This is a genomic window from Aeromicrobium sp. CF4.19 (genome assembly GCF_051262555.1).
Lineage (GTDB): Bacteria > Actinomycetota > Actinomycetes > Propionibacteriales > Nocardioidaceae > Aeromicrobium.
The window spans coordinates 113504-167183 of the sequence record NZ_JBIMEU010000004.1; the positions used below are offsets into that span (position 1 = coordinate 113504).

66 protein-coding genes (2 of these 66 cut by a window edge) are annotated in these 53680 nt (G+C 68.9%); 13 read left to right on the forward strand and 53 right to left on the reverse strand.

The annotated features are described in order from the left end of the window. Positions 1-51, reverse strand: the 5' end (the start) of a protein-coding gene (locus tag ACHAAC_RS10395; RefSeq protein ID WP_435716151.1) for a hypothetical protein. It extends 231 nt beyond the left edge of the window; 51 of the gene's 282 nt are visible here — the first part of the coding sequence; the start codon lies at positions 49-51; the stop codon falls past the left edge of the window. Between the two features lie 49 nt (positions 52-100). Here ACHAAC_RS10395 and ACHAAC_RS10400 point away from each other — a divergent pair, with 49 nt between their 5' ends. After that, complete coding sequence (locus ACHAAC_RS10400) at positions 101-991, forward strand: mechanosensitive ion channel family protein (RefSeq protein WP_435716153.1); 891 nt, start codon at positions 101-103, stop codon at positions 989-991. After that, the gene (locus ACHAAC_RS10405) at positions 988-1365 is read left to right on the forward strand and encodes a globin (protein WP_435716155.1); all 378 of its coding nucleotides are present in this window, start codon (positions 988-990) and stop codon (positions 1363-1365) included. The genes ACHAAC_RS10400 and ACHAAC_RS10405 overlap by 4 nt, the downstream gene beginning before the upstream one ends. Before the next feature lie 12 nt (positions 1366-1377). Here ACHAAC_RS10405 and ACHAAC_RS10410 read toward each other — a convergent pair whose 3' ends face one another. From ACHAAC_RS10410 to ACHAAC_RS10420, 3 genes are read right to left on the reverse strand one after another with little or no spacing between them, the layout of a single operon-like run. After that, positions 1378-2094 (reverse strand): hypothetical protein, encoded by a 717-nt coding sequence (locus ACHAAC_RS10410; RefSeq protein WP_435716157.1) that lies wholly within the window; start codon positions 2092-2094, stop codon positions 1378-1380. A 46-nt stretch (positions 2095-2140) separates the two neighbouring features. Then, positions 2141-2356 (reverse strand): biotin/lipoyl-binding carrier protein, encoded by a 216-nt coding sequence (locus tag ACHAAC_RS10415; protein ID WP_435716159.1) that lies wholly within the window; start codon positions 2354-2356, stop codon positions 2141-2143. Beyond that, entirely contained in the window at positions 2353-3891 is a 1539-nt protein-coding gene (locus tag ACHAAC_RS10420) for an acyl-CoA carboxylase subunit beta (RefSeq protein WP_435716161.1), read from the reverse strand. Before ACHAAC_RS10420 ends, ACHAAC_RS10415 begins: the two co-directional genes overlap by 4 nt. A 160-nt stretch (positions 3892-4051) precedes the next feature. Between ACHAAC_RS10420 and fabG the strand changes: the two genes are divergently transcribed. The 3 genes from fabG (at position 4052) to ACHAAC_RS10435 (ending at position 6610) form a co-directional block, all read left to right on the forward strand. Then, positions 4052-4819, forward strand: coding sequence for a 3-oxoacyl-ACP reductase FabG (gene fabG, locus ACHAAC_RS10425; RefSeq protein WP_435716163.1), 768 nt, complete (start codon positions 4052-4054; stop codon positions 4817-4819). Between the two features lie 2 nt (positions 4820-4821). Continuing rightward, a complete protein-coding gene (locus ACHAAC_RS10430; RefSeq protein ID WP_435716165.1) occupies positions 4822-5847 on the forward strand; it encodes a phosphotransferase family protein in 1026 nt (341 codons plus the stop codon). A gap of 145 nt (positions 5848-5992) precedes the next feature. Then, positions 5993-6610, forward strand: a complete 618-nt coding sequence (locus ACHAAC_RS10435; RefSeq protein WP_435716167.1) for a TetR family transcriptional regulator — start codon at positions 5993-5995, stop codon at positions 6608-6610. Positions 6611-6635: 25 nt separating this feature from the next. Here the strand turns inward: ACHAAC_RS10435 and glmM are convergent, their stop codons facing one another. The 3 genes from glmM to rplM are packed head-to-tail and all read right to left on the reverse strand — an operon-like array spanning position 6636 to position 8962. Next, positions 6636-7979, reverse strand: coding sequence for a phosphoglucosamine mutase (glmM, locus tag ACHAAC_RS10440; protein ID WP_435716169.1), 1344 nt, complete (start codon positions 7977-7979; stop codon positions 6636-6638). A gap of 3 nt (positions 7980-7982) precedes the next feature. Next, on the reverse strand, positions 7983-8489 hold the full coding sequence (rpsI, locus tag ACHAAC_RS10445) for a 30S ribosomal protein S9 (protein WP_435716171.1): 507 nt from the start codon (positions 8487-8489) through the stop codon (positions 7983-7985). 29 nt (positions 8490-8518) lie between these two features. Next, positions 8519-8962, reverse strand: a complete 444-nt coding sequence (gene rplM, locus ACHAAC_RS10450; protein ID WP_435716173.1) for a 50S ribosomal protein L13 — start codon at positions 8960-8962, stop codon at positions 8519-8521. 281 nt (positions 8963-9243) lie between these two features. Between rplM and ACHAAC_RS10455 the strand changes: the two genes are divergently transcribed. Both ACHAAC_RS10455 and ACHAAC_RS10460 read left to right on the forward strand, forming a co-directional pair. Continuing rightward, a complete protein-coding gene (locus ACHAAC_RS10455) occupies positions 9244-10536 on the forward strand; it encodes a citrate synthase (protein WP_435716174.1) in 1293 nt (430 codons plus the stop codon). Positions 10537-10940: 404 nt separating this feature from the next. Then, positions 10941-12395, forward strand: coding sequence for a hypothetical protein (locus ACHAAC_RS10460; RefSeq protein ID WP_435716175.1), 1455 nt, complete (start codon positions 10941-10943; stop codon positions 12393-12395). A gap of 105 nt (positions 12396-12500) precedes the next feature. Here the strand turns inward: ACHAAC_RS10460 and ACHAAC_RS10465 are convergent, their stop codons facing one another. After that, positions 12501-13802 carry a metallophosphoesterase gene (locus ACHAAC_RS10465; protein ID WP_435716176.1) on the reverse strand — a complete coding sequence of 434 codons (1302 nt, stop codon included), beginning with the start codon at positions 13800-13802 and terminating at the stop codon, positions 12501-12503. Between the two features lie 120 nt (positions 13803-13922). On the opposite strand from ACHAAC_RS10465, the gene truA reads away from it, so the two are divergent. The 3 genes from truA (at position 13923) to ACHAAC_RS10480 (ending at position 15756) form a co-directional block, all read left to right on the forward strand. Beyond that, complete coding sequence (truA, locus tag ACHAAC_RS10470; protein WP_435716177.1) at positions 13923-14714, forward strand: tRNA pseudouridine(38-40) synthase TruA; 792 nt, start codon at positions 13923-13925, stop codon at positions 14712-14714. A gap of 38 nt (positions 14715-14752) precedes the next feature. After that, a complete protein-coding gene (locus ACHAAC_RS10475; RefSeq protein WP_435716178.1) occupies positions 14753-15097 on the forward strand; it encodes an MmcQ/YjbR family DNA-binding protein in 345 nt (114 codons plus the stop codon). Between the two features lie 65 nt (positions 15098-15162). After that, the gene (locus tag ACHAAC_RS10480) at positions 15163-15756 is read left to right on the forward strand and encodes a class I SAM-dependent methyltransferase (RefSeq protein WP_435716179.1); all 594 of its coding nucleotides are present in this window, start codon (positions 15163-15165) and stop codon (positions 15754-15756) included. A 147-nt stretch (positions 15757-15903) separates the two neighbouring features. Here ACHAAC_RS10480 and rplQ read toward each other — a convergent pair whose 3' ends face one another. The 9 genes from rplQ to ACHAAC_RS10525 form a co-directional block, all read right to left on the reverse strand. After that, the gene (rplQ, locus tag ACHAAC_RS10485; protein WP_435716180.1) at positions 15904-16485 is read right to left on the reverse strand and encodes a 50S ribosomal protein L17; all 582 of its coding nucleotides are present in this window, start codon (positions 16483-16485) and stop codon (positions 15904-15906) included. A 35-nt stretch (positions 16486-16520) separates the two neighbouring features. Continuing rightward, positions 16521-17531, reverse strand: a complete 1011-nt coding sequence (locus ACHAAC_RS10490) for a DNA-directed RNA polymerase subunit alpha (protein ID WP_435716181.1) — start codon at positions 17529-17531, stop codon at positions 16521-16523. Positions 17532-17598: 67 nt separating this feature from the next. Then, positions 17599-18207: a 30S ribosomal protein S4 gene (gene rpsD / locus ACHAAC_RS10495; RefSeq protein ID WP_435716182.1), complete on the reverse strand. Its 609-nt coding sequence runs from the start codon at positions 18205-18207 to the stop codon at positions 17599-17601. A 55-nt stretch (positions 18208-18262) separates the two neighbouring features. Then, positions 18263-18664, reverse strand: a complete 402-nt coding sequence (rpsK, locus tag ACHAAC_RS10500; protein ID WP_435716183.1) for a 30S ribosomal protein S11 — start codon at positions 18662-18664, stop codon at positions 18263-18265. A 7-nt stretch (positions 18665-18671) separates the two neighbouring features. After that, positions 18672-19040, reverse strand: coding sequence for a 30S ribosomal protein S13 (rpsM, locus tag ACHAAC_RS10505; RefSeq protein WP_435716184.1), 369 nt, complete (start codon positions 19038-19040; stop codon positions 18672-18674). A 245-nt stretch (positions 19041-19285) separates the two neighbouring features. Then, positions 19286-19399 (reverse strand): 50S ribosomal protein L36, encoded by a 114-nt coding sequence (gene rpmJ / locus ACHAAC_RS10510; protein ID WP_008361054.1) that lies wholly within the window; start codon positions 19397-19399, stop codon positions 19286-19288. A gap of 37 nt (positions 19400-19436) precedes the next feature. Next, on the reverse strand, positions 19437-19658 hold the full coding sequence (gene infA / locus ACHAAC_RS10515) for a translation initiation factor IF-1 (protein WP_007078610.1): 222 nt from the start codon (positions 19656-19658) through the stop codon (positions 19437-19439). A gap of 115 nt (positions 19659-19773) precedes the next feature. Then, positions 19774-20694: a serine hydrolase gene (locus ACHAAC_RS10520; RefSeq protein ID WP_435716185.1), complete on the reverse strand. Its 921-nt coding sequence runs from the start codon at positions 20692-20694 to the stop codon at positions 19774-19776. 73 nt (positions 20695-20767) lie between these two features. Beyond that, on the reverse strand, positions 20768-21226 hold the full coding sequence (locus tag ACHAAC_RS10525) for an Lrp/AsnC family transcriptional regulator (RefSeq protein ID WP_435716186.1): 459 nt from the start codon (positions 21224-21226) through the stop codon (positions 20768-20770). A 141-nt stretch (positions 21227-21367) separates the two neighbouring features. Here ACHAAC_RS10525 and ddaH point away from each other — a divergent pair, with 141 nt between their 5' ends. Continuing rightward, positions 21368-22240 (forward strand): dimethylargininase, encoded by an 873-nt coding sequence (gene ddaH / locus ACHAAC_RS10530; RefSeq protein WP_435716187.1) that lies wholly within the window; start codon positions 21368-21370, stop codon positions 22238-22240. Positions 22241-22255: 15 nt separating this feature from the next. Here ddaH and map read toward each other — a convergent pair whose 3' ends face one another. From map to ACHAAC_RS10690, 32 genes are all read right to left on the reverse strand, one after another. Continuing rightward, positions 22256-23086, reverse strand: coding sequence for a type I methionyl aminopeptidase (map, locus tag ACHAAC_RS10535; RefSeq protein ID WP_435716188.1), 831 nt, complete (start codon positions 23084-23086; stop codon positions 22256-22258). Between the two features lie 4 nt (positions 23087-23090). Next, complete coding sequence (locus ACHAAC_RS10540) at positions 23091-23663, reverse strand: adenylate kinase (RefSeq protein ID WP_435716189.1); 573 nt, start codon at positions 23661-23663, stop codon at positions 23091-23093. Then, a complete protein-coding gene (gene secY, locus ACHAAC_RS10545; RefSeq protein ID WP_435716190.1) occupies positions 23660-24964 on the reverse strand; it encodes a preprotein translocase subunit SecY in 1305 nt (434 codons plus the stop codon). Before secY ends, ACHAAC_RS10540 begins: the two co-directional genes overlap by 4 nt. A gap of 170 nt (positions 24965-25134) precedes the next feature. Then, positions 25135-25575 (reverse strand): 50S ribosomal protein L15, encoded by a 441-nt coding sequence (gene rplO / locus ACHAAC_RS10550; RefSeq protein WP_435716191.1) that lies wholly within the window; start codon positions 25573-25575, stop codon positions 25135-25137. Between the two features lies 1 nt (position 25576). Beyond that, positions 25577-25774, reverse strand: a complete 198-nt coding sequence (gene rpmD, locus ACHAAC_RS10555) for a 50S ribosomal protein L30 (protein WP_435716399.1) — start codon at positions 25772-25774, stop codon at positions 25577-25579. Next, positions 25774-26394 carry a 30S ribosomal protein S5 gene (rpsE, locus tag ACHAAC_RS10560; RefSeq protein ID WP_435716192.1) on the reverse strand — a complete coding sequence of 207 codons (621 nt, stop codon included), beginning with the start codon at positions 26392-26394 and terminating at the stop codon, positions 25774-25776. Before rpsE ends, rpmD begins: the two co-directional genes overlap by 1 nt. 34 nt (positions 26395-26428) lie before the next feature. Next, positions 26429-26812: a 50S ribosomal protein L18 gene (gene rplR / locus ACHAAC_RS10565; RefSeq protein ID WP_435716193.1), complete on the reverse strand. Its 384-nt coding sequence runs from the start codon at positions 26810-26812 to the stop codon at positions 26429-26431. Continuing rightward, complete coding sequence (gene rplF / locus ACHAAC_RS10570; RefSeq protein ID WP_435716194.1) at positions 26812-27354, reverse strand: 50S ribosomal protein L6; 543 nt, start codon at positions 27352-27354, stop codon at positions 26812-26814. Before rplF ends, rplR begins: the two co-directional genes overlap by 1 nt. 17 nt (positions 27355-27371) lie before the next feature. Next, positions 27372-27779 (reverse strand): 30S ribosomal protein S8, encoded by a 408-nt coding sequence (rpsH, locus tag ACHAAC_RS10575; RefSeq protein ID WP_435716195.1) that lies wholly within the window; start codon positions 27777-27779, stop codon positions 27372-27374. 99 nt (positions 27780-27878) lie between these two features. Beyond that, the gene (locus tag ACHAAC_RS10580; protein ID WP_435716196.1) at positions 27879-28064 is read right to left on the reverse strand and encodes a type Z 30S ribosomal protein S14; all 186 of its coding nucleotides are present in this window, start codon (positions 28062-28064) and stop codon (positions 27879-27881) included. A 1-nt stretch (position 28065) separates the two neighbouring features. Continuing rightward, positions 28066-28638, reverse strand: a complete 573-nt coding sequence (rplE, locus tag ACHAAC_RS10585) for a 50S ribosomal protein L5 (RefSeq protein WP_435716197.1) — start codon at positions 28636-28638, stop codon at positions 28066-28068. A gap of 2 nt (positions 28639-28640) precedes the next feature. Further along, a complete protein-coding gene (rplX, locus tag ACHAAC_RS10590) occupies positions 28641-29027 on the reverse strand; it encodes a 50S ribosomal protein L24 (protein ID WP_435716198.1) in 387 nt (128 codons plus the stop codon). A gap of 1 nt (position 29028) precedes the next feature. Further along, complete coding sequence (gene rplN, locus ACHAAC_RS10595) at positions 29029-29397, reverse strand: 50S ribosomal protein L14 (protein WP_055964301.1); 369 nt, start codon at positions 29395-29397, stop codon at positions 29029-29031. A 7-nt stretch (positions 29398-29404) separates the two neighbouring features. Beyond that, entirely contained in the window at positions 29405-29689 is a 285-nt protein-coding gene (gene rpsQ / locus ACHAAC_RS10600) for a 30S ribosomal protein S17 (RefSeq protein ID WP_435716199.1), read from the reverse strand. After that, a complete protein-coding gene (rpmC, locus tag ACHAAC_RS10605; RefSeq protein ID WP_435716200.1) occupies positions 29686-29904 on the reverse strand; it encodes a 50S ribosomal protein L29 in 219 nt (72 codons plus the stop codon). Before rpmC ends, rpsQ begins: the two co-directional genes overlap by 4 nt. Beyond that, complete coding sequence (gene rplP / locus ACHAAC_RS10610; RefSeq protein ID WP_435716201.1) at positions 29904-30326, reverse strand: 50S ribosomal protein L16; 423 nt, start codon at positions 30324-30326, stop codon at positions 29904-29906. Before rplP ends, rpmC begins: the two co-directional genes overlap by 1 nt. Continuing rightward, a complete protein-coding gene (rpsC, locus tag ACHAAC_RS10615) occupies positions 30326-31174 on the reverse strand; it encodes a 30S ribosomal protein S3 (protein WP_435716202.1) in 849 nt (282 codons plus the stop codon). Before rpsC ends, rplP begins: the two co-directional genes overlap by 1 nt. 2 nt (positions 31175-31176) lie before the next feature. Beyond that, the gene (rplV, locus tag ACHAAC_RS10620; RefSeq protein WP_435716203.1) at positions 31177-31635 is read right to left on the reverse strand and encodes a 50S ribosomal protein L22; all 459 of its coding nucleotides are present in this window, start codon (positions 31633-31635) and stop codon (positions 31177-31179) included. Next, entirely contained in the window at positions 31632-31913 is a 282-nt protein-coding gene (gene rpsS / locus ACHAAC_RS10625; RefSeq protein WP_435716204.1) for a 30S ribosomal protein S19, read from the reverse strand. The genes rplV and rpsS overlap by 4 nt, the downstream gene beginning before the upstream one ends. 15 nt (positions 31914-31928) lie before the next feature. After that, positions 31929-32756, reverse strand: coding sequence for a 50S ribosomal protein L2 (rplB, locus tag ACHAAC_RS10630; RefSeq protein ID WP_435716205.1), 828 nt, complete (start codon positions 32754-32756; stop codon positions 31929-31931). Positions 32757-32769: 13 nt separating this feature from the next. Then, a complete protein-coding gene (rplW, locus tag ACHAAC_RS10635; RefSeq protein ID WP_435716206.1) occupies positions 32770-33072 on the reverse strand; it encodes a 50S ribosomal protein L23 in 303 nt (100 codons plus the stop codon). A 2-nt stretch (positions 33073-33074) separates the two neighbouring features. Then, a complete protein-coding gene (rplD, locus tag ACHAAC_RS10640; RefSeq protein ID WP_435716207.1) occupies positions 33075-34085 on the reverse strand; it encodes a 50S ribosomal protein L4 sunset domain variant in 1011 nt (336 codons plus the stop codon). A gap of 3 nt (positions 34086-34088) precedes the next feature. Then, positions 34089-34745, reverse strand: coding sequence for a 50S ribosomal protein L3 (gene rplC, locus ACHAAC_RS10645; RefSeq protein ID WP_435716208.1), 657 nt, complete (start codon positions 34743-34745; stop codon positions 34089-34091). A gap of 16 nt (positions 34746-34761) precedes the next feature. Then, positions 34762-35070 (reverse strand): 30S ribosomal protein S10, encoded by a 309-nt coding sequence (gene rpsJ / locus ACHAAC_RS10650; RefSeq protein WP_067859819.1) that lies wholly within the window; start codon positions 35068-35070, stop codon positions 34762-34764. Positions 35071-35461: 391 nt separating this feature from the next. Beyond that, positions 35462-36385, reverse strand: a complete 924-nt coding sequence (locus tag ACHAAC_RS10655; protein WP_435716209.1) for a cation diffusion facilitator family transporter — start codon at positions 36383-36385, stop codon at positions 35462-35464. A gap of 205 nt (positions 36386-36590) precedes the next feature. Next, entirely contained in the window at positions 36591-37784 is a 1194-nt protein-coding gene (tuf, locus tag ACHAAC_RS10660; protein WP_435716210.1) for an elongation factor Tu, read from the reverse strand. A gap of 96 nt (positions 37785-37880) precedes the next feature. After that, on the reverse strand, positions 37881-39992 hold the full coding sequence (gene fusA / locus ACHAAC_RS10665; RefSeq protein ID WP_435716211.1) for an elongation factor G: 2112 nt from the start codon (positions 39990-39992) through the stop codon (positions 37881-37883). A 70-nt stretch (positions 39993-40062) separates the two neighbouring features. Next, positions 40063-40533: a 30S ribosomal protein S7 gene (rpsG, locus tag ACHAAC_RS10670; RefSeq protein WP_435716212.1), complete on the reverse strand. Its 471-nt coding sequence runs from the start codon at positions 40531-40533 to the stop codon at positions 40063-40065. Then, the gene (gene rpsL, locus ACHAAC_RS10675) at positions 40533-40907 is read right to left on the reverse strand and encodes a 30S ribosomal protein S12 (RefSeq protein WP_435716213.1); all 375 of its coding nucleotides are present in this window, start codon (positions 40905-40907) and stop codon (positions 40533-40535) included. Before rpsL ends, rpsG begins: the two co-directional genes overlap by 1 nt. 147 nt (positions 40908-41054) lie before the next feature. Further along, a complete protein-coding gene (locus ACHAAC_RS10680) occupies positions 41055-44015 on the reverse strand; it encodes an FAD-binding and (Fe-S)-binding domain-containing protein (protein ID WP_435716400.1) in 2961 nt (986 codons plus the stop codon). Continuing rightward, positions 44012-45313: a hydroxyacid-oxoacid transhydrogenase gene (locus ACHAAC_RS10685; RefSeq protein WP_435716214.1), complete on the reverse strand. Its 1302-nt coding sequence runs from the start codon at positions 45311-45313 to the stop codon at positions 44012-44014. Before ACHAAC_RS10685 ends, ACHAAC_RS10680 begins: the two co-directional genes overlap by 4 nt. After that, positions 45310-46008 carry a GntR family transcriptional regulator gene (locus ACHAAC_RS10690; protein ID WP_435716215.1) on the reverse strand — a complete coding sequence of 233 codons (699 nt, stop codon included), beginning with the start codon at positions 46006-46008 and terminating at the stop codon, positions 45310-45312. The genes ACHAAC_RS10685 and ACHAAC_RS10690 overlap by 4 nt, the downstream gene beginning before the upstream one ends. 206 nt (positions 46009-46214) lie before the next feature. Here ACHAAC_RS10690 and ACHAAC_RS10695 point away from each other — a divergent pair, with 206 nt between their 5' ends. Further along, a complete protein-coding gene (locus ACHAAC_RS10695; protein WP_435716216.1) occupies positions 46215-47387 on the forward strand; it encodes a hypothetical protein in 1173 nt (390 codons plus the stop codon). Here the strand turns inward: ACHAAC_RS10695 and ACHAAC_RS10700 are convergent. Continuing rightward, positions 47315-47857, reverse strand: a complete 543-nt coding sequence (locus ACHAAC_RS10700; protein WP_435716217.1) for an NUDIX hydrolase — start codon at positions 47855-47857, stop codon at positions 47315-47317. The two genes, ACHAAC_RS10695 and ACHAAC_RS10700, sit on opposite strands and share 73 nt — an antisense overlap. A gap of 40 nt (positions 47858-47897) precedes the next feature. On the opposite strand from ACHAAC_RS10700, the gene ACHAAC_RS10705 reads away from it, so the two are divergent. Then, positions 47898-48977, forward strand: a complete 1080-nt coding sequence (locus ACHAAC_RS10705) for an acyltransferase family protein (RefSeq protein ID WP_435716218.1) — start codon at positions 47898-47900, stop codon at positions 48975-48977. A 4-nt stretch (positions 48978-48981) separates the two neighbouring features. On the opposite strand, the gene ACHAAC_RS10710 is transcribed toward ACHAAC_RS10705, so the two are convergent. The 3 genes from ACHAAC_RS10710 to ACHAAC_RS10720 form a co-directional block, all read right to left on the reverse strand. After that, entirely contained in the window at positions 48982-49557 is a 576-nt protein-coding gene (locus ACHAAC_RS10710) for a hypothetical protein (protein ID WP_435716219.1), read from the reverse strand. A gap of 85 nt (positions 49558-49642) precedes the next feature. Further along, on the reverse strand, positions 49643-50482 hold the full coding sequence (locus tag ACHAAC_RS10715) for a hypothetical protein (RefSeq protein ID WP_435716220.1): 840 nt from the start codon (positions 50480-50482) through the stop codon (positions 49643-49645). Positions 50483-50689: 207 nt separating this feature from the next. Further along, positions 50690-53680, reverse strand: the 3' portion of a protein-coding gene (locus ACHAAC_RS10720) for a DNA-directed RNA polymerase subunit beta' (protein ID WP_435716221.1). Its footprint extends 846 nt past the window's final position; 2991 of the gene's 3837 nt are visible here — the last part of the coding sequence; the start codon falls outside the window, past its right edge; it ends in the stop codon at positions 50690-50692.

Below are 53680 nucleotides of genomic sequence, written 5' to 3' on the forward strand. Positions count from 1 at the left end.
CCACGCGACCAGGGTTCCGAGGAGGGTGACGATCCGCACAGGAGCCTTCATGGGCATTATCGTATCCGCCCGTAGGCTGGAGACCATGTTGGGTCTTGACGTGAATCTGCCCGCCTCGTGGACCTGGGAGGTCCTCATCGAGGCCGGCACGCAGCTCGTGCTGATCCTCGTCCTCGCACTGGTGATTCGCTGGCTCGCGGGACGAGGCATTCGGCGCGTCGTTCGTCGGGCGATGCATGGCGGCAACGGCGGCCCCTTCGGCGGCACCCGGGCCGCGGAGAGCCTGCGGGACCGCCGACCAGGAGCGGGTGAGCGGCGCAAGCAGCGCGCCCAGGCCCTGGGCGACCTGCTTAGCTCCGTCGTGACGCTCGTGATCGCCGGCGTCACGCTGGTGATGCTGCTGGGCGTGGCCGGGGTGCCCATCGCACCCCTGCTCACCAGCGCGGGCATCCTGGGCATCGCGCTCGGCTTCGGCGCCCAGACGCTCGTCAAGGACTACCTCGCGGGCATCTTCATGATCCTGGAGGACCAGTACGGCGTCGGCGACTGGATCGACCTCGGCGAGGGCTCGGGCGAGGTCGAGTCCGTCAGCCTGCGTGTGACGCGGCTGCGCGACACCGACGGCACCGTCTGGTACGTCCGCAACGGCGAGGTCCTGCGTGTGGGCAACCAGAGCCAGGGCTGGGCCCGATCGGTCCTCGACGTCACCGTGGCCTACGAGACCGACCTGGACCTCGCCCAGCAGGTCCTGGCCCAGGAGGCCCACGCCATGTTCGAGGACCCGGACTACCAGGGCATCATCCTGGAGGAGCCGGCCGTCTGGGGCGTGAACGACCTCGCCAAGGACGGTGTCGTGCTGCGCGTGGCCATCAAGACCGCACCGCTGCAGCAGTGGGCCACCACGCGCGCCCTGCGCGAGCGCGTCAAGAACGGCTTCGACCGCGAGGGCATCCGCATCCCGACGTCCCTCCTGACGGAGACCACCCCGTGACCGCGACCTTCTACGAGGAGATCGGTGGCCGAGCCACGATCGAGCGCATCGTGCAGGTCTTCTACGAGGGCGTCGCCGGCGACGACCTGCTGCGCCCGATGTACCCCGAGGAGGACCTCGCTCCGGCCGCCGAGCGCTTCACGATGTTCCTCGAGCAGTACTGGGGTGGACCGACCAGCTACAGCGAGCAGCGTGGGCACCCGCGCCTGCGGATGCGTCATGCCCCGTTCCCGGTGGACCAGGCGGCCCGCGACCGCTGGCTGGTGCACTTCCGGGCCGGGCTCGACGCGGCCGACCTCGACGCCGAGCACGACGCCCAGTTCTGGGCGTACGTGCAGCACGCCGCGACGTTCATGGTCAACACGCCGTCCTGACGGAACGGGCGGTCAGTCGGTGGCAACGACGTGGGGCAGCAGCTCGGCGCGCTCGTCGGCGTCGAGACGCCGGGACGTCTGCTTCTCCTGGTCGAACCCGACGAGCACCGCCTCGGCCTCGCCGTGGGCTCCGTCCTCCACCGAGGATCGCAACGTCAGCGAGGCCCCGCCGAGGCGCACGATGTCGGTCCTGACGGCGTAGGGCTCCTCTCGCCACACCATCGGCGCTGCAGGACGCACCGTCACTCGGCCGACCACGAATCGCCCGGGCGACAGTTTCGAGAGCGCTCGGGAGATGCGATGGATGCGCGCCTCCTGCGAGTACTCGAACAGCTTCGTCAGCGTGGCGGCGCCGTCAGCGGCGACGTCGCTGCGTCGGACCTTCAGCGGGTACGGCTCGTCGTCGAGCGAGCGCGGAGCGTTGTGCACGCCCGGCTCGCCGCGCCGCAGCACGACGAGGCAGAAGACCGTGTCACCCGCTCCCGCGGACCCGATCGTCAAGCGAACCTCGTCGTCCTCGACGGCCGACTCGACCACGACGGGCGCGCTGCTCAGCAGCAGAGGTCGGCGGAACTCCACGCTCGCCTCGGCCACGGGGCCGGGTTCGAGCCGGCCGGACTGCTCCAGCTCAGCCACGGCCTCCATGGCGTAGTCCACGTAGACGACGTTGTTGACGTGGCCCAGCTGGTCGAGGTCGGCCCAGCGCATGGGCAGGTGGTGGATCGGCACTCGCCGATGCTCTCAGAGCGTCGATGCCGAACGACCGGCCACCCGCTCAGGAGATGACGACGAGGACGTCGCCCTCCTGGACGATCTGGCCCTCTTCGACGAGCACCTCCGAGACCGTTCCGGCCTCAGGAGCGTGCACCGGGATCTCCATCTTCATGGACTCCAGCACGGCGAGGACGTCACCCTTGGCGACCTCCGCCCCGGGCTGGGTCAGGAGCTTCCAGACGTTGGAGACGACGTCGGCGCGAGCCTCGACGCTCATGCGTCCGCGGGGGTGAGGACGCGCAGGGCGTCGACCATGCGCTGGCGGGTCTCCTCGGGATGGATGACGTCGTCGAGGATGCCGGCCTCGGCCGCCAGGTAGGGCCGGGCGACGTTCTCGCGGTACTCGCTGGCGAGCTCGTCGCGCAGCGCCTCGGGATCCTCGGCGTCACGCAGCGCACGACGGTGCAGCAGAGCCACCGCTCCCCCGGGGCCCATCACGGCGATCTCCGCGCCAGACCAGGCCCAGGTGAAGTCCGCACCGAGCGAGCGGGCGCCCATGGCGATGTAGGCGCCGCCGTAGGCCTTGCGGACGACGACCGTGAGCACGGGCGACGTGGCCTCGACGTAGGCACGCAGCATCGTGGCGCCCTGGGTGATGACCCCGCGCCCCTCCTCGACCGTGCCGGGCAGGAAGCCGGGCACGTCGACGAAGGTCAGGACGGGCAGGTCGTAGCGGGCGCAGAAGTCCACGAACCGCGAGATCTTGACCGACGCCTTGGCGTCGAGGATGCCGCCACGACGCATCGGCTGGTTGGCGACGATGCCGACGGGCCGTCCGTCCATGCGGGCCAGCATGGTGATGACGCTCGGCGCGTGCTCGGGGCTGAGCTCGAGGCGACCGCTGCCGTCCTCGTCGGCATCGAGGATGCCGTCGAGGACCTCGTGCATGTCGAAAACGATGCTGGACTTGTCCGGGACGACGTGGGGCAGTCGCTCCACGGCGGCCTCGGTGGCCGGTCGGGCCGGCAGCACTCGCGGGGACCCACCGACGCGAGAGGGCAGGAAGGAAAGCAGTCGGCGGGCGGAGTCCAGGGCCTCATCCTCGGTCTCGACCTCCAGGTGGGCCACGCCGCTCGTGCGCGTGTGCATGCCCGAGCCGCCGATCTCGTCGGCGGTGGCGTCCTCACCGGTGGCGGCGCGGACGATCTCCGGGCCGGTCAGGAACATCTGCGCCTGGTCCTTGACCATGATGGTCCAGTCGGTCAGGGCCGGCGAGTAGGCCGCGGCTCCGGCACACGGGCCGAGGATGACCGAGATCTGGGGGATCTTGCGGCTGGCCAGGACGTTGAGGGTGAAGATCCCTCCGCAGCCGTGCAGAGCGTGGATGCCGTCGTGGATCCGGGCGCCACCGGAGTCGTTGATGTAGACGATGGGATGCCCACGATCGAGCGCGAGCTTCTGGGCCCGCTGCACCGTCTCGGCGAAGACCGCGCCGATCGCGCCGGAGGCGACGGCGGCGTCGTGGCTCGCGACGACGACGGGTCGTCCATCGATGAGTCCCCAGCCGATGACGACACCAGTTCCCCCCGTCGAGCCGGCCGTGCGCAACGGCCCGATCTCGACGAAGGTCCCGGCGTCCAGCAGCAGCTCAGCGCGCTCCCTGGCGGTGTGGCTGCGACGCCCCCTCGGCTCCACCCGTGCCGTACGTTCCTGACGTCGCTGCGCGAGGACGTCACGATGGCCTGCTGCGTGAGCAGGCGCCGCGGCGTCGTGCGTGGCGGTGTCGTGGGTGGTGGTGTCGAGCTGGGTCATGCCATCTCCCTCGAACGATTGATCCCCAAAACATGAGGAGATCCTCAACTATACACGAAGATGAGGAACCCCTCATCTTTGTGGCGGAGGTCTCGCCGTCGTCTCGCCGGTGCGCTACCGTGGCGACTAAGCAAGCGCTTAGCCAACCCGAGGAGTGCCCATGCCCCAGCCCAGCACCACGCCCCGCACCGCGATCGTCACCGGAGCAGCCCGTGGCATCGGCGCGGCCGTTGCCCAGCGGCTGGCCGCCGACGGACACGCCGTCGCCGTCGTCGATCTCGACGAGTCGGCCTGCGCGAGCACCGTGGAGACGATCCGCTCCGCCGGCGGCACGGCCATGGCGGTCGGAGCCGACGTGGCCGACGCCGACAGCGTCGATGCCGCGGTGGAACGCGTTGCCGCCGAGCTGGGTTCCCCCACCGTCGTGGTGAACAACGCCGGCATCCTGCGCGACAACCTGCTGTTCAAGATGACCGTCGAGGACTGGGACGCCGTCATGGGCGTGCACCTGCGCGGATCGTTCAACGTCACCAAGGCCGCCCAGAAGCACATGGTCGAGGCGACGTTCGGCCGGGTCATCAACCTGTCGAGCACCTCCGCCCTGGGCAACCGCGGGCAGGCCAACTACTCCGCCGCCAAGGCCGGTCTGCAGGGCTTCACCAAGACCCTCGCGATCGAGCTCGGCAAGTTCGGCGTCACCGCCAACGCCATCGCGCCCGGGTTCATCCAGACCGACATGACGGCGGCCACCGCGGAACGCGTCGGGGTGCCCTTCGACGACTTCATCGACTACGCGGCCAAGGAGATCCCGGTCCAGCGCGTCGGTCAGCCCGAGGACATCGCCCACACCGCGTCGTTCCTGGCCAGCGACGGGGCCGGCTTCGTGTCCGGCCAGGTCATCTACGTCGCCGGCGGACCGAGGGCCTGACGATGCCCGAGGGACTCGACCTCGACGCCGTCCGCACATGGCTGGACGCCGAGCGGCCCGGACTGCTCGGCGATCGGCTGGAGGCCGACCTCATCACGGGCGGGAAGTCCAACCTGACCTATGCCGTCACCGACGGGACCACCGAGGTCATCGTGCGTCGTCCGCCCTTGGGCCACGTGCTGGCCACGGCCCACGACATGGCCCGGGAGCATCGCGTCATCACCGCCCTCGCCGGCACCGCGGTCCCGGTGCCTCGCACGTTCGCCCTGTGCGAGGACGACAGCGTGATCGGGGCACCGTTCTACGTCATGGAACGCGTGGCCGGCACCGCGTACGCGAGGGCGTCGGAGCTGGAGAAGCTCGGACCGGAGCGCACCCAGGCCATCACCCAGCGGATGGTCGACGTGCTGGCCGAGCTGCACGCCGTCGACCCCGCCTCCGTCGGGCTCGCCGACTTCGGGCGCCCCGACGGCTACCTGGAACGACAGGTCCGACGCTGGAAGAAGCAGCTGGAAGCCTCGCGCAGCCGCGAGCTCCCGGGCATGGACGACCTCGTCGCCCGGCTGGAGTCCACCCTGCCGGAGACGAGTGAGGGCACGATCGTGCACGGCGACTACCGCCTGGACAACCTGCTCGTCGACACGACCACCCCGGGAGCCGACGAGGTCACGGCCGTCCTGGACTGGGAGATGAGCACACTCGGCGACCCGCTCACCGACGTCGCGGTGCTGCTAGCCTACCAGCAGCTGGCCGAGGCTGCGCCGGGAGGCACGGCCGGCGCACTCGTCACGGATGCGGCCAAGGCCCCCGGCTACGCTCCCCGCGAGGAGCTCCTGGCCCGTTACGCCGAGCGTTCCGGTCGCGATGTCTCCGACATCGACTTCCACCTCGCCCTGGCGTTCTTCAAGCTCGCCGTCATCCTCGAGGGCATCCACTACCGACACGCGCACGGGCAGACCCTCGGCGAGGGCTTCGCCGGCATCGGTGACCTCATCGAGCCACTCATCCAGGCCGGCCTGCGCGCCTGACGGTTTACCACGGTCCCTCGGAATACTGGCACTTCCCCAGGGATGCTCCCCACGGGGTGTGCGGGTTTGCCGAGGGACCGTGGTAAACCGTCATCCGGGTCGCACAGGCTCGTCGCCGGGCACAGGTTGGCCTAGGGTGGGCGCCGTGACCGCCGAGATCCTCCAGCCGCGCCGTCGGCCCACCCAGGAGCGGAGCCACAAGAAGTTCGACCTGCTCCTGCAGGTCTCGCGCGCTCTCCTGCTCGAGGTGGGGTTCGAGTCGTTCACGTGCGAGGAGGTCGCGCAGCGCGCCGAGCTGCCGATCGGCACCCTGTACCAGTTCTTCGCCGGCAAGTACGTCATCGTGTGCGAGCTGGACCGCCAGGACGCCGTCGCCGTGCGTCAGGAGCTCGCCCAGTTCGCCAGCGAGATCCCGACGTTGGACTGGTTGCGCTTCCTCGACCGGCTCGTGGACCACATGGCCGCTCTGTGGGTCGAGGACCCGTCACGCCGCGCGGTGTGGCACGCGGTGCAGTCGACCCCTGCCACGCGCGCCACCGCAGCGGTCACCGAGCGTGAGCTGGCTGCCGAGGTGGCGCGGGCGCTGGCGCCGTTGACCCCGGGGACGCCTCGCGAGCGCCGACAGATCATGGCCGAGGTGCTCGTCCACGTCGTCTACTCGATGCTCAACTTCTCGGTCCGCGACGGACAGGGTCACGCCGAGGCGGTCATCGAGCTCAAGCGGTTGCTCGCCGCCTACCTGGTGGCCGGCGAGCACTCCTGAAAGATCCGGGTCGGCCCGGGGTCGCTCAGCCCAGGGTGCGGCGCACGACGTCCGCCAGGTGCTCGGCGACCTCGCCGGCCTGCGCCATCGTGGGCGCCTCGACCATGACCCGCACGAGGTTCTCGGTGCCGGACTGCCGCAGCAGCACCCGACCGTGTCCGGCCAGCCGACCGGTAGCCGCAGCGACCTCGGCCTGCAGGACCGGGTCCGTCTCGGTACGGGACTTGTCGACGTCGGGGACGTTGACCAGCACCTGCGGCAGCCGCGTCATCACGCGGCTCAGCTCGGCGAGAGAACGACCGCTCCCGGCCATGCGGGCCGCGAGGCTGAGTGCCGTCAGCACGCCGTCACCGGTGGTGGCGTGCTCGCTCATGATCACGTGGCCGGACTGCTCCCCACCGAGGACGAACTCACCGGCGCGCATCGCCTCCAGGACGTAGCGGTCCCCGACGGCGGTCTGGACCACCGTGATGCCGGCGGCCTCCATGGCCTGCACGAAGCCCAGGTTGCTCATGACGGTGGCGACGACGGTGTCGGCCCGCAGCGTCCCTGCGGCCTGACTGGCCAGCGCGAGGATGGCCAGGATCTGGTCACCGTCGACGACCTCGCCGGTCGCATCCACGGCGAGGCACCGATCGGCGTCGCCGTCGAAGGCGAATCCGGCATCCGCCTGGTGCTCCACGACGGCCTTCTGCAGGCCCTGGAGGTGCGTGGATCCGCATCCGTCGTTGATGTTGAGCCCATCGGGCTCGGCGTTGATCGCGACCACTTCCGCACCCAGCCGGGTGAAGGCCTCCGGTCCCACCTCGAACGCGGCGCCGTGGGCACAGTCGAGGACCACCGTGAGGCCTTCCAGCCCTGTACCGATGGCGTCGACGAGGTGACGCACGTAGGTGCCGACCCCGACGTGGCTGTCCCCCAGGCGGCCGACTGCGGCGCCGGTGGGCCGGTCCCACGGTTCCCGGAGCCGACGCTCGATCGCCTGCTCGAGGTCGTCGGCGAGCTTGAACCCGCCCCGGGAGAGGAACTTGATACCGTTGTCGGGCATCGCGTTGTGGCTCGCGGAGATCATGACGCCCATGTCGGCGGCCAGCTCAGCGGTCAGGAAGGCCGCACCCGGGGTCGGCACGACGCCCAGGCGATGTACGTCGACCCCGGCCGAGGCCAGTCCGGCCACGACGGCGGCCTCGAGGAACTCCCCCGACGCTCGCGGATCGCGAGCGACGACGGCCGTGGGCCGCTGGTCGGCGAAGACCCCCGCCTCGCCCAGCACATGGGCAGCCGCGACGGACAGGTCGAGCGCGAGCTCGGCCGTGAGGTCACGGTTGGCGAGTCCGCGGACTCCGTCAGTGCCGAAGATCCGGCCCAAAGGTCAGCGCTTGCTGTACTGCGGAGCCTTGCGCGCCTTCTTGAGGCCTGCCTTCTTGCGCTCCTTGACGCGCGCGTCACGGGTGAGCAGACCGGCCTTCTTCAGCACGGGCCGGTTCACCTCCTCGTCGATCGCGTTGAGCGCGCGGGCGACGCCGAGGCGCAGCGCACCGGCCTGGCCGGTCATGCCACCACCGGTCACGCGGGCGACGACGTCGAAGCTGTTCTCCAGGCTCGTCTCGGCGAACGCCTCCTTGGCGATCTGCTGGTGCAGCTTGTTGGGGAGGAACTCCTCCAACGGCTTGCCGTTGACGATCCAGCTGCCCGAGCCGGGGACGATGCGCACACGCGCGATGGCCTGCTTGCGACGGCCGGTGGCGGCACCGGGGGCGACGACGGCCGTGCTGACGGGACCGTCGGAGGCACCGGCGGTCTCGGAGGTGTAGGCGACGCCCTCGGCGTTCGGCTCGATGGCGGTGTCGGTCTCGGTGTCAGTGGTGCTGTCGGCCACGGTGATCTTCTCTCGGCTCTCTGGGTCGCTTACTGGGAGATCTGCGTGATCTCGAAGGGCTGCGGCTTCTGGGCCGCGTGCGGGTGCTCGGGGCCTGCGTAGACCTTGAGCTTCGTGATCAGCTGACGGCCCAGGCGATTCTTGGGCAGCATGCCGCGCACGGACGTCTCGATGGCCTTGCGAGCATCCTTGTCGAGCAGGTCACCGTAGGCGATCTGCTTCAGGCCACCGGGGTAGCCGCTGTGGCGGTACACGTCCTTGTCGGTGCGCTTGTTGCCCGACAGGGCGACCTTGTCCGCGTTGATGATGACCACGAAGTCACCACCGTCGACGTGCGGGGCGAAGGTCGCCTTGTGCTTGCCACGCAGCAGCGTCGCGGCCTGGACGGCGAGGCGTCCGAGGACGACGTCCTCGGCATCGATGACGTGCCACTGACGGTTGATGTCAGCAGGCTTGGGGCTGTACGTGCGCACGGCGTGACCTTCTCGCGTTTCGAAAGCTGTGTCTCGGGAGTCGGGGAGCTCAGAACATCTCCCCGGGCCGTCCTGCGGCGTCCGAGAGACGGACAGCGGGAAGCGGCGACTCTCAAGGGTAACGGGCTGGTCCGCGCCCGGTCAAAACGGCCCGGGCCGAACGCCGGGTGCGACGGGGTGCACACAGCCCCCTTGTGCGACCGGACACACCGCCGACTACGTTGGGACCTGAGCGCCGCAGACACCGCGGACTGCAACTGCACCGGCACAGGAGACCCATCGTGACCGACCAGACGCTGACCGTCCGGGACAACCGGACCGGCGAGGAGTACGAGCTCGAGATCAACGACGGCACGGTGCGTGCCGGGGATCTCGGCAAGATCGGCAAGACCGAGGACGACCCCGGCATCGCGGTCTACGACCCCGGCTTCACCAACACCGCCTCCACCCGCAGCTCCGTCACCTACATCGACGGCGACCGGGGGATCCTGGAGTACCGCGGCTACCCCATCGAGCAGCTGGCGGAGTCCTCCACCTTCCTGGAGGTGGCCTACCTGCTCATCCACGGCGAGCTGCCCACCAAGGAGCAGCACGACCAGTGGGTGCACGAGGTCACGTTCCACACCTTCGTGCACGAGGACATCAAGACGGTCATGCGGGGCTTCCGCTACGACGCGCACCCGATGGGGATGCTGCTCTCCAGCGTCGGCGCGCTCTCGACCTTCTACCCCGAGGCACGCAGCATCAGCGACGAGCAGGTGCGTCACGAGCAGGTCGTGCGGCTCATCGCCAAGATGCCGACGCTCGGCGCCTGGTCCTTCCGCCACGCCCAGGGCAAGCCGTACATCTACCCGGACAACGACCTCACCTACACCGAGAACTTCCTCTCGATGCTGTTCAAGATGAGCGAGCAGAAGTACGACCCGGACCCGCGGCTGTCCAAGGCCCTCGAGGTCCTGTTCATCCTGCACGCCGACCACGAGCAGAACTGCTCCACGAACGCTGTCCGCTCCGTCGGGTCCAGCCAGGTCGACCCGTACTCCGCGATCAGCGCCGGCATCGCTGCGCTCTACGGCCCGCTGCACGGCGGCGCCAACGAGGCGGTCCTGCGGATGCTCAAGCGCATCGGCTCCAAGGACAAGGTGCCGGAGTTCATCGAGGGCGTGAAGAACGGCAACGAGAAGCTCATGGGCTTCGGGCACCGCGTCTACAAGAACTACGACCCGCGCGCCAAGATCATCAAGAAGGCCGTCGACGACGTCTTCGAGGTCACCGGCGTGAACCCGCTGCTGGAGATCGCCCAAGAGCTGGAGAAGATCGCACTCGAGGATGACTACTTCGTCTCCCGCAAGCTCTACCCCAACGTGGACTTCTACTCCGGCCTGATCTATGAGGCACTGCAGTTCCCGCCGGAGATGTTCACCGTCTTGTTCGCTATCCCCCGCACCGCCGGCTGGCTGGCGCAGTGGGTCGAGCTCGTCGACGACCCGGAGCAGAAGATCGCGCGCCCCAAGCAGATCTACACCGGCGAGCGTCAGCTCGACTTCGTCCCGGCCTCCCAGCGCTGGGCCTGATCACAGCCTGAACCAAGGCCCCTCGATTCCCGTCATTTCGGGGACGGGGGGTCTTGTCGCGCGCTAGCGTGCTCGACGAAGGTCTCGTCAGGGTTGGGAGTCCCCGACGGGGTGGGAGCCTTCGGTCGGTCCGTCGACACGGATCGAGGGAGCAAGGGAGCAGGCATCATGTGCCGACGACGCGACGGTGCGCGCGCCCGCGACGAGCGCGGCGCCGCCATGGTGGAGTTCGCGCTCATCGCGCTCTGCCGGCCGACGTCGGGTACGAGACCACGGCCGAGGTGAGCTGACGTGGGCCGCCGGCCCGAGCGCGACGAACGGGGCGCCATCCTGCCGATGACCGCACTGCTCGTGGTGGTCGTGCTGGGCGTCACGGCCTTCGCCGTCGATCTCGGACTCAACGCGTGGCCGCCCGTGACATGCAGGTCCTCGCCGACGTCGTCGCCCTCGACACCGCAAGATCGGAGTACCTGTCCGCCTGCGATCAAGCAGAGCTCCAAGAAAGAGCAGCCCTGAGCCTCGACCGACCGCAGCCCCGCATCGGCCGCGAGCGCGAGCTTGTGGTGACCCCCGGACGCGTAGACGCGGTCGGCGAGTTCAAGTCAGAATCTGAGGGCGGGTTCAGTGTCTGTAACGCCGTGCGGATCACCGCCGCCACCGACTTCGACTTCGCCTTCGCCCCGGTGATCGGAACCGACTCCGGATCGGCCTCCAAGAGCGCCATTGGCTCCCGGTCCGAGCCGTCGGTCTGCTTCTCCGCGGGCACCAAGGCGTTGTCGCTGAGCACGAGCGGCTCGGCCCTCGGTCCCGTGCTCGACCAAGTCATCCAGGTCAACGACCTCGACGTCGTCGGCTACGCAGGCGTGGTCGACCTCAAGGAGCTCACGATCCCGCTCGCCGACCTCGACGTCGCGCTCAGCGCCGTCACCGGTGACGGCGTCGTCGATCTGACCGAGGTCAGCCTCGGGGACTTCCTGCTCGCCACGGCCACCGTGCTGACCAACCAGGGCTCTGCCGACGCCGTGCTCCAGGCCAACCTCCTGAACCAGATCGCGGCTCGGGCGGACGACCTCTCCCTGACGCTCGACGACATCCTCGCGCTCGGGACCACCGGCAGCTCCGGGCTGGACGCCGACGTCAACGCGCTCGACCTCGTCGCGGCGGCCATCGTCGCCGCGAACGGCGTGAACGCGCTGAAGATCAAGGACCTCGGCATCTCCCTCCCCGGCGACCTGGTCAACGGCAGCACAGAACTCGTGCTCATCGAGCCCCCGCAGATCGCCTGCGGGCCGGTGGGGACCAAGGCCCGGACAGCACAGGTCCGGGTCGACATCGCCAAGGACATCAACGCCATCGGGCTGACATCGGCGGGGTTGAGCATGGGGGTCGAGGTGGCGCAGGGCACGGCCGAGCTCACCGACGTGCGGTGCGAGAGCCCTGAGCAGACGACGGTCCGGGGCACCACCGGGCTCGCTCACGTGGTCGCCCGTAAAGACCAAGGTCAATCCGGCCTGTCGGTCAAACTGCTGGGACTGGCGCTCGCCAACGTCAACCTCACGGGTCAGGTGGGGTCGAACACCACGACCCACGACTTTCCCTACCCACCGGCCCCCGACCTCAAGCAGCACTACGGCGGCACCACCCGCATCATCGTCAACGCCGACGTGTCGGGCCTGGGCGGTCTGCTCAACCCGCTCAACGTGCTGCTGAACCCCATCCTCGACACGGTCAACGCCCTCACTGGAACGCTGGACCTGCTCCTGAAGCCGGTCCTCGCGGCGCTCGGCATCCAGGTGGGCTCGATGGACGTGATGATGCTCGGCACCCCCCAGTGCAACAACGTCCGGCTGGCCGGCTGACACCTCCGTCGGTGCTTCTGCCACCGAATGAGCGCTCTTTCGGTGGCGCAGGCACCGACACGCCCGACCGTGCCGCGGATTCGTTTGCTCAGGCACCGATCCGGGTCACCAGTTGACGTTCTTGCGACCCGTAGCGTCCTTGGTGATCGTGAGCTCGTCGATGACGTCGCCCTCGCGGACGCCGGGCTCGGGGTCCCTTCCGAGGTGGGCGGCCACGGCGCGGTAGCGCAGCTCACCCTCGCTGACGTCGACCACCTGGTAGGTGCTCACCTGCTCCGCCCCAGCCACCCGGGTCGCGTCGCGACGCCTCCAGTCGGCGTCGTCCAGCTCGTAGACCTTGGGCCCGGAGTTGGAGGCCGCGAAGACCGTGCCGTCGGGGTCGCCCTCGAAGCCCCGGCTGTAGACGTGGTCGTGACCGCTGAGCACCAGGTCGACGTCGTGCTTCTCCAGGACGGGCAGGATCTCTGCGTGCACGGTGGCGTTGCTGCGCTTGGTCCGGGAGGCGAAGGGGCCGGAGTGCATCAGCACCACCGTCCAGCGCTGCTCGCTCGTCGCGAGTGACTCCTCCAGGAAGGCGGCCTGGGTCTCCAGATCGTCGCCGAAGGAGTCCAGCACGACGAAGCGCACGCCCTGCACGTCCGTACGGAACCACGTCGGCCGCTGGCCCTCGAACCCGTTGTCCGGGAACGTGAAGTAGGCGCGGAACGCCTGGGCGTCACCGTGGCGGCACCGGCCGCCCATGATGCACTGCTCGTGGTTGCCGATGGATGAGAGGACGTTGCGGGTCGTCCGCGCCGGCGCCAAGGCGTCGAGGGCCTCGAGCCACTGGTCATGGCGGTACGGGTGGTCGATGAGGTCACCGGCCTGCAGGACGAGGGACGCCTCTGGGTGCTCATCCACCGCGGTGCGGACGATCCGCGCCGGAACCTCGGCGTTGTCGACCTGGGTGTCGCCGAGGGCCAGGAAGCTCCACCGGCCCGTCTCGTCGTCGGCGGTCGTGAACTCCTGCTCGGCGGTGGCGCCGTCGGCGTTCTCGACCCGATACGTGTAGGAGGTGCCGGGACGCAGGTCGGTGGCCGTGCTGGTGTACGCGGGCAGGTCCGAGCCGCTCTCCGCCACCGTCGTCGCCTCCTTGCGCTCGGCCTGCGCGACGACCCGCCCTCCCCCGTCCACCGGCTCGAGGGTGACCTGCTGCCCCGCGGCGTCCGTCGACGAGCGCCAGGTGAACGTCTGGGAGGTGGAGGGGTCGGCGCTCGGCGTCAGCACGACGGCGGCAGGCGGCGTGCCCTCAGCGCCCTCGGCCGGCCCCCCGTCGTCCATCGAGGACGGCGAACCGGTCGTGCAGGCCGCGAGCAGGACGGCGCCCAGACCGACGGCGACCCGAGCAAGCACGACGCGACGCCTCATGCGGACAGGATAGGGCGCGCCTTCGCGACGGAGGCGACGCCGAGGTGGCCGGGGCGCGACCGGCACTGGTCCGCGGGGATGGCCGCCAGCGGCACCGGGTCCGGCCGCTACCGTGAGCGGGTGCGCCTGCGGATCGACCTCTCCTACGACGGTGCCGGCTTCCACGGCTGGGCGACCCAGCCGGGCCTGCGCACCGTGCAGGGCGAGGTCGAGGGGGCGATCGCGACCGTGCTGCGGCTCGACGAACGAGTCGCCCTCACGTGCGCCGGCCGCACCGACACCGGCGTGCATGCTCGTGGACAGGTGGTGCACGTCGACCTGCCCGACGACGTCGACCCCGCGGCCCTGCACCGCAGGCTCCGACGCATCCTGCCCGACGACGTCGTCGCCCGCGACTGCGTGGTCGCACCAGAGGGCTTCGACGCCCGGTTCGCTGCTCTCGAGCGGCGCTACGTCTACCGGATCGACGACACCGGCACTCCCGATCCCCTCCCCCGTGGGCACGTCGTCGCGTGGCGCAAGCCCCTCGACGTCGCCGCGATGCACGAGGCGGGCTCCCTGCTGCTCGGCGAGCACGACTTCGCCGCCTTCTGCCGCCGCCGAGAGGGCGCCACCACGGTCCGCACGCTGCTGGAGCTCTCGACCCGGCGCGAGGGCCCGCTCCTGCTCACCACCGTCCGGGCTGACGCCTTCTGCCACTCGATGGTGCGTGCCCTCATGGGCGCACTGGTCGCGGTCGGGGAGGAACGCCACCCGCCCTCGTGGGCCGGACAGGTCCTCGCCGCCGGCGTGCGCGACTCCCGGGTACGCGTCATGCCGGCGCACGGCCTGACGCTGGAGCAGGTCACCTACCCCGGTGAAGACGGTCTGGCCGACCGGGTGACCCGGGCCCGCCGTCGTCGCGACGAGTGAGCCGCGAGCGACACGTCGCCGCGGTGGGACACTGAGCCATGGTCCTGCCTTGGAGCGACCTCGCCTCGTGGGCGACGCGCACCTTCCCCGACACCGACGAGTCGACGTCCTACGGCACCCCGGCCCTCAAGGTCAAGGGGCGGCTGCTGTGCCGGCTGCGCACCGAGGCCGAGGGGTTGCTGGCCCTGAAGTGCTCATCGGAGGACAAGCTGGCGCTCGTCGACGGGGGCGACCCCGCCTTCAGCACGTTGCCCCACTATGACGGCCACGGCTACGTGCTCGTCGACCTTGACCTGGTGGATGCTGAGGAGCTGCGCGAGCTCCTCACCGACGCATGGCTGCGCACCGCACCCCCGCGGGTCCGACAGACCTGGCAGGACTGAACTCCCGAACGCACTCGACCGCGCCCCGCAGCGCAGGGCGTCGGCCTCCTTGGGAGAATGACCACGTGGGCGGACACTACTTCGACGACGACCCGACGGGCATCGAGCGACGTCGCGACGTCGACGTGGACCTCTGGGGCCACCAGCTCCGTTGCACGACCGCGTCGGGCGTCTTCTCCAGCGACGGGCTCGACCACGCCACGCGCCTCCTGCTCGAGAGCGGTGAGCCGCCGGCCGGAACGCCGACCCTCCTGGACCTGGGTTGCGGATGGGGCCCGATCGCGTGCCTGCTGGCGGCCGCCGCTCCCGACGCGACGGTGTGGGCCGTCGACGTGAACGAGCGAGCGCGCGACCTCACCGCCCTGAACGCTCGGCGCCACGGCCTCACCGTGCACGTCGCCGCCCCCGAGGAGGTGCCAGGAGACGTGCGGTTCGACGCCATCTGGTCCAATCCGCCGATCCGCATCGGCAAGCCCGCCCTGCACGAGCTCCTCGCGACGTGGCTCGGCCGCCTGGCCGATGACGGCCACGCCCGGCTCGTGGTGGGCAAGAATCTCGGCGCCGACTCCCTGCAACGCTGGCTGGTCGAGCAGGGTTGGCCGACCCAGCGCGCGGCCAGCTCGAAGGGCTTTCGCGTCCTGACGTCGCGTCCTCGCTGACAGCCACTAGCGAGCGGCGAGTGGCGCAGACCTGATGCCCAGTGGCGCACATTCGCGCGACCCGCCGTCTCAGAATCGCGGATCTGCGCCACTCGCGCACGCACGAGGGCCCGCCACCGTTCGGTGGCGGGCCCTCGTCGGCGCTGGCTACTTCTCGTCGGCGGAGTTCTCGGCATCCTGCGCCGGAGCTGCATCCTCGACGGCCTCTGCAGCCTCGGCGACGTCCTCGCTCGTGGCCGGCTCGGTCTCGGCCTCGTCGGCGGGCGCACCCGCGACGACGTCGGTCTCGACCTCGGCCGCGTCATCGGCAGCGTTGACCTCGGCCGGAGCCGCGGCAGTGGCCTGGGGAGCGGCACCCTGTGCGGCGAACTCCTTGGTCTCCACGATCTCGATGACGGCCATCGGCGCGTTGTCGCCCTTGCGGGGGTTGATCTTGGTGATCCGCGTGTAGCCACCCGGGCGGGTGATCATCGCGGGACCGATCTCGGTGAACAGCGTGTGCAGGACGTCCTTGTCACGGATGACCTTGACGACGTGCCGGCGGTTGGCGACCGTGTCGTTCTTCGCCTTGGTGATGAGGTGCTCGGCGTACGGGCGCAGGCGGCGAGCCTTGGCCTCGGTCGTCGTGATGCGACCGTGCTCGAACAGCGCCGTGGCCAGGTTGGCCAGGATCAGGCGCTGGTGCGAGGGGCTGCCGCCGAGGCGCGCTCCCTTGGTGGGGGTAGGCATGGTGTGTCTCCAGATTCAGTCAGTCGGCCAGCAGGTCAGTACTGCTCGTCCTCGGCGAAGCTCGCGTCCTCGTCATAGGCCTCGGCCGCGGCAGCGGGATCGAAACCGGCCGGGCTGTCCTTGAGCCCCAGGCCCATCTCGGCCAGCTTCGCCTTGACCTCGTCGATGGACTTGGAGCCGAAGTTGCGGATGTCGAGCAGGTCCTGCTCCGAGCGCGTGATGAGCTCACCCACGGTGTGGATGCCCTCGCGCTTGAGGCAGTTGTAGGAGCGGACCGTGAAGTTCAGGTCCTCCACCGGCAGGGCCAGGTCGGCCGCCAGCTGCTCGTCGACGGGCGAGGGTCCGATGTCGATGCCCTCGGCCTCGACGTTGAGCTCGCGCGCCAGGCCGAACAGCTCCACGAGAGTGGACCCGGCCGACGCAATCGCGTCACGCGGTGCGATGGAACGCTTCGTCTCGACGTCGATGATCAGCTTGTCGAAGTCGGTGCGCTGCTCCACACGGGTGGCCTCGACCTTGTAGGTCACCTTCAGGACCGGGCTGTAGATCGAGTCGACCGGCATCCGCCCGATCTCCTCGTCGCCGGTCTTGTTCTGCGTCGCCGAGACGTAGCCGCGGCCGCGCTCGACCACGAGCTCGACCTCCAGGCTGCCCTTGTCGTTCAGGGTGGCGACGTGCAGGTCGGGGTTGTGCACCTCGACGCCCGCGGGCGCCTCGATGTCGGCCGCCGTGGCGACGCCCTCACCGGACTTGCGCAGGTACATCACGAACGGCTCGTCGTGCTCGGAGGAGACGACGAGGTCCTTGAGGTTCAGGATCATCTCCGTGACGTCCTCGGTGACTCCGGGGACGGTGGAGAACTCGTGCAGGACGCCGTCGATGCGGATCGACGTGACGGCCGCACCGGGGATCGACGACAGCAGGGTGCGACGCAGCGAGTTGCCGAGGGTGTAGCCGAAGCCGGGCTCGAGGGGCTCGATGATGAACCGCGAACGGTAGTCGTCGACGACTTCCTCGGACAGGACGGGGCGCTGGGCGATGAGCATGTGTGTTGTTCCTTTCCGGACCGACCACTATTTGAGGGCCCGGGACGGGGTGGGTGTGCTGAGGAGCTCAGATCTTGGAGTAGAACTCCACGATCAGCTGCTCCTGGATGGGGACGGTGATCTGCTCGCGCACCGGGCTCTGGTGCACGAGGATGCGGCCGCGGTCCGGCGAGACGTCCAGCCAGCCGGGCACCACGTCGGAGTCGTGCGTCTCGCGCGCGACGATGAACGGCGTGGTCTCCAGGCTCTTGGGCTTGACATCGATGATGTCGTGCTTGCTGACCTGGAACGACGGGATGTTGGTCTTGACGCCGTTGACCAGGAAGTGACCGTGGGTCACGAGCTGGCGGGCGTGGCGACGCGTGCGGGCCAGACCGGCGCGGTAGACGACGTTGTCGAGCCGGCTCTCCAGCAGGCGGAGCAGGTTGTCGCCGGTCTTGCCGGGCTTGCGGTGCGCGGCCTCGTAGTACCTGCGGAACTGCTTCTCCAGCACGCCGTAGGTGTAGCGCGCCTTCTGCTTCTCGTGCAGCTGGGTGCGGTACTCCGACTCCTTGACGCGGGCGCGTCCGTGCATGCCGGGCGGGTAGGGGCGACGCTCGAAGGCGGAGTCGCCGCCGACGAGGTCAACGCCGAAGCGGCGCGACTTCTTGGTAAGGGGTCCGGTGTAACGGGCCATGGTTCGAAACTCCTGGCGATCTAAGTCGGTGCTTGATCAGGTCTGGGCGCGGTCGTCAGAGACGACGGTGCTTGGGCGGGCGGCAGCCGTTGTGGGGGCTGGGGGTCACGTCGGAGATGGTGCCGACGTCGAGGCCGACTCCGCTCAGCGACCGGATCGCCGTCTCGCGGCCCGAGCCGGGGCCCTTCACGAAGACGTCGACCTTCTTCATCCCGTGCTCCATCGCCTGACGTCCGGCGGCCTCTGCGGCCATGCCGGCCGCGAACGGCGTGGACTTGCGCGAGCCCTTGAACCCGACGGTGCCGCCGGAGGCCCAGGCGATGACGGCCCCGGCGGGGTCCGTGATCGTCACGTGGGTGTTGTTGAACGTGCTCTTGATGTGGGCCTCGCCCTGAACGACGTTCTTCTTGACCTTGCGGCGCGTCTTCTTCGCGCCTGCAGTCCTGGGGGCAGCCATCAGTGGATCACTTCTTCTTTCCGGAGACGGTGCGCTTGGGGCCCTTGCGGGTGCGCGCGTTGGTCTTGGTGCGCTGGCCGCGGACCGGCAGGTGCGCCCGGTGACGTCGACCCTGGTAGCTGCCGATCTCCATCTTGCGACGGATGTCGGCGGTGACCTCGCGACGCAGGTCACCCTCGACCTGGAAGCTGGCCTCGATGTGGTCGCGCAGGGCGACCAGCTGCTCGTCGGTCAGCTCGTGGACGCGAAGGTCCCCGCTGATGCCGGTGGCTTCGAGGGTGGCGATGGCGCGGGTTCGCCCGACGCCGAAGATGTAGGTGAGAGCGATCTCTACGCGCTTGTCGCGCGGGAGGTCTACTCCAACGAGGCGTGCCATGGTGGCAGTTCCTTCCGTTCGGCAGAGGTGTGGTCATCCGAGGCGCCCCGGCTGCCTCCAGGACGCCCGTCGTGCGGTGTGGGGTCCTGAGCCGGGCCCCGGCCTCTGCGCCGGGGGTGACATCCGTCCTTGCGGACGGATGAGCCTTCAGATGTTCAGTGCTGCTGGTGAAAAAGTTCTGCTGCGAAGAGTGTGTCGCTACGGCCTTGCGGCCGCCAAGACAATGGTCGCGTTACGGAGGCTGCTCAGCCCTGGCGCTGCTTGTGCCGGGGGTTCTCGCAGATCACCATGACGCGGCCGTGGCGACGGATCACCTTGCACTTGTCACAGATCTTCTTCACGCTCGGGTTGACCTTCATCGAGGAAGCTCTCTCTTCAGTCTGAACGTGTGTGTATTCACTTGTAGCGGTAGACGATGCGTCCACGGCTGAGGTCGTACGGCGAGAGCTCCACGACCACGCGGTCCTCGGGGAGGATGCGGATGTAGTGCTGACGCATCTTGCCGCTGATGTGCGCGAGGACCTTGTGGCCGTTGGCCAGCTCCACGCGGAACATCGCGTTGGGCAGTGCCTCGACAACGGCACCTTCCATCTCGATGACGCCTTCTTTTTTCGCCATAACCCCAGCTTCTCGAGTCGATATCGTCTGCCGGGCCCCACCCGCGCGACATTCCTGACCCCGAGCAGAGCCCAAGGGCAGGGAAGGACGCGCCAAGAAAGGCCGACAGGGAAGTCTACGCCGCTGGTGCCCTGTGAACAAAATCGGCCATCTCAGCGACCGTGAGACGGGCGGTCCTCTCGATGCGCTGCAGTCCGCGCTCGAGCGTCCGGTTGTCCGAGGAGATCACGGCCAGCAGGTAGTCCCGACCACCGACCCGCACCTCGCCCATGCTCGAGACGTGCCAGCGCCGGCTGCTCTCGTCCTGCAGGTACCCGGCCTTGAGCACCGCTGCGTCCGGATCGTCCGCAGCGGCCGGGACCCCCACCCGCTGGTCCTGCGCGACGCGCGACATGAGCGAGCGCATGGTTCGCTCCCCCCGTGCTCCGATGAGTGCGTCATCGCCGAGGACTGCCCGCAGCATGCTCAGCCGATCGGCGGCGCTGGTCCGGGTCCTGCCCCACTCATCGCCCCCCACGGTCGTCTTTTCGAGCCCGGCGCGTGTGGTGAAGGCGTTCACAGCATCGGCGCCACCAGCACGCTCGAGCAGGACGTCGGTTGCCTCGTTGTCACTCACCGTGATCATGCTGCGGGCGAGCGCTCGCTGTGAGCCCTCGAGCCTGCCGTCCTGACGGCTCAGGAGGGTGGCGAGGATGTCGATCTTCATCGTGCTGGCGCCGAACGCCGTCGCCTTGCCTGCATCGAGCTGCCGGCCGGTGCCCACGTCGAGGATGGCGACGGAGACGTCCGGTCCGACCGCCTCGACCGCCCGGGCGAGGCGGTCCAGCGCCTCGTCCTGGGCATCGGGGCGGGGGGCCGGCACGGTGCTTGCGCCCAGGGGCGACGCGACGATCGCGGCCAGCTCGACGGTCCGGGAGACCTCCGGTGGCAGGGCCGTCCCGCCGTCGGGCGCGCTGTGGGGAGCCTTGGCCTCGGAGGTCGCCACGGCGACCGCCAGTGAGGTCAGCAGGGCCACGGCCCCCAGTCGCAGAATCACGGGTCCAACGATAGGCCCGGGGTGGGCGCCCGCGTGGCGGCTCTCGCCGACCGCCCTGCGACGCGGGCCGAGCTCAGGTGCTCGGGCGCTCCAGCACCCCGGGACGGGCGATCAGACGCGACAGCACGATCGCCGTGTCGGTGTGGTCGACGTTGCCCACCTCGACGCGGACCTGCTCCAGCGCACGCTCCAGGTCCCGGACGTCGCGCGCGACGAGGTGCAAGATGGCGTCAGCCTGGCCCGAGACCGTCGCTGCGGAGTGGATCTCCGGGACGCGGGTGAACGCCTCTCGCAACCCCTCGGGCGAGATGTTGCCCCGATAGTGGACCTCGACGTACGCCTCCACGGACCAACCCATGGGGTCGGGGTCGATGACGGCCGTGAACCCGCGGATCACTCCCCCCTCCACGAGGCGGTCGATGCGACGCTTCACGGCGGGGGCCGACAGGCCGACCTCCGACCCGAGCGTCGCGTAGGGCGCACGCCCGTCCTCCAGCAGCAGGTCGACGAGGCGGCGATCCACGGCATCCATCGTCCCATCATGCAACAGATCGCCGTGAATGCGTCAATGACCATCGATTCTGAAGTGTCGACTGGTGGTTTCGACTTCGATGAATACCGTGGCGCGTCCATAGGATGGATTCGTTGCACGCCGACCAGGAACGGAGCATCCGTGACCATCATCGAGAACCGTCCCGTCGCCAGCCCTCTCAGCCGTCCGATCGAGCGACGCTCGCGCCCGCGCACCTACGCGATGTGCTCACCCGAGCACTTCGACGTCACCTATGCCATCAACCCGTGGATGCGTCCGGGTGTCGCCGTCGACGCTTGCCGCGCAGACAGGCAGTGGCAGGTGCTGCACGAGACGTACCGGAGCCTGGGTCACCGCGTGCAGGTCCTGGACCCGCTTCCCGGGCAGCCCGACATGGTGTTCGCGGCCAACGGCGCTCTCGTGGTCGGCGGCCGGGCCTACGGCGCGAGGTTCCGACATCCCGAGCGTCAGGCCGAGGCCGAGGCGCACGCCGCATGGCTGCGCTCCATGGGCGTCGACGTCGTCCGCCCCGAGCACACCAACGAGGGCGAGGGCGACTTCCTGGTGCTCGGCGCGATGATCCTGGCCGGCACGGGCTTCCGGACCGACCTGCAGGCCCACGTGGAGGCTGCGCGCGTGCTGGACCGTCCCGTCGTCTCGCTGCACCTGGTCGATCCGCGGTTCTACCACCTCGACGTCGCCCTCGGTGTCCTCGACGACGGTCGGGGTGACTCGCCCGCGGACATCGTCTACGCGCCCGACGCCTTCACCCCGCACAGCCAGCGGACCCTCGCCGAGCTCTTCCCCGATGCCCTGCGGTGCTCGCTGGAGGACGCTCTGGACTTCGGGCTCAACCTCGTCAGCGACGGGCGAAACGTCGTCCTGCCCAGCGCCGCGGTCAGGCTCGCCTCGGCACTGGAGCAGCGGGGATACCGGCCCGTCCCGGTCGATCTCTCCGAGCTGCTCAAGGGCGGAGGCAGCGTGAAGTGCTGCACCATGGAGTGGCACGCCTGACGGCCGATGCCCCGCTCAGTCGCCGGCGTAGGGCACGCCGAGGGACGCAAGGCGCTCCCGGCCGCCGTCCGGGGCGGTCAGCACCCACGCACCGTCGCGGGTCCAGGTGACGGAGTGCTCGTGGTGCGCGGCCCGGGAGCCGTCGGATGACACCACCGTCCACTCGTCGTCGAGCGTGCGGACCTGGGGGTCACCGTTCACCACCATCGGCTCGATCGCGAGCACCAGACCCTCGACGATGCGGGCCCCTCGACCCGGACGACCGACGTTCGGCACGTCCGGGGGCTGGTGCATCGCCGAGCCGATGCCGTGGCCGGTGAACCCGTCGGCGAGACCGTACTCCCCTGCCGCCTCCACGCTCGACTGCACCGCGTGGCTGATGTCGCCCACCCGCCGGCCGACGGCTCCAGCCGCGATGCCGGCCCAGAGCGCATCCTCGGTCACCTCCGACAGCCGCCGGTCCTGCGGCGCCAGCTCGCCGACCCCGAACGTGACGGCAGCATCGCCGTGCCAACCCTCCACAACGGCCCCGCAGTCGATCGAGACCAGGTCGCCCTCTCGCAGGATCCGTCGGCCGGGGATGCCGTGCACCACCTCGTCGTTGACCGACGTGCAGATGACTCCGGGGAACCCGGGGACGGGCCCGTCGGCGCCGTAGCCCAGGAAGTTCGACGTCGCGCCGCGGGCAGCGATCACCTCGCGCGCGACCGCATCGAGGTCACTGGTCGTGACGCCGGGCCCCGCCGCCTCACGCACGGCTGCGAGCATCTCGGCCACGACCAGACCGGCCCGGCGCATGCAGGCGATCTGGTCCGTGGTCTTCAGCTCGATCCCGCGGCCGAACACAGCCTCAGCCGGGAGCGTCGAGCGCGGCGTCGATGCGGCGGGCGACCTCGTCGACCTCGCCGAGACCATCGACCTCACGCACGAGACCGCGCTCGGTGTAGACGCTCAGCAACGGAGCCGTCTCGGCGTGGTACACCTCTTGGCGGTGCCGGATGACGTCCTCGGTGTCGTCGCTTCGACCACTGGTCTCGGCACGCTTGAGCAACCGAGCCACCACCTCGTCGGTGTCCACCACGAGCGAGACCACGCCGTCGAGCTGGACGCCGAGTCCGGCCAGGATCTCATCGAGCGTGTCGACCTGATCCAGCGTCCGGGGGTAGCCGTCCAGGATGAAGCCGTTCCCGGCGTCGTCCTGGCCGAGGCGATCGCGGACCATGGCGTTGGTGACCTCGTCGGGGACGTACTCCCCGGCGTCCATGTACTGCTGCGCCGTCCGGCCGAGCTCGGTCTGCTGGGACACGTTCTCGCGGAAGATGTCACCGGTAGAGATGTGCGCGGCGCCGATGCGCTCGGCCAACGACGCGGCCTGGGTCCCCTTGCCCGCTCCGGGAGGACCCATGATCAGGAGTCGGCTCATCGCAGGAACCCTTCGTAGTTGCGCTGCTGAAGCTGGCTCTCGATCTGCTGGACGGTGTTGAGCCCGACGCCCACGATGATCAGGATCGAGGTGCCGCCGAAGGGGAAGTTCTGGCTGGCGTCCAGCAGCGCGACCGCGATCATGGGGATCAGCGCCACCACGCCCAGGTAGATGGCACCCGGCGCCGTGATGCGGCTTAGCACGTACGCGAGGTAGTCCTGCGTCGGACGTCCGGCCCTGATGCCCGGGATGAATCCGCCGTACTTCTTCATGTTGTCGGCGACCTCTTCGGGGTTGAAGGTGATCGAGACGTAGAAGTAGGTGAAGAACACGATCAGCGCGAAGTAGGTGATCATGTAGTACGGGTGGTCACCGCGCACGAAGTGGTCGTTGATCCACGACGTGTACTGGCTGGAGGGCTGGAACTGCGCGTAGAGAGCCGGCAGGTACAACAGGCTCGAGGCGAAGATCACCGGGATGATGCCGGCCTGGTTCACCTTGAGAGGGATGTAGGTGGACGAGCCGCCGAACATCCGGCGTCCCACCATTCGCTTGGCGTACTGCACGGGGATGCGCCGCTGCGCCTGCTCCATGAAGATCACGGCCGCGACGATCACCAGGCCGACGGCGATGACGATGACGAACGTCGTGATGCCGTTGACCTGACGCACCTGCCACAGCGCTCCGGGGAAGGTCGCGACGACCTGCGTGAAGATCAGGATCGACATGCCGTTGCCGACGCCGCGGTCGGTGATGAGCTCACCCATCCACATGATGACGGCCGTGCCGGCTACCATGGTCAGGACGATCAGCAGGAACGCCGGGATGCTGTCCATGTTGTAGAGCAGGTCGAGGTTGCAGGCGCCACCGAAGAGGTTGCCCGAGCGCGCGAGCGCCACGATGCCGGTCGCCTGGAGGATGGCCAGCCCCAGCGTCAGGTAGCGCGTGTACTGGGTGATCTTGGCCTGTCCGGCCTGGCCCTCCTTCTTGAGGGCTTCCAGACGCGGGATCACCACCACGAGCAGCTGCAGGATGATGCTGGCGGTGATGTAGGGCATGATGCCCAGCGCGAACACCGTCAGCTGCAGCAGCGCGCCACCGGAGAACAGGTTGATGAGCGCGAACAGGCTGCTGTTGTCACCGGAGGAGGCGAGGTCGACACACTGCTGGACGTTCGGCACGTTGATGCCCGGAGCGGGCAGGGTCGAGCCAAGCCGGAAGAGCACGATGATGCCCAGCACGAAGAGCATCTTGCGTCGCAGGTCTGGAGTCCTGAACGCGTTCACGAAGGCGCTGAGCACCGGTGTCCTCCTCGATCGTGGGGCCGGGCGAAGCCTCCGCGACTCTAACAGTCAGTTGTCGCAACCTCGTCGTCGCGTGAGGTTGCGCTGGTCGTCCGTACGAGATGCAACGGACGACACGGCGAGGCCCTCGGTGATGAGGACCTCGCCGTCGTGTCGTCAGTGCAGCTTCACAGCTCGGTGACGCTGCCGCCGGCCGATTCGATCTTGGTACGTGCCGAGCCGGAGAACTTGTGCGCGGTGACCTGCACCACGACCGCAAGGTCGCCCTCGCCCAGCACCTTGACCAGCTGACCCTTGCGGACCGCGCCGGCAGTGACGAGCGCGTCGACATCGACGGTGCCACCCTCGGGGAAGAGCGCACCGATGCGCTCGACGTTGACGACCTGGTAGTCCTCGCGGAACGGGTTCTTGAACCCCTTCAGCTTCGGCAGGCGCATGTGGATGGGGATCTGCCCACCCTCGAAGCCGGCCGGCACCTGGTAACGGGCCTTGGTGCCCTTGGTGCCGCGACCGGCCGTCTTGCCCTTGGACGCCTCGCCGCGACCCACACGGGTCTTGGCGGTCTTGGCGCCGGGGGCAGGACGCAGGTGATGGAGCTTGAGCGCCATGTCAGGAGCCCTCCTCATCGGTGAGTGTCTTGACGTCCACGAGGTGCGGGATGGCTTCCACCATGCCGCGGATCTCGGGACGATCGTCCTGGACGACGACGTCGCCGATGCGCTTCAGACCCAGCGAACGCAGGGTGTTGCGCTGGTTCTGCTTGCGACCGATCCCCGACCGGACCTGGGTGACTTCGAGCTTGGCCATCATGCACCCGCCCCTGCGGCGGCCTGATCGGCCTTGGCCTCCTCGACGCCCTGGGCCTCGGACTTGAGCAGCGCCGCCGGAGCGACCTCCTCGACCGCGAGGCCACGACGGTCCGCGACCGCCTGGGGCGACTCCAGCATCCGCAGTGCCTCGACGGTGGCGTGGACGATGTTGATGGCGTTGGACGACCCGAGCGACTTGCTCAGGACGTCGTGGACACCGGCGGCCTCGAGCACCGCGCGCACCGGACCACCGGCGATGACGCCGGTACCGGGCGATGCCGGACGCAGGAAGACGACACCGGCCGCCTTCTCGCCCTGCACCGGGTGCGGGATGGTGCCCTGGATGCGCGGGACGCGGAAGAAGCTCTTCTTCGCCTCCTCGACACCCTTGGAGATCGCTGTAGGGACCTCCTTGGCCTTGCCGTAGCCGACGCCGACCTGACCGTCGCCGTCGCCGACGATCACCAGGGCGGTGAAGCTGAAGCGACGACCACCCTTGACGACCTTGGCGACACGGTTGATCGTGACGACCTTCTCGATGTAGTTGGACTTGTCGCCGCCGCGGTCTCCGCGGCCACCACGACGGTCGCCGCCTCCGCGGCGCTGCTGGGCGCTCATGCGGCACTCCCGTTCTCGTTGACGTTGTTGATCATCAGAACTCCAGTCCGCCCTCGCGAGCAGCGTCGGCCAGGGCCGCGATGCGGCCGGCGTAGCGGTTGCCGGCGCGGTCGAACACGACGGTCTCGATGCCGGCGGCCTTGGCACGGTCGGCCACCAGCTCGCCGACCCTGCGGGCCTTGGCGGTCTTGTCGCCGTCGTCGGACCGCAGGTCCGCCTCCAGCGTCGAGGCCGAGACCAGCGTGTGTCCCTCCAGGTCGTTCACGACCTGGGCGACCATGTGCTTGCTGGATCGGGTCACGACCAGGCGCGGACGCTCGGCCGAGCCCTGCAGCTTCTTGCGGCCACGGATCTGACGACGTGCGCGCGACGTGGCGCGGCTCGAGCGACCCTTGACCTGCTTGATGGAGATGGCCATCACTTACCAGCCTTTCCAGCCTTGCGCAGGACGCGCTCGCCGGCGTAGCGCACGCCCTTGCCCTTGTAGGGCTCGGGCTTGCGGATCTTGCGGATGTTCGCGGCGACCTCACCGACGGCCTGCTTGTCGATGCCGGCAACCGTCAGCTTGGTCGGGGACTCCACCGTGAAGGTGATGCCCGCAGGTGCCTCGAACGGCACGGGGTGGCTGAAGCCGAGGTTGAGCTCGACGGCGTCCGGGCCCTTGGCCAGGACGCGGTAGCCGACGCCCACGATCTCGAGCTTCTTCTCATAGCCCTCGGTGACACCGATGACCATGTTGTTGATGAGCGTGCGGCTCAGGCCGTGCAGAGCCTTGCTCTCACGCTCCTCGTCCGGGCGCTGGACGTCCAACGTGCCGTCCTCACCACGGGCGACCGTGATGGGCTCGGCGACCGTGTGGGACAGCTCGCCCTTGGGGCCCTTGACGCGGACGTCCTGGCCCTCGATGGTGACCTCGACGCCGGACGGGACGGCGACGGGCAGCTTGCCGATGCGCGACATGTGTCGTCTCCTTCCGGTTACCAGACGTAGGCGAGGACTTCTCCGCCTACGTTCTGGGTCGTGGCCTGGCGATCCGTGAGGAGACCGTGGCTCGTCGAGATGATGGCGACGCCGAGCCCACCGAGCACCTTGGGCAGGTTCGTGGACTTGGCGTAGACCCGCAGGCCGGGCTTGCTGATCCGGCGGATGCCGGCGATCGAGCGCTGCCGCTGGGGGCCGTACTTGAGGGTCACGTGGAGCGTCTTGCCGACCTCTCCCTCACCGGGCTCGGTGACGGCGAAGTCCGTGATGAAGCCCTCCTGCTTGAGCAGGGTCACCACACCCTCCTTGAGCTTGCTGTAGGGCGCCACGATCTCGTCGTGGAACGCCTGGTTGCCGTTGCGGATCCGCGTGAGCAGGTCCGCGATCGGATCAGTCATGGTCATGGTGCGTGATTCCGTTTCTCGCCGTGGTTTCGTTCTCGTCCCCGCCCGCTGCTGCGGTCCGGGTGGGAGGCGACCTTCGACGCCTTGGGGGTGGTGGTGTTACCAGCTGCTCTTGGTGACGCCCGGCAGCTCTCCGCGGTGCGCCATCTCGCGCAGGCAGATGCGGCACAGGCCGAACTTCTTGTAGACCGAGCGCGGACGTCCGCACCGCTGGCAGCGCGTGTAGCCACGCACCGCGAACTTGGGCTTGCGAGCCGCCTTGATCCTCAGACCGGTCTTCGCCATGTCAGTTCTCCTTGAAGGGGAAGCCGAGCTGCTTGAGCAGCGCGCGGCCCTCGTCGTCGTTGGCGGCCGTCGTGACCACCGTGATGTCCATGCCTCGCGAGCGATCGATCTTGTCCTGGTCGATCTCGTGGAACATGACCTGCTCGGTGAGGCCGAAGGTGTAGTTGCCGCGGCCGTCGAACTGCTTGGAGCTCAGGCCGCGGAAGTCGCGGATGCGCGGGAGCGCGAGCGTGAGCAGACGGTCCAGGAACTCCCACATCCGGTCGCCACGCAGCGTGACGTGCGTGCCGATCGGCATGCCCTCACGCAGCTTGAACTGAGCGATGGACTTGCGGGCCTTGGTGACCTGCGGCTTCTGGCCGGTGATGGCCGTGAGATCGCGGATCGCGCCCTCGATGAGCTTGCCGTCACGGGCCGCTTCGCCGACGCCCATGTTGACGACGATCTTGGTCAGGCCCGGGACCTGCATGACGTTGCTGTGCTGGAACTCCTGCTGCAGTGCGGGCAGGATCTCCTCGCGGTACCTCGCCTTGAGGCGGGGTGCCGTAGCCGTTGAGGTGGCGGTGTCGGCCATGATCAGATCTCCTTCCCGGTCTTGCTGGCGACGCGCACGCTGCGGTGCGCGGAGTACGAGGATCCGTCGGAACGGGTCTTGGTGACGTCGTCGCGGCGGTAGCCGACACGACTGGTGGTCTTGTCACCGTCGGCGTCGACCACGAGCATCACGTTGGACACGTGGACCGCGGCCTCGCTCGTGATGATGCCGCCGGTGTTCGCGCCGCCGTCGGTGCCGGTGCGTGTGTGCCGCTTGACGCGGTTCACGCCCTCGACGATGACACGGTCACGCTCGGCGATGACACTGATGACCTTGCCCTCGACACCCTTGTCGGCACCGGCGATGACCTTGACCTGGTCGCCCTTCTTGATGGCGAGGGTCTTCTTCTGGGCTGTCTTCTTGGACATGTCAGAGCACCTCCGGCGCCAGCGAGATGATGCGCATGAACTTCTTGTCGCGCAGCTCGCGGCCCACCGGGCCGAAGATGCGGGTTCCGCGCGGGTCGCCGTCAGTCTTGAGGATGACGGCGGCGTTCTCGTCGAACTTGATGTATGAGCCATCGGGGCGGCGGCGCTCCTTGACGGTGCGCACGATGACGGCCTTGACGACGTCACCCTTCTTGACGTTGCCGCCGGGGATGGCGTCCTTGACGGTGGCGACGATCGTGTCGCCGATGCCGGCGTAGCGCCGACCGGAACCGCCGAGAACACGGATGCACAAGATCTCCTTGGCACCGGTGTTGTCGGCGACCTTGAGTCGCGACTCCTGCTGGATCATCTGTCTCTCACTTCGCCTTCTCGAGGGTCTCCACGAGACGCCAACGCTTGGTGGCCGAGAGCGGACGCGTCTCCATGATGAGCACGCGGTCGCCGGTGCCGGCCTCGTTCTGCTCGTCGTGGACCTTGAGTCGGGTGTTGCGACGCAGCACCTTGCCGTACAGGCCGTGCTTCACACGGTCCTCGACGGACACGACGATGGTCTTGTCCATCTTGTCGCTCACGACCAGGCCCTCGCGGACCTTGCGGGCGGTTCGGCTCTCCACGGTCTCTTCCTTCTCGTTCTCACTCATGCGTCCACCTCGATGATCCCGAGCTCGCGCTCACGCATGACGGTGTAGACCCGGGCGATCTCGCGCCGGACCGTCTTGAGACGGGCGTTGTTGTCGAGCTGGCCGGTGGCGTTCTGGAAACGCAGGTTGAACAGCTCTTCCTTGGCTTCGCGGAGCTTGTCGGCCAGTCCATCGGCGTCCAGCTCGCGCAGGTCAGCAGCGGTCGTCTTCGCCATCACATGCCTCCCTCGGTCTCGCGGCTGATGAAGCGAGCCTTCATCGGCAGCTTGTGAATGGCGCGTCGCATCGCCTCGCGGGCGACCTCCTCGGTCACACCGGACAGCTCGAACATGACGCGTCCGGGCTTGACGTTGGCGACCCACCACTCGGGCGAGCCCTTGCCGGAGCCCATGCGGGTCTCGGCGGGCTTCTTGGTCAGCGGGCGGTCGGGGTAGATGTTGATCCACACCTTGCCGCCGCGCTTGATGTGACGCGTCATGGCGATACGAGCGGACTCGATCTGCCGGTTGGTCACGTAGTGACCCTCGACGGCCTGGATGCCGTAGTCGCCGAAGGCGAGCTCGGTGCCACCCTTGGCCATGCCACGGCGCTTGGGGTGGTGCTGCTTGCGGTACTTGACCCTGCGGGGCATCAACATCAGCTCTGCGCTCCTTCCGCGGCGGGCTGGGCAGCGTCGCTCTTGGGTGCGTCGCTCGGGGCGTCGCTCTTGGGTGCGTCGCTCTTGGGTGCGTCGCTCTTGGCGGCAGGAGCGGCGTCGCCCTGGGGGCCACCCTCACGGGCGGGCCGACGGCCGCGCTGGGGGCGCGAGCGACCGGGGGCCGCGGCGCGCTTGGCGGCCTCGGCCTCACGCTCTGCACGCGTGCCGGCGACCTCACCCTTGTAGATCCAGACCTTCACGCCGATGCGGCCGAAGGTCGTGCGGGCCTCGTAGAAGCCGTAGTCGACGTCCGCTCGCAGGGTGTGCAGCGGCACGCGACCCTCGCGGTAGAACTCCGAGCGGCTCATCTCGGCGCCACCGAGGCGGCCCGAGCACTGGATCCGGATGCCCTTGGCACCGGACCGCATCGTCGTCTGCATCGCCTTGCGCATCGCGCGACGGAACTGCACACGGCCGCTGAGCTGCTCTGCGACACCCTGGGCCACGAGCTGCGCATCCATCTCCGGGGCCTTGACCTCGAGGATGTTCAGCTGGACCTGCTTGCCGGTGAGCTTCTCCAGGTCGCCACGGATGCGGTCGGCCTCGGCGCCACGGCGGCCGATGACGATGCCGGGGCGCGCGGTGTGGATGTCGACGCGGACGCGGTCACGCGTGCGCTCGATCTCGACCTTGCTGATGCCGGCGCGGTCCATGCCCTTGGTCAGCAGTCGGCGGATCTTGACGTCCTCGCCGACGTAGCTGCTGTAGAGCTTGTCGGCGTACCAACGGCTCTTGTGGTCGGTGGAGATGCCGAGTCGGAACCCGTGCGGGTTGATCTTCTGTCCCATTTTCAGACCTTCCCGCTGGGGGTGCCGCCCACGCGGTTTTTGCGTGGGCGATTCTTGCTCGTGATGGAGTCGGCCGGCTGGACGACGACGGTGAGGTGGCTGCTGCGCTTGAGGATGCGGTTGGCCGCACCCTTGGCGCGCGGACGCCACCGCTTCATGGTCGGGCCCTCCTCGACCAGCACCGTCGTGATGACGAGGCCGGAGCCGTCGAGGTCCTCGGTGGTCTCGGCGTTGGCAACCGCGGAGGAGACCAGCTTGTGGAAGTCCTGCGCGACGGCCTGCGGCGCGAACTGCAGGAGCGCGAGGGCCTCGGTGACCTCCATGCCGCGGATCAGGTCGGCGATGCGACGTGACTTCTGCGGCGTGACGCGGACGAACCGTGCGACCGCGAAGGCGCCGGGCGCTTCGCCCAGCAGGCGCTCACGGCGCGCGCTGACATTGTCTCGGGTGGCTGCACTCATCGCCTCTTGGCCTTTCGGTCGTCCTTCTCATGACCTCGGAACGTGCGGGTCGGGGCGAACTCGCCCAGCTTGTGACCCACCATCGAGTCGGTGATGAAGACCGGGACGTGCTTGCGGCCGTCATGCACGGCGATCGTGTGTCCGATGAAGGACGGCAGGATCATCGAGCGGCGCGACCAGGTCTTGATGACGTTGTGGGATCCGGCTTCGTTCTGCGCGTCCACCTTCTTCTCGAGGTGGTCGTCGACGAAGGGACCCTTCTTCAGACTGCGTGGCATTCTTCAGGTCCTCTCTCAGCGTCCGGACTTGCGGCGGCGGACGATCATCTGGTCACTGGCCTTGCGCTTGCGCGTGCGGCCCTCGGGCTTGCCCCACGGGCTGACCGGGTGACGGCCACCGGAGGTCTTGCCCTCGCCACCACCGTGCGGGTGGTCGACCGGGTTCATGACGACACCGCGGACGGTCGGGCGCTTGCCCTTCCATCGGTTGCGGCCGGCCTTGCCCCAGTTGATGTTGGACTGCTCGGCGTTGCCGACCTCGCCCAGCGTGGCGCGGCAGCGAACGTCGACGTAGCGCATCTCGCCCGAGGGCAGGCGCAGCTGTGCACGCGTGCCCTCCTTGGCGACCAGCTGCACCCGTGAGCCGGCGGAGCGGCCCATCTTGGCGCCACCGCCGGGACGCAGCTCCACGGCGTGGATCAACGAGCCCACGGGGATGTTGCGCAGCGGCAGGTTGTTGCCGGTCTTGATGTCGGCGCCCACGCCGGCCTCGACGGCCTGGCCCTGGCGGATGCCCTCGGGCGCGATGATGTAGCGCTTCTCGCCGTCGGCGTAGTGCAGCAGGGCGATGCGTGCGGTGCGGTTGGGGTCGTACTCGATGTGAGCGACCTTGGCCGGCACGCCGTCCTTGTCGTAGCGCTTGAAGTCGATGATGCGGTAGGCACGCTTGTGCCCACCACCCTGGTGACGCGTGGTGATGCGTCCCTGGTTGTTGCGGCCGCCCTTCTTGGGCAGCGGCTCCAGGAGGGACTTCTCCGGCGTCGTGCGGGTGACCTCGGCGAAGTCGGCCACGGAGGAACCGCGGCGACCTGGCGTGGTCGGCCTGTGCTTGCGAATTGCCATTGTCTGCTCTACCTCAGCTCGGGCTCGAGAAGATGTCGATGCTCTGTCCGGCGGCCACACTGACGATCGCGCGCTTGGTGTCCTTGCGCTTGCCCAGGCCGTTGCGCGTACGACGCGTCTTGCCCTTGCGGTTGATCGTGTTGACGGCGGTCACCGAGACACCGAAGACGCTCTCGACGGCGATCTTGATCTCCGTCTTGTTGGCGTCCGGGCGCACCAGGAACGTGTACTTGTTGTCGTCGAGCAGGTTGTAGCTCTTCTCGCTGACGACGGGGGCGATCAGCACGTCGCGTGCGTCCTTGTGCAGGGTGCTCATCTTCACTCTCCTGCCTTCGTGAAGCCAGCGGCCTCGGCGGTGGCCTCGGTGTCGAACCAGACCTCAGCCTCGGTCTGGTCGTACCAGGGGCTGTCGGGGGTGTGGAACTTCACCGAGTCCGCGTTGCCCTTGATCTCGTGGCCCTTGGGAGCGTTGCCGCTCTTGAGGGGGGCCTTGGACCCGGGGCCGTACGGCTGGGTCTTGGTGACGCCCTCGACGTCGGCGGCCGGAGCAGCCTCGGTCGTGGTGGCCGCAGGTGCCTGCTCGGCCGACTTCTCGGCAGCAGGCTTCTTCGCGGCCGACTCCTTGGCAGCAGACTTCTTCGCGGCCGGCTTCTTCGCGGCCGGCTTCTTCGCCGCAGGAGCGGCGTCGGCCTCGACCGCTGCCTTGCTCAGCGCGACAGTCTCGGCGCCCTCCGCGGAGCGAGCCGCGACGAACGCGTCGAACGCGGCCTGGGTGAAGATGACGTCGTCGCTGCGGATCACGTCGTAGGTGTTGAGCTGGTCGAACGTGATCAGCTCCAGGTCCACGGCGTTGCGCAGGCTCTTGGCGGTGACGGTGTCCTCACGCTCGATGACCACGAGCACCCGGCGACGGGTGGTGATCTCGGCGATGGCGGCGACGACGGCCTTGGTGGAGGGCGCACCGCCGCTCACGAGGGAGTCGACGACGTGCAGACGACCGCTGCGGGCCCGGTCCGACAGGGCACCGCGCAGGGCGGCAGCCTTCATCTTCTTGGGCGTGCGCTGGTCGTAGCTGCGCGGCGTCGGGCCGTGCACGATGCCACCGCCGGCGTACTGCGGCGCGCGGATCGAGCCCTGGCGGGCTCGGCCGGTGCCCTTCTGGCGGTACGGCTTCTTGCCGCCGCCGCGGACCTCGCCGCGCGACTTGACGTCGTGCGTGCCCTGACGGGCAGCGGCGAGCTGGGCCGTGACGACCTGGTGGATGAGGGGGACGTTGGTCTGCACGCCGAAGAGGTCGACGGGCAGGTCCGCATCGATGGTCTTGACCATGGATCAGGCTCCCTTGGCTGCGCTGCGGACGACGACGAGGCCGCCCTTGGGACCGGGGACCGCACCCTTGACGAGGATGACGCCCTTGTCGGCGTCGACCGCGTGGACGGTGAGGTTCTGGGTGGTGACGGTGTCCGCGCCCATGTGGCCGGCCATGCGCAGGCCCTTGAAGACGCGACCCGGGGTGGCGCAGCCACCGATCGAGCCGGGCTTGCGGTGGTTGCGGTGGGCGCCGTGGGAGGCACCGACGCCGTGGAAGCCGTGACGCTTCATGACGCCGGCGAAGCCCTTGCCCTTGCTCGTGGCGGTGACGTCGATCGCATCGCCGGCGGCGAAGATCTCCGGGGAGATCTCCTGGCCCAGCGTGAAGTCGGCGACGGCCTCGGTGCGGATCTCGACGACGTGACGACGGGGCGTCACGCCGGCCTTGGTGAAGTGGCCCGACTCGGGCTTGTTCACCTTGCGGCCGTCGATCTCGCCGAAGCCGATCTGGACGGCTGAGTAGCCGTCGGCCTCGCGAGTACGGATCTGGGTGACGACGTTGGTGTCGGCGGCCAGGACGGTGACGGGAACGACGAGGCCGTTCTCGTCCCACACCTGGGTCATGCCGAGCTTGCGGCCCAGCAGGCCGCGCGTGGTCGCGGTGGAGGTGGTGCTCATAGGTCGGTCGATCCCCTCAGAGCTTGATCTCGATGTCGACGCCGGCCGGCAGGTCGAGTCGCATGAGCGAGTCGACGGTCTTGGGCGTCGGATCGATGATGTCGATGAGCCGCTTGTGGGTGCGCATCTCGAAGTGCTCGCGGCTGTCCTTGTACTTGTGGGGCGAACGGATCACGCAGAACACGTTCTTCTCCGTCGGCAGCGGCACGGGCCCCGCGACGGAGGCGCCGGTGCGCGTGACCGTGTCAACGATCTTGCGCGCCGAGGTGTCGATCACCTCGTGGTCGTAGGCCTTGAGCCGGATACGGATCTTTTGTCCCGCCATGCTCTGCTCGTCCTTCTGCTTGGTTCACTGGGTCCACCCCCCGGGTTGTCAGGGAGAGATTGCTCCGCTCCACCGGCCCCCGAGGTCGGGCGTGTCGCCTTGGCGCACAGCGCACGACGTCACACACTTCTCTAGTTGGGTGGTTGGGCCCGCACTCTCGGCGCGGGCCGGGTCCGATCTCAGGTTCGGTGCCACCTGCATCATCCGGCGTGAGAGTCCGGGCAGAACGACACCCCAGCGATCGAGCCGGAGCAACCGCACTAGTCTGACAGACCCCGCCCGAGAAACACAAATCGTGCCGTGGTGACGGTTTACCACAGTCCCTCGGCAAGCCGCCCCTGTCCTGTCACAGAACAGAGTCAGTTCACCGAGGGACCGTGGTAAACCGGCGTCAGTGGTGGACGTGTCCCTCGGAGTCGACGTGGCCGACGGGTTCGATCTGGAAGGTGGAGTGCTCGACGTCGAAGTGGTCCGAGAGGCACTCCCCCAGCTGGTCGAGCACCTCGTGGGCGTGGCCCATCCCCACGATCGTCTCGTCGACGACGACGTGGGCGCTCATGACCGGCATGCCCGAGGTGATGGTCCAGACGTGCAGGTCGTGGACGTCGATCACGCCGTCCATGCCGAGGATGTGCGAGCGCAGCTCCACGAGGTCGACGTCCTTGGGCGAGCCCTCGAGCAGCACCTCGGCCACGTCCTTGAGCAACGAGAACGCGCGCGGGACGATGAACACCGCGATGAGCAGCGACGCGATCGGGTCGGCGACGTACCAGCCCGTCAGCAGGATCACCGCGGCCGAGCCGATGACGGCCACGGACCCCAAGGCGTCGCCGAGGACCTCCAGGTAGGCCCCTCGAACGTTGAGGCTCTCCTCGGCCCCGGCGCGCAGCAGCACCAGGCCGATGACGTTCACCGCCAGGCCGACCACACCGGCCACCAGGACGGGCAGGCCGGCGATCTCAGGGGCGTCGCTCAGACGGCCCACCGCCTGCACGACGATCCAGGTGCACAGCGCCAGCAGGATCAGTCCGTTCAGGCCGGCGGCGAGCACCTCCGTGCGGTGGTAACCGAAGGTTCGGCGCGAGCCCGGCGCACCACCACGCTGCGCCACGGTGATGGCCGCAATGGCGAGCACGAGGCCGAAGGAGTCGCTGAGCATGTGAGCGGCGTCGGCCAGCAGGGCCAGGCTCCCGGTGATCACGGCAACGACGGCCTGCACCACCAGGACGGTGACCGACAGCCCGAGGACGACCAGGAGCGTACCGCGGTGACGCAGTCCCGTGCCTGAAGCGCCGTGCGCGTGGTCGTGGCCCATGCCTCACAGGCTAGGCACCCGGCCGCCGTGTCGCGAGCGGCTGTCCGCCAAGAGGACGCCCACGACAACCATTCCCGGCCGGCCTCTGCTCCCGGACATGCCAGGACCCCCGCCCGAGCAAGTGCTCGAGCGGGGGTCCTGGGCAGATCAGCGGGTCAGAGACTCCTTGGATCGAGTGATCCGAGGAACGAGGATCGTACCGAGATCACTTGTTGATCTTGGTGACACGGCCGGCGCCGACGGTGCGGCCGCCCTCGCGGATGGCGAAGCGCAGGCCCTCCTCCATGGCGATCGGCTGGATCAGCTCGACGCTCATCTCGGTGTTGTCGCCGGGCATGACCATCTCGGTGCCCTCGGGCAGCGTGACGACGCCGGTGACGTCCGTGGTCCGGAAGTAGAACTGCGGACGGTAGTTGTTGAAGAACGGCGTGTGACGGCCACCCTCCTCCTTGGCGAGGATGTACGCCTGGCCCTCGAACTCCGTGTGGGGAGTCGTGGAGCCGGGAGCGATGACGACCATGCCGCGCTCGACGTCCTCACGCTTGGTGCCGCGCAGGAGCAGTCCGACGTTCTCGCCGGCCTCGCCGGTGTCCAGCAGCTTGCGGAACATCTCGATGCCGGTGACCGTCGTGGTCTGCTTGTTCTCGCGGATGCCCACGATGTCGACGGTCTCGTTGACCTTGACGACGCCGCGCTCGATGCGACCGGTGATGACGGTGCCACGACCGGTGATCGTGAAGACGTCCTCGACGGGCATGAGGAACGGCTTCTCGGTCTCGCGAGGGGGCATCGGGATGTACTCGTCGACGGCGTCCATGAGCTCGCCGATCGACTCGGCCCACTTGGCGTCGCCCTGCAGTGCCGGGTGGGCAGCCACGCGGATGACGGGGACGTTGTCGCCGTCGAAGTCCTGCTCGCTGAGGAGCTCGCGGACCTCCATCTCGACGAGCTCGATGAGCTCCTCGTCCTCGACCATGTCGCACTTGTTGAGCGCCACGACCATGGCCGGCACGCCGACCTGCTTGGCCAGCAGCACGTGCTCACGCGTCTGCGGCATCGGGCCGTCGGTGGCGGCGACCACGAGGATCGCGCCGTCCATCTGAGCCGCACCGGTGATCATGTTCTTCACGTAGTCGGCGTGCCCGGGGCAGTCGACGTGCGCGTAGTGGCGGTTCTCGGTCTGGTACTCGACGTGCGCGATGGAGATCGTGATGCCGCGCTGGCGCTCCTCGGGAGCCTTGTCGATCATGTCGAAGGCCGAGGCCTCGTTCAGATCGGGGTACTTGTCGTGCAGCACCTTGGTGATCGCCGCGGTCAGCGTCGTCTTACCGTGGTCGATGTGACCGATGGTGCCGATGTTCATGTGCGGCTTGGTCCGCTCGAACTTCGCCTTAGCCACGTGGGGCTCCTTCTGGATCGTGTGGTGGAACTGGTGAACAAAAACGCCGTCGGTCCGGGGTGCGGACCTCGAGCCATCCTAGGGGACGGACCGCCGCTACTCGCCGCGGGCCTTCTTGATGATCTCCTCCGCGACGGCCTTGGGAACCTCGGCGTAAGAGTCGAACTGCATCGAGTATGACGCACGGCCGGAGGTCTTGGACCTCAGGTCGCCGACGTACCCGAACATCTCGGAGAGCGGCACGAGCGCCTTGACGAGCTTGGCGCCTCCGTACCCCTCCTCCATGGACTGGACCTGGCCACGGCGCGAGTTGATGTCGCCGATGACGTCGCCCATGTAGTCCTCGGGCGTGGTCACCTCAACGGCGAACATCGGCTCCAGCAGCGTCGGCTGGGCCTGGCGTGCGGCCTCCTTGAAGGCCATGTTGCCCGCCAGCTTGAACGCGAGCTCGCTGGAGTCGACGTCGTGGTAGGCGCCGTCCTCGAGCGTGAACTTCACGTCGACCATGGGGTACCCGGCGAGCACGCCGAACTCCATGGCGCCCTGGCCGCCGGCGTCCACCGAGGGGATGTACTCCTTGGGGACGCGACCACCGGTGACCTCGTTGGCGAACTCGTAACCGCCCTCGCCTCCGGCGTCGGGGCCGTTGGGCGCCAGGCCGATGACGACCTTGGCGAACTGGCCCGAGCCACCGGTCTGCTTCTTGTGCGTGTAGCTGTGACCGGTGATGGTCTTCTTGAGCGTCTCGCGGTAGGCCACCTGCGGCTTGCCGACGTTGGCCTCGACGCGGAACTCGCGCTTCATGCGGTCCACGAGGATGTCGAGGTGCAGCTCGCCCATGCCGGCGATGATCGTCTGGCCGGTCTCCTCGTCGGTGTGGACCTGGAACGTCGGGTCCTCCTCGGCGAGCTTCTGGATGGCGACGCCGAGCTTCTCCTGGTCGCTCTTGGTCTTGGGCTCGATGGCGACCTGGATGACCGGCGCGGGGAAGGTCATCGACTCCAGGACGATCGGCTTGGCCGAGTCGGCCAAGGTCTCGCCCGTGGTGGTGTCCTTCAGGCCCATGACGGCCACGATCTGCCCGGCGCCGACCGACGCGATCTCCTCGCGCTTGTTGGAGTGCATCTGGTAGATCTTGCCGATCCGCTCCTTGCGACCCTTGGTCACGTTGAGCACCTGCGTCCCGGCCTCCAGGCGTCCGGAGTAGACCCGGACGTAGGTCAGCTTGCCCAGGTGCGGGTCGGTCGCGATCTTGAACGCCAGCCCGGCGAGCGGAGCGTCGTCCGTCGGCGGACGGGAGTCCTGCAGGTCCTCGTCCTTGGCGTCGTGCCCGACGACGTCACCGACGTCGATCGGCGAGGGAAGGTACTTGATGACGGCGTCGAGCAGGGGCTGGACGCCCTTGTTCTTGAACGCCGTGCCGCACAGGACCGGCGTCAGGGTCGCGGCCAGCGTGGCGCGACGGATGGCCGCCTCCAGCGTCTCCACGCTGATGTCCTCGCCGTCGAGGAACGCCTCGGCGATCTCGTCGTCGACGTCGGAGAGGGTCTCCAGCAGGGTCTCGCGAGCCTCGGCGGCCTCGTCGGCGAGCTCGGCCGGGATCTCCTCGACCTCGTAGTCCTCGCCGATGCTGACCTCGCCGCGCCAGGTCAGGGCGCGCATGCCGACGAGGTCGACGACGCCCTGGAAGTCCGCCTCCGCACCGATGGGCAGCTGCAGGACGAGCGGCTTGGCGCCGAGGCGCTCACGGATCGTCTTGACGCAGAAGTCGAACGACGCGCCCGTACGGTCCAGCTTGTTGACGAAGCACATGCGCGGGACGCCGTACTTGTCAGCCTGGCGCCACACGGTCTCCGACTGCGGCTCGACACCGGCGACACCGTCGAAGACGGCGACGGCGCCGTCGAGGACGCGCAGCGAGCGCTCGACCTCGACGGTGAAGTCGACGTGCCCGGGGGTGTCGATGATGTTGATCTGCGTGTTCTTCCACCAGCAGGTCGTCGCGGCGGACGTGATGGTGATGCCGCGCTCCTGCTCCTGCTCCATCCAGTCCATCGTGGCGCCACCGTCGTGGACCTCACCGATCTTGTACGTGATGCCGGTGTAGAAGAGGATGCGCTCGGTCGTCGTCGTCTTGCCGGCATCGATGTGCGCCATGATGCCGATGTTGCGGACGCGCTTCAGATCGGTGGTGATGTCGGTTGCCATGGAGGCTGAACTCTTTCCTAGACAGGTTCGTGAGAGGGCCGCGAGCAGGCTCGCTCAGGGAGCGGGACGCTTACCAGCGGTAGTGGGCGAAGGCGCGGTTGGCCTCGGCCATCTTGTGCGTGTCCTCGCGCTTCTTGACGCTGCCGCCCAGGCCGTTGCTGGCGTCGAGCAGCTCGTTCTGCAGACGCTCGGCCATCGTCTTCTCGCGGCGCTCACCGGAGTACTTGACGAGCCAGCGCAGCGCGAGGGTCGTCTGACGGGCCGGACGGACCTCGATCGGCACCTGGTAGGTGGCACCGCCGACGCGACGGCTCTTGACCTCCAGGCTCGGCTTGACGTTGTCCAGCGCGCGCTTGAGCGTGACGACCGGGTCGGTGCCGGACTTCTCCAGGGAGCCCTCCAGCGCGCCGTACACGATGCGCTGGGCAGTCTGCTTCTTGCCGTCGACGAGGATCTTGTTGATCAGCATCGTGACGAGCTGGTTGCTGTAGACCGGATCGGTCTCTGGAATCCGCTTGACTGCGGGACCCTTGCGAGGCATCAGCTCTTCTCCTTCTTCGCGCCGTAACGGCTGCGAGCCTGCTTGCGGCCCTTGACGGCCTGGGTGTCGAGGGAGCCGCGCACGATCTTGTAGCGGACACCGGGAAGGTCCTTCACACGACCACCACGGACGAGCACGATCGAGTGCTCCTGAAGGTTGTGACCCTCACCGGGGATGTATGCGGTGACCTCGGTGCCGCTGGAGAGCCGCACACGAGCAACCTTGCGCAGCGCGGAGTTCGGCTTCTTGGGCGTCGTGGTGTACACGCGAGTGCACACGCCACGGCGCTGGGGTGATCCCTTGAGAGCCGGGGTGGTCGTCTTGACGACCTTGCGCTCGCGGCCCTTGCGGACCAGCTGGTTGATCGTGGGCACTACGTCTTCCTTCGTTCGGTTCGAGGATGCGCCGCCCACGCCGCCACGGCACGAGAAATGCTCGGCATTGCGGTGGGCACGACGTTCGGCCCGACAGACGTCAGGCACGAAGACCAAGACTACCGGCCACGCCTGCGCCGGTCAAAATCAGCGGACTCCGGTGGGGCCGGCCGCTCGCCCCGCGAGCAGCTCGGCGAGGTGCAGGGCCCTGACGTCGACGAGATCGTCGAGCTGGGTGCGGCAGCTGAAGCCGTCGGCCAGGACGACGGCACCCGGCCCGGCCGATCGCACGGCGGGCAGCAGCTGGTGCTCGGCGACTGCGACGGAGACCTCGTAGTGCCCCTTCTCGACACCGAAGTTCCCCGCCAGGCCGCAACACCCGGCGAGGGTGGTGATGTCGGCGCCGCTGCGCTCGAGCACCCTGCGATCGGCCTCGAAGCCCAGGATGGAGGCTTGGTGGCAGTGCGGCTGCACGACCAGCTCGGTGCCACTCAGGTCCGGCGGAGACCATCCGTCGGTCCGCTCGAGCAGCTCCGCGAAGGTGTGGACACCATTCGCCACGGCCACCGCGCGCGGGTCGTCGGTGAGCTCGACGGCGTCGGAGCGCAGGACCGACAGGCAGGAGGGCTCCAGCCCGACGACCGGCACGCCCGCCTCCACATAGGGGTGCAGCTGCTCGACGGCCCGCTGGACGAGCGTCCGGGCCGTGTCCAGCTGACCGGTCGTGATCCAGGTGAGACCACAGCACTGGGGGCGTCGCAGGACCTCCACGGCGTACCCGGCCGACTCCAGGACGTCGACGGCAGCGCGACCGGCGTCCGTGGAGAAGTACTCCGTGAACGAGTCGGCCCACAGCAGCACCCTGGGCCGCTCATCGCGAGCCGTTGGGGCGTGGCGGCTGCGCGCGAGCCGCCCGAATCGGCGCGTGGCGAACGTCGGCAGGCTGCGACGCTGATCGACGCCGGCGACCCAGCGCGCGACGTGCACCAGGCCCGGCACCCGAAGAGTCAGGTTGGCCAGCCGCGCGACCGGTGACGTGAGTCGGGCCCACAGGGGCAGCCGACCCAGGACGTAGTGACTGCGCGGTCGCAGCCGGCGCCGGTACGTCTGGTGCAGGACCTCGGACTTGTAGGTCGCCATGTCGATGCCGGTGGGGCAGTCGTTGACGCAGCCCTTGCAGGACAGGCACAGGTCGAGGGCGTCGTGCACCTCCGGGGAGCGATAGCCCTTCCCGACCAGTCGTCCGTCGACCATCTCCTGCAGGACCCGTGCCCGGCCGCGGGTGGAGTCCTTCTCGTCGCGCGTGGCCTGGAAGGAGGGACACATGACCCCGCCGGTGGCACGGTTGTCGGCCAGGCACTTGCCGACGCCGGTGCAGCGGTGGACGGCAGCGCCGAGGTCACCGTCGTCGTGCAGGAGCCGCAGGCCGGCGCGGGTGCGCTGCAGACCGGGCTCCCAGCCACGGCCCTGGCCTCGCAAGTCCTCATCGAGCGGTCGCGCACCGAAGCCGCCGGGGTGCCGGGCCCCGTCGAGGCTCTGTCCCCCGGGGCTCTCCCCTGTCGCCGGCTGCGGGGACACCAGGTTGCCGGGGTTCATCAGGTCGTCGGGGTCGAGGACGTGCTTGACGGCCCCGAACAGCGCCATCGCCGCGTCCGAGTACATCAGCGGCAGGAGCTCGGAGCGGGCCCGGCCGTCGCCGTGCTCGCCGGAGAAGGACCCGCCGTGGCCTGCGGTGAGCCGAGCGGCATCGGTGACGAAGTCCCGGTAGACCGCTGTTCCCCCGGGCTCGTCGAGCGGGAAGTCGATGCGGACGTGCACGCACCCGTCGCCGAAGTGACCGAACGGGACCCCGTGGACCCCGTGCTGCTCCATGAGCGCCTCGAACCCGCGCAGGTAGCGGCCCAGCTCCTCGGGCGGGACCGCGGCGTCCTCCCAGCCGGAGAGCGCCGGGCGGTCCAGGGCACGGCCTGCCAGGCCGGCACCCTCCTCACGGATGCGCCACAGGACGCCCTGCTCGACGGGCGAGGTGACATGACGGTGGCCGAGCGCCCCGGCGGCCGCCACGACTCGCTCCCCCAGCGCCGCGAGCTCGCCTGCATCGTCACCGGAGAGCTCGACGTAGAGGAAGCCGCCGCCGGCGGGCAGCTCAGGGACCGACGACGGTCCCTTGGCCGCGCGGTAGACCTCCACGATGCGCGCCCCGAGACCTTCGCACGCCGTCGGGCCGAAGGGGAGGACGGCCGGGACGTGGTCCGCTGCCTCCGCCATCGTGGGGTATCCGAGCACCACCAGGTGGCGCGCGGCCGGGACGGGGACGAGGTCGATCGTCGCACCCAGCAGGACCCCGAGGGTCCCCTCGGTGCCGGCCATGAACGACGCGACGTCGAAGCCCCGCTCGGGGAGCAGGTGCTCCAGGCCGTAGCCGGACACCTGACGCCCGAACCGGCCGAGCTCGGTACGGACCGTGGCGAGGTCGGAGGCGACGACGGCACGCAGCCGCTCCAGCGTCGGGGACGAGACGGCCAGGTCGCGGCCCACGGCCAGTCGCTCCCCGGTGCCGGTGAGGAGGTCGAGGGCCGCCACGTTGTCCGCGCTGCGCCCGTAGCCGAGCGCCCTGTTCCCGCAGGCGTTGTTCCCGATCATCCCGCCGACGGTGCAGCGCGTGTGGGTGGACGGGTCGGGCCCGTACCGCAGGCCGTGCTGTCCGGCGGACTTCTGCAGCACTGCGTGCACGACGCCCGGATCGACCCGAGCGGTCCGGGTCTGCGGATCCACCTCGTGGACGCGGTTCAGGTACTTGGAGAGATCCACGACGATGCCGGTCCCGACCGCGTTGCCCGCGATCGACGTGCCGGCGCCCCGGGGGGTGACGGGCACGCCCGTCTCCCGAGCGGCGGCGACGACGGCCTCCACCTCCTCCACGTGCCGCGGGCGGACGACGACCTCGGGCACGACGCGGTACAGGGAGGCGTCGGTGCTGTACAGCGCCCGGGTGAGAGAGGAGTCATCAACGTCGGCCACACCGTGACGACGCAGGGCCGAGACGACGTCGCCGGCGGCCTGCTCGTCGCCGAGCTGCCCGGTCCCCGGGTCGGCCTCGACGCTCACCACAGCTCGATCGAACGGTGCAGGATGCCCGCCACGTCCTCCACCGTGACGGCGCGCGGGGCGGTGGCGAGCAGGCGTTCCTGCTTCATCGCCCCCTCGGCCAGCGAGCTGACGTCAGCCCCGGTGAAGCCGACGGCACCGAGCCCTGGCGGGATGCCGACGTCACGCATGACGTCGGTCAGGACGCCGGGCAGGAAGTCCACCGCGGCGTCGGGACGGTCCGCACCGGGCGCCAAGAGCTCAGCGGCACGCACGTGCCGGTCGGGGGCAGCCTCGAAGGTGTGGCGGAACGCCTCGGGAGCCGTCAGAGAGACGGCCATGCCGTGCGGCACCAGTCCATGGTCGGCCTCGCCGGCGGGCGCCGGGTAGTCGGCGGGGCGGAACGCCCGGACCTGGCCGGCGATCGGGTACGCGTTGGCGTGCGGGATGTGCACCCCGGCGTTGCCGAAGCCGAGGCCGGCGAACGTCGCAGCCATCGCCACGTCCATGCGGGCGGCCTCGTCGTCGCCGTCGCGGACCGCACGCCGAAACGAGCCGGCCATCAGCGCCAGCGCCTTCTCGCACCACAGGTCGGCCACCGGGTTGGACCCGCAGTACGGGACCCGCTGGTCGGCCCGCTTGGCCTCGTAGGAGGTGTACGGACGCGCCGTGTAGCTCTCCAGTGCGTGGCACAGGATGTCCAGGCCCGATGCAGCGGTGACGCCGGCGGGCTGGGTGATCGTGAGCTCGGGATCGACGACGGCAAGCGTCGGCCGCAGGCGAGGGTGCGAGATGCCGGTCTTGACGTGCTGGCTGACGACGTCGAGGACGCAGATCGTGGTGCTCTCGCTGCCGGTGCCCGTGGTGGTGGGCACGGCGACGAGCGGCAGCAGCGGGTTGCCCGGCGCCCGCGCACCGCCGACCGGGGCGTTGACGTAGTCCATCAGCTCACCGTCGTTGGTGAGCAGCAGGTCGACGGCCTTGGCGGTGTCGATGCTCGACCCACCGCCGACGGCGAGCACGGCGTCGAACGGCGCGGCGGCACGGGCGAACTCGACCGCCTCCACAAGGCTGGCATCGGTGGGCTCCACCCGGCTGCGATCGAAGACGACGACCTCGATCCCGTCCCGCCCGAGAGTCTCGGCGATCTCGGCGGGGGCCCCGGTGGCGGCGACCCCGGCGTCGGTGACCAGCAGGACCCGGTGGGCGCCGAGCTGGGCGAGGTCGTGGCCCAGCTCGTGCCGGGCGCCCGGGCCGAACTTCAGCTGCGGGGCGCCGTAGGTGAAGACGGACTCGGGGTGGGTGGGCGCAAAGCTCACGACGACTCCTCTGCTCGAGCGGACTCCTGCCAGAGTAGCATGCTACTCGGGTCTCCCCCGGTCTGCTCGATGAGCAGCGATGCCGTGCTCACGAGGTGCTCACGCATCGCCGCCGCGGCGGCGGCGGGGTCCTGACTGAGGATCGACTCCACCACCGGAACGTGCTCGCCGAGGATGTCGTCGAGGTCGCGGGAGCGGTTCACGGTCACGGCTCCACGAGCCTGGATGGACTCACGCCACGCCGCAACCTGCGCCACGAGGCGTGCATTGCCCAAGGCACCGTCCACCGCCGCGTGCAAGGCCCGGTCGTGCCGATCGAACGCCTCCACGTCGCCGCTGCGGGCAGCGGCTCGCAGCCCCGCGAGGTCGTCGCGCAGCCGCGCGGCCAGGTCGTCGTCCAGGTGCCGTGCCGCGTGCACGGCAGCCGGAACCTCCAGCAACAGCCGCAGCTCGAAGACCTCGCGAACGTCGTCCGGTGTCACCGCGCGGACCACGACGCCCCGGTTGCGCTCGATCGTGACCAGCCCGACGTCGGCCAGCCTCAGCACGGCGTCACGCACCGGCGTCCGGGAGACCCCGTGCTGCTCGGCCAGCCGATAGATGGAGTGCCTCGAGCCGGCCTCCATCCGTCCGGAGAGGATCGCGTCCCGCAGGACCGCGAAGACCCGGTCGGTGGCGCTGACGCGGACCGTCATCGTCGTCCCTCGATCCCGCCCTCGTGGGCTCTGGCGATGCTACCGGTGCTCCTGCCCTTCATCCTCACCAAGCACTCTCCCGCGTGCGGTGCGGGAGCGACACCTGTGCCGGGCACGCCCACGAAGTTGGCGCGACCGGGCAGAATGGCTGGGTTGTCGGGTGGGATGATGTACCCCCGATCGTCCGGTCCGCGTCAAGGAGAGACATGAGAAGAACGGCCGCCACGATGGTCACGGCCTGTCTCCTGGTGCTCGCGACCGCGGCGTGCGAGACCCGTACCCAGGACGAGGACCCCGCGCCGGAGGCCACGGCCAGCCCGACCGCCCCCGTCGACGTCAGCGAGTACGAGTCGGGCCCCCAGAGCACCATCGCCTTCGGCCTGGAGGTCCCCAGCGGCGCCGCGCAGCTCGGCCCCCTCGTGCGCATTCGCAGCGAGCGGCTCATCGCCGCCTACCAGCCCGAGCTCGACGCCGCGGAGGCACAGCGCGAGGCTGCCGAGGAGGAGCGGCGTCAGGAGGCCGAGGAGGCCGGCGAGCCGACCCCCGTCGACCCACCCACGCCCAGCACCCAGCCCGAGCAGGACACCTTCGCCCTCGTGGAGGACCCCCCTCGCCCGGACACGGCGATCTCGGTCATGCGCCTGGACGGCTCGCCGACGGCCGCCCTGCGCCTCATGGTCGGACAGATGAACGCCGTCATCCCCGGTGCCGGCCTCCCCAACGACGACATCGGCGAGTACTGCGAGGCGACGGTGCGCCGCATCACCGGTTGCCGGGTCCAGGCCCGTGGGGAGACCACCGGCGGTCAGGACATCCGCATCACGGTGACGGTCGACCCCGGCGACGTCGACACCCGCACCGGTCGCGCCTCGTCCCAGTCCAGGCCGGTCATGACGGCCACGGTCGAGCACGTCGGCGACCCCCGCAGCGGCCAGATCGAGCGTGAGGACGAGGACGTCGACGTCCCCCGGGAGGTCGAGGGCCAGGACCGGTCGGACCTCATCTGGCCCAAGATGGACGAGGACGCGCCCGCGCTCCAGGGCCTGCCGGGCGACTGGGAGATGCCGCTCGCCGGGACGACCCTGCTCTCGGGGGTCTCCCCCACGTTCGTCGCCATCGCGACCGACCGCCCCCGCCAGGCCGACCGCGTGGCGGAGTCGTTCGCCACGGCCGTCGGCGAGCCCACGGTCGACGTCATCGAGGACCTCAACGAGATCACCACCACCTACAGCTCTGTCGACGACCAGGGCAACGTCGCGGTGGCGTCCTACGTGCTCTCGGCGCGCGGCAACTACGCGATGTTGTTCTACACGCCGGAGGGGTCCACCGGGCCGGGCGCCGAGGGCGGCATCGAGCCGTTGGAGCCGGCCGAGCGGTAGTCGTCGAGGCGAGCGACCACATGCTCGACCACGGTCAGGAGCGGTCCCACCTCACCGGCCAGGACCGCGTCGACTTGGCACCACCGGGCCACGTCCGTCGTGCCGCCGACGTCGAGGACCTCCGGGACGGGCAACGCCTCGCCCTGCACGTCGGCCCGGTACACGAGGTGCACGCCGTGGAAGTCCTCGAAGCGGTCCCCTCGACCCTGCTCGACGACGTGCACGTCGTGCACCTCAACGAGAGCGTGCGAGGTCGCGACCAGCCCGGTCTCCTCGTGCAGCTCTCGCACCACCGTGTCGTTCGGGGACTCGCCGTGGTCGACGCCACCACCGGGCAGGGCCCACCACCCCACCGGGTAGCCCACGGCGGAGATCCGAGTGAGCAGGAGGTGCTCGACCCCCGCGGCGTCGGTGCGGAGTACCACCGCGTACGCGCCCAACCTCTGGGTGCGCCGTGCTGCTGATTCCACCTGATCTCCTGTTCGTCCCGGACCACTAGAGTCAACCACGATGAGTCAGCACGATTCCCCGCCCACGACGACCGCTCCCACCAAGGAGCGCGTGGCCTACCTGGACAACGCCCGGTACTGGGTGATGCTGCTCGTCGTCATCGGCCACTCGCTCACGCAGTTCACGCAGATGGACTCCGCGCGCGGTGTCTACACGTGGATCTACGCCTTCCACATGCCGTTCTTCGTCCTGATCTCCGGGTACACCGCGCGTCACTACATGGGCGACGCGCGCCAGACGCGGCGCATCGTGAGCACGCTCGTCGTGCCCTACCTCATCGTCGAGATCTCGATGCAGATGATCATGCGGTACTACACCGACAAGCCCGACCCCTACATGTTCCTCTCCCCGCAGTGGCTGGCGTGGTTCATGGCGGCGTTGTTCGTGTGGCGACTGACCACCCCGATCTGGCGGGCCCTGAAGTACCCCATCGCGACGTCGATCGCCATCTCGCTGCTCGTTGGCCTGATCGAGGTGCCGAACGTCCTCGCACTGCCCAAGATCCTGGGCTTCCTGCCCTTCTACGTCGTGGGCCTGTACATGAGCCGGGAGCGGTTCGAGCGTCTGGCGGACCCGCGCATCCGCATCGCCTCGGCCCTCGTCCTCACCGGCGCCTTCCTGTACTGCTACCGGTACTCATCGAGCTGGACGTTGGACTGGGTGCTGTGGAAGCAGCGCTATGACGAGGAGCCGCTGCTCGCCTCCCCGCTGGAGGGGATGCTGCAGCGAGGTGAGCTGCTCCTCGTCGGCTTCGTGCTGACGTTCGCAGCGCTCTCGCTGATCCCCCGTCGCCGTTCGTGGACCACCTCGCTCGGCGAGCGGACCTTCTACTGCTACCTGCTGCACGGATACCTCATCTTGATCCTGCGCCACCAGTTCGAGGTCTTCGACCGGTTGCAGCCCTACGGGGCGGAGGCCGCGCTCGTCACCATCATTGTGGCCGTGGTCGTGGCCAACCTGCTGATGACCAAGCCCTTCTCGGTGGTCTTCCGACCGATCTTCGAGCCCCGGCTCACCTGGCTTTTCCGCAGCGAGACCCGTGTCACCAAGCCGGTGGGCAACGACGTGGAGAAGGGCTGAGCAGTCAGCCGGCTCGCGTGGCGACGATGATGTCGTTCTCGTCGTAGTCGCCGGTCTCGGGGTCAAGGATGCAGGTGATCACGACGAGACGGTCGGGGTCGTGGCTCCAGATGTCCTGCTCGCCGATCTCGGTCTTGAGGATCTCGAGCTTCTCCTCCACGACATACTGCTCGCCGCGGTAGTCGAGGCTGTCCTCGACCTCGAGGTCGCGGATGCGGTCGCCCGCACACTCACGGTCACGGCACGCGTGCGCGAGGATGTAGTCGGTCCCGCCGTCCTCCGGGTACCCCTCGTCCGCGTCGACGACCTGCCAGAAGTCGTCGCCAGCGTCCGGGGGATTCCACACCGGGGTGTAGGGCATCGTCTGCGTCTCCTCGATGCTGACCTCGGACTCCGGGGTCGGCGTCGGGCTCGCCGACGTCGAGGGGGCGGGCGTGGGTTCCGGCGGTGCGGCCTCGTCGCTCGAGGAGTCGAGCACCCCCGTCAGCACCACGACCAGGACGGCTGCGACGACGAGGAACACCGCCCCGCCGGCGACCCACCAGCGTCGTCGCCGCGACACGTGCTTGCTGTTGCTCATGAGATCAGTCTCCCGACTGCCACCACGAACGAGCGGTGACCCCCGGTCGTCCGGGGATCACCGCTCGTTCGACTGATGGCTCGGGTCAGCGTCCCGTCTCCACGGCGACCGGGCGCGTCGGAGCCTGCGGCTCGTCGGCGTCAGCATCGTCGGCGTCGTCCGCATCCTCATCGGCGTCGTCGTCCTCGTCCGGGGTCTCGGGGAGGCAGTCGCCGGTGCCGAAGTAGGCCGTGTCGCCCAAAGCGCTGAGCGAGTTCACCACCGAGTCGGGCTCGCTGGTGACGCCGACTCCGAGCACCTCGAAGCGCTCTCCCTCCTCGATCCGCTCCGCGAGCTCCTCGAGCAGTGCCTCCGGGTTCTCGAAATCGCCCAGGCTCGTGCCCGTGGAGGTCAGTGCCTGCCCGGGGAGGAGGTGCGTCTCGTCCGTCGTGAATGCATCCTCGTTGCGCACGGTCGAGAACGCCGGTGAATCGTCATCCTCATCCGCGTAGATGAACATCGGGACCTGAAGGGTGACCTCGCCGCTCTCCATGTCGACGGCAAGCGTCTCGAAGACCTCCCTGATCTCCTCGATCGTGTCGGGACGCTCACCAACCGAGAACCCCTTGAGCACCTGCGTGTCGGTGGCGGAGCTTTCGCTGTTCTCCGGCGGCGTCAGGAACTCCACGGAGCACTCGTTGAACGCGAGGCTGTCCTCGGACGTGAGGTCGGTGTTCGCAACGCTGCCGATGTGCCACTGGTCGTAGTTGTAGCCGTCGGTGTCGTCCTCGTCACCGTTCTGGAACCCGGCGATCTCGTTCGGGCCGAGCTGCACGTCCTCCGCGGACGCGGACGTCATGCCGGCCAGGACCAGTGCGGCGGACGCCGCGACGGACCCGAAGGCGACGGCGGTGCCCCTGCGGGCACGCGTGGAGGTGATGTTCATGGAGGCCTCTCGAAGGTTCAGGATCAGGTCTCGTGCGGGCATCGGCTCACGGCCGAGCAACAACCGCCGACGGTATCAGCCCATTCTCAGGATGTCTCCCGATGCGGGAGAGCGGTCTTGGACGCCTGAGGTCACCGAGCCGCGGCCGAGACGGCGAACGGCCCCGGACCGTGGGTCCGGGGCCGTTCGTCGGGTTGAGGTGTCAGCTCACTCGTACGACGTGAAGTCGTAGTCGTCGAGCTTCACCGGCTGACCGTCCGCGCCACCGAAGCCGTAGTCGTACGACTCGTAGCCGGTGACGGCGTAGGCGGCCTGCCGGGCCTCCTCGGTGGGCTCCACCCGGATGTTGCGGTACCGGTCCAGGCCGGTGCCGGCCGGGATCAGCTTGCCGATGATGATGTTCTCCTTCAGGCCGCGCAGCGAGTCGGACTTGCCGTGGATCGCTGCATCGGTCAGGACGCGCGTGGTCTCCTGGAAGGACGCGGCCGACAGCCACGACTCCACCGCCAGCGACGCCTTGGTGATGCCCATCAGGACCGGTCGGCCCGAGGCCGGCGTGCCGCCCTCGGAGACGACGCGACGGTTCTCCTCCTCGAACTTCGCCCGGTCGACCAGGTCGCCGGGGATGAGGGCGGAGTCGCTCTGCTCGATGACCGTCACGCGACGCAGCATCTGGCGAACGATGATCTCGATGTGCTTGTCGTGGATGGCCACACCCTGGCTGCGGTAGACCTCCTGGACCTCGTCCACGAGGTGCTCCTGCGCACGTCGGACACCGAGGATCCGCAGGACCTCCTGCGGGTCGGGGGTGCCGTGAGTGAGCTGGTCGCCGACCTCGACGTGGTCGCCGTCGGAGACCCGCAGGCGGGCACGCTTGGTGACCGGGTGCTCCAGCGGCTCGGAGCCGTCATCGGGCGTGATGACGATCTTGCGCGTCTTGTCGGAGTCGTCGATCGTGACCCGACCGGCGAACTCGGTGATCGGGGACTCGCCCTTGGGGCGACGAGCCTCGAAGAGCTCCACGACGCGCGGCAGACCGTGCGTGATGTCGTCGCCGGCCACACCACCGGTGTGGAAGGTACGCATCGTCAGCTGCGTGCCGGGCTCACCGATCGACTGGGCCGCGATGGTACCGACGGCCTCGCCGATGTCGACGAGCTTGCCCGTGGCCAGCGAACGGCCGTAGCACTTGGCGCAGGTACCCGTGCGTGCCTCGCAGGTGAGCACGGTGCGGACGCGGATCTCCTCCACGCCTGCCGTGACGAGCTGACCGATCTCGACGTCGCCGAGGTCGCCACCGGCCGCCACGAGGACCTCACCGGACTCGGGGTGCGCGATGTCGACAGCCGCGTTGCGCGAGTACGCCGAGGTCTCGATGTTCTCGTTCGCCACGAGGTGGCCCTCGTCGTTCCGGACGGCGATCGTCTGCTTGAGGCCGCGCTCGGTGCCGCAGTCCTCCTCGCGGATGATGACGTCCTGGCTGACGTCGACGAGTCGACGGGTCAGGTAGCCGGAGTCCGCGGTGCGCAGTGCCGTGTCGGCCAAGCCCTTGCGAGCACCGTGGGTGGCGATGAAGTACTCCACCACCGACAGTCCCTCGCGGAAGTTGGCCTTGATCGGGCGCGGGATGATCTCACCCTTGGGGTTGGCCACCAGGCCTCGCATCGCGGCGATCTGACGCACCTGCATCATGTTTCCGCGGGCACCGGAGTGGACCATCATGTAGATGGGGTTGTCCTCGTGGAAGTTCTTCTCCATCTCGGCAGACACCTCGGCGGTGGCCTGCGTCCAGATCTCGATGAGCTCCTGGCGACGCTCGTCCTCGGTGATCAGACCGCGGTCGAACTGCTGCTGGACCTTCGCGGCCTGGCCCTCGTACTTGGCCAGGATCTCGGGCTTGGACTCCGGCGTGACGACGTCCTCGATGGAGATCGTGACGCCCGAGCGGGTGGCCCAGTGGAAGCCGGTGTCCTTGAGGTTGTCCAGCGCCACACCGACGTCGACCTTGCTGTACCGCTCGGCGAGGTCGTTGACGATGACGCCCAGCTGCTTCTTGCCCACCTGGAAGTTCACGTAGGCGTAGTCGTCCGGGAGCGCCTGGTTGAAGATGGCGCGGCCGAGCGTCGTGTCGACGGTCTTGACGTCACCCTCGGCGTCGGCGATGCGGATCTTCACCTTGCTCTGCAGGGTGATCTCCTTGCGATCAAAGGCCATCTGCGCCTCCGAGATGGAGCTGAACGCACGGCCCGAGCCCGGCATCTCGTCACGCTCGAGCGTGAGGAAGTACAGGCCGATGATCATGTCCTGGGTGGGCATGGTCACGGGACGGCCGTCCGACGGCTTCAGGATGTTGTTCGTCGACAGCATCAGGATGCGCGCCTCGGCCTGGGCCTCGGCGGACAGCGGCAGGTGCACGGCCATCTGGTCACCGTCGAAGTCGGCGTTGAAGGCCGAGCAGACGAGCGGGTGGATCTGGATGGCCTTGCCCTCGATGAGCTGCGGCTCGAACGCCTGGATGCCGAGGCGGTGCAGGGTGGGTGCACGGTTCAGCAGGACGGGGTGCTCGGTGATGACCTCTTCCAGCACGTCCCACACCTCGGCGCGGACGCCGCGCTCGACCATGCGCTTGGCGGACTTGATGTTCTGCGCGTGGTTGAGGTCGACGAGGCGCTTCATGACGAACGGCTTGAACAGCTCGATCGCCATCTGCTTGGGCAGGCCGCACTGGTGCAGCTTGAGCTGCGGGCCGACGACGATGACCGAACGGCCGGAGTAGTCGACGCGCTTGCCCAGCAGGTTCTGACGGAAGCGTCCCTGCTTGCCCTTGAGCATGTCCGAGATGGACTTGAGCGGACGGTTGCCCGGCCCCGTGACAGGACGACCACGGCGACCGTTGTCGAACAGCGAGTCGACGGCCTCCTGCAGCATCCGCTTCTCGTTGTTCACGATGATCTCGGGTGCACCGAGGTCGAGCAGGCGCTTGAGGCGGTTGTTGCGGTTGATGACCCGTCGGTACAGGTCGTTCAGGTCGCTCGTGGCGAAGCGGCCACCGTCGAGCTGGACCATCGGTCGCAGCTCCGGCGGGATGACCGGGACGGCGTCCAGGACCATGCCCTCGGGGTGGTTGCTGCTGCCGAGGAAGGCAGAGACGACCTTGAGTCGCTTGAGGGCGCGGGTCTTCTTCTGGCCCTTGCCGGT

What these genes read in the sequence shown, in the direction of transcription:
- rplQ (WP_435716180.1), bottom strand. Translation starts at nt 16,485, where the DNA reads ATGCCTACCCCCACCAAGGGAGCGCGCCTCGGCGGCAGCCCCTCGCAC.
- rpsK (WP_435716183.1), bottom strand. Translation starts at nt 18,664, where the DNA reads ATGGCTGCCCCCAGGACTGCAGGCGCGAAGAAGACGCGCCGCAAGGTC.
- ACHAAC_RS10690 (WP_435716215.1), bottom strand. Translation starts at nt 46,008, where the DNA reads ATGACGGTCCGCGTCAGCGCCACCGACCGGGTCTTCGCGGTCCTGCGG.
- ACHAAC_RS10705 (WP_435716218.1), top strand. Translation starts at nt 47,898, where the DNA reads ATGAGTCAGCACGATTCCCCGCCCACGACGACCGCTCCCACCAAGGAG.
- infA (WP_007078610.1), bottom strand. Translation starts at nt 19,658, where the DNA reads ATGGCGAAAAAAGAAGGCGTCATCGAGATGGAAGGTGCCGTTGTCGAG.
- rplW (WP_435716206.1), bottom strand. Translation starts at nt 33,072, where the DNA reads ATGAGCACCCTGCACAAGGACGCACGCGACGTGCTGATCGCCCCCGTC.
- ACHAAC_RS10710 (WP_435716219.1), bottom strand. Translation starts at nt 49,557, where the DNA reads ATGAGCAACAGCAAGCACGTGTCGCGGCGACGACGCTGGTGGGTCGCC.
- rpmJ (WP_008361054.1), bottom strand. Translation starts at nt 19,399, where the DNA reads ATGAAGGTCAACCCGAGCGTGAAGAAGATCTGTGACAAGTGCAAGGTG.
- rplF (WP_435716194.1), bottom strand. Translation starts at nt 27,354, where the DNA reads ATGTCGCGCATCGGCAAGCTGCCCGTCGCCGTCCCGTCCGGCGTCGAG.
- rplC (WP_435716208.1), bottom strand. Translation starts at nt 34,745, where the DNA reads ATGAGCACCACCTCCACCGCGACCACGCGCGGCCTGCTGGGCCGCAAG.
- rpsD (WP_435716182.1), bottom strand. Translation starts at nt 18,207, where the DNA reads ATGGCCCGTTACACCGGACCCCTTACCAAGAAGTCGCGCCGCTTCGGC.
- rplE (WP_435716197.1), bottom strand. Translation starts at nt 28,638, where the DNA reads ATGGCCGACACCGCCACCTCAACGGCTACGGCACCCCGCCTCAAGGCG.
- rpmC (WP_435716200.1), bottom strand. Translation starts at nt 29,904, where the DNA reads ATGGCGAAGACGACCGCTGCTGACCTGCGCGAGCTGGACGCCGATGGA.
- rplN (WP_055964301.1), bottom strand. Translation starts at nt 29,397, where the DNA reads ATGATCCAGCAGGAGTCGCGACTCAAGGTCGCCGACAACACCGGTGCC.
- ACHAAC_RS10580 (WP_435716196.1), bottom strand. Translation starts at nt 28,064, where the DNA reads ATGGCGAAGACCGGTCTGAGGATCAAGGCGGCTCGCAAGCCCAAGTTC.
- ACHAAC_RS10430 (WP_435716165.1), top strand. Translation starts at nt 4,822, where the DNA reads ATGCCCGAGGGACTCGACCTCGACGCCGTCCGCACATGGCTGGACGCC.
- rpsJ (WP_067859819.1), bottom strand. Translation starts at nt 35,070, where the DNA reads ATGGCGGGACAAAAGATCCGTATCCGGCTCAAGGCCTACGACCACGAG.
- fabG (WP_435716163.1), top strand. Translation starts at nt 4,052, where the DNA reads ATGCCCCAGCCCAGCACCACGCCCCGCACCGCGATCGTCACCGGAGCA.
- rplX (WP_435716198.1), bottom strand. Translation starts at nt 29,027, where the DNA reads ATGTCCAAGAAGACAGCCCAGAAGAAGACCCTCGCCATCAAGAAGGGC.
- fusA (WP_435716211.1), bottom strand. Translation starts at nt 39,992, where the DNA reads ATGGCAACCGACATCACCACCGATCTGAAGCGCGTCCGCAACATCGGC.
- ACHAAC_RS10420 (WP_435716161.1), bottom strand. Translation starts at nt 3,891, where the DNA reads ATGACCCAGCTCGACACCACCACCCACGACACCGCCACGCACGACGCC.
- ACHAAC_RS10715 (WP_435716220.1), bottom strand. Translation starts at nt 50,482, where the DNA reads ATGAACATCACCTCCACGCGTGCCCGCAGGGGCACCGCCGTCGCCTTC.
- ACHAAC_RS10415 (WP_435716159.1), bottom strand. Translation starts at nt 2,356, where the DNA reads ATGAGCGTCGAGGCTCGCGCCGACGTCGTCTCCAACGTCTGGAAGCTC.
- rpsQ (WP_435716199.1), bottom strand. Translation starts at nt 29,689, where the DNA reads ATGAGTGAGAACGAGAAGGAAGAGACCGTGGAGAGCCGAACCGCCCGC.
- rplO (WP_435716191.1), bottom strand. Translation starts at nt 25,575, where the DNA reads ATGGCGCTCAAGCTCCATCACCTGCGTCCTGCCCCCGGCGCCAAGACC.
- rpmD (WP_435716399.1), bottom strand. Translation starts at nt 25,774, where the DNA reads ATGGCCAAGCTCGAAGTCACCCAGGTCCGGTCGGGGATCGGTCGCAAG.
- rpsM (WP_435716184.1), bottom strand. Translation starts at nt 19,040, where the DNA reads ATGGCACGCCTCGTTGGAGTAGACCTCCCGCGCGACAAGCGCGTAGAG.
- ACHAAC_RS10475 (WP_435716178.1), top strand. Translation starts at nt 14,753, where the DNA reads ATGGTCCTGCCTTGGAGCGACCTCGCCTCGTGGGCGACGCGCACCTTC.
- ACHAAC_RS10655 (WP_435716209.1), bottom strand. Translation starts at nt 36,385, where the DNA reads ATGGGCCACGACCACGCGCACGGCGCTTCAGGCACGGGACTGCGTCAC.
- ACHAAC_RS10490 (WP_435716181.1), bottom strand. Translation starts at nt 17,531, where the DNA reads ATGCTCATCGCCCAGCGCCCCGTCCTGTCCGAGGAAGTCGTCGACGAC.
- ACHAAC_RS10525 (WP_435716186.1), bottom strand. Translation starts at nt 21,226, where the DNA reads ATGGATGCCGTGGATCGCCGCCTCGTCGACCTGCTGCTGGAGGACGGG.
- ACHAAC_RS10465 (WP_435716176.1), bottom strand. Translation starts at nt 13,802, where the DNA reads ATGAGGCGTCGCGTCGTGCTTGCTCGGGTCGCCGTCGGTCTGGGCGCC.
- ACHAAC_RS10695 (WP_435716216.1), top strand. Translation starts at nt 46,215, where the DNA reads ATGAGAAGAACGGCCGCCACGATGGTCACGGCCTGTCTCCTGGTGCTC.
- rpsH (WP_435716195.1), bottom strand. Translation starts at nt 27,779, where the DNA reads ATGACCATGACTGATCCGATCGCGGACCTGCTCACGCGGATCCGCAAC.
- rpsS (WP_435716204.1), bottom strand. Translation starts at nt 31,913, where the DNA reads ATGCCACGCAGTCTGAAGAAGGGTCCCTTCGTCGACGACCACCTCGAG.
- rplP (WP_435716201.1), bottom strand. Translation starts at nt 30,326, where the DNA reads ATGTTGATGCCCCGCAGGGTCAAGTACCGCAAGCAGCACCACCCCAAG.
- rplD (WP_435716207.1), bottom strand. Translation starts at nt 34,085, where the DNA reads ATGGTCAAGACCATCGATGCGGACCTGCCCGTCGACCTCTTCGGCGTG.
- rpsC (WP_435716202.1), bottom strand. Translation starts at nt 31,174, where the DNA reads ATGGGACAGAAGATCAACCCGCACGGGTTCCGACTCGGCATCTCCACC.
- rplB (WP_435716205.1), bottom strand. Translation starts at nt 32,756, where the DNA reads ATGGCAATTCGCAAGCACAGGCCGACCACGCCAGGTCGCCGCGGTTCC.
- ACHAAC_RS10540 (WP_435716189.1), bottom strand. Translation starts at nt 23,663, where the DNA reads ATGAGCCGACTCCTGATCATGGGTCCTCCCGGAGCGGGCAAGGGGACC.
- rpsG (WP_435716212.1), bottom strand. Translation starts at nt 40,533, where the DNA reads ATGCCTCGCAAGGGTCCCGCAGTCAAGCGGATTCCAGAGACCGATCCG.
- rplV (WP_435716203.1), bottom strand. Translation starts at nt 31,635, where the DNA reads ATGAGTGCAGCCACCCGAGACAATGTCAGCGCGCGCCGTGAGCGCCTG.
- rpsE (WP_435716192.1), bottom strand. Translation starts at nt 26,394, where the DNA reads ATGAGCGCCCAGCAGCGCCGCGGAGGCGGCGACCGTCGTGGTGGCCGC.
- rplR (WP_435716193.1), bottom strand. Translation starts at nt 26,812, where the DNA reads ATGGCCATCTCCATCAAGCAGGTCAAGGGTCGCTCGAGCCGCGCCACG.